The sequence below is a fragment of the Nocardia sp. NPDC004860 genome, from assembly GCF_040609015.1.
In the GTDB taxonomy this organism is placed as follows: Bacteria; Actinomycetota; Actinomycetes; order Mycobacteriales; family Mycobacteriaceae; genus Nocardia.
Map to the genome: position 1 here is coordinate 255,475 of NZ_JBEXJI010000004.1, position 56,994 is coordinate 312,468.

Annotated in this window: 50 protein-coding genes; 32 read left to right on the forward strand and 18 right to left on the reverse strand. The window is 69.9% G+C overall.

Translation table 11 applies throughout. The annotated features are described in order from the left end of the window. Window positions 1-332 (reverse strand): hypothetical protein (locus ABZV44_RS11525; RefSeq protein ID WP_354834796.1); only part of this gene is annotated, 332 nt, incomplete at its 3' end. An 85-nt stretch (window positions 333-417) separates the two neighbouring features. Between ABZV44_RS11525 and ABZV44_RS11530 the strand changes: the two genes are divergently transcribed. The 4 genes from ABZV44_RS11530 (at window position 418) to ABZV44_RS11545 (ending at window position 7,606) form a co-directional block, all read left to right on the forward strand. Then, the gene (locus tag ABZV44_RS11530; RefSeq protein WP_354834799.1) at window positions 418-897 is read left to right on the forward strand and encodes a hypothetical protein; all 480 of its coding nucleotides are present in this window, start codon (window positions 418-420) and stop codon (window positions 895-897) included. Further along, window positions 894-2,159, forward strand: a complete 1,266-nt coding sequence (locus tag ABZV44_RS11535; protein ID WP_354834802.1) for a hypothetical protein — start codon at window positions 894-896, stop codon at window positions 2,157-2,159. The genes ABZV44_RS11530 and ABZV44_RS11535 overlap by 4 nt, the downstream gene beginning before the upstream one ends. Continuing rightward, complete coding sequence (locus tag ABZV44_RS11540; RefSeq protein ID WP_354834805.1) at window positions 2,156-4,420, forward strand: protein kinase; 2,265 nt, start codon at window positions 2,156-2,158, stop codon at window positions 4,418-4,420. The genes ABZV44_RS11535 and ABZV44_RS11540 overlap by 4 nt, the downstream gene beginning before the upstream one ends. 96 nt (window positions 4,421-4,516) lie before the next feature. Beyond that, entirely contained in the window at window positions 4,517-7,606 is a 3,090-nt protein-coding gene (locus tag ABZV44_RS11545; protein ID WP_354834808.1) for an FAD-dependent oxidoreductase, read from the forward strand. 45 nt (window positions 7,607-7,651) lie between these two features. Here ABZV44_RS11545 and ABZV44_RS11550 read toward each other — a convergent pair whose 3' ends face one another. Further along, window positions 7,652-8,935: an FHA domain-containing protein gene (locus ABZV44_RS11550; protein ID WP_354834811.1), complete on the reverse strand. Its 1,284-nt coding sequence runs from the start codon at window positions 8,933-8,935 to the stop codon at window positions 7,652-7,654. A gap of 206 nt (window positions 8,936-9,141) precedes the next feature. Between ABZV44_RS11550 and ABZV44_RS11555 the strand changes: the two genes are divergently transcribed. After that, on the forward strand, window positions 9,142-9,552 hold the full coding sequence (locus ABZV44_RS11555; protein ID WP_354834814.1) for a hypothetical protein: 411 nt from the start codon (window positions 9,142-9,144) through the stop codon (window positions 9,550-9,552). Window positions 9,553-9,674: 122 nt separating this feature from the next. On the opposite strand, the gene ABZV44_RS11560 is transcribed toward ABZV44_RS11555, so the two are convergent. Together ABZV44_RS11560 and ABZV44_RS11565 are read right to left on the reverse strand one after the other, a co-directional pair. Next, the gene (locus ABZV44_RS11560) at window positions 9,675-11,213 is read right to left on the reverse strand and encodes a glycerol-3-phosphate dehydrogenase/oxidase (RefSeq protein ID WP_354834817.1); all 1,539 of its coding nucleotides are present in this window, start codon (window positions 11,211-11,213) and stop codon (window positions 9,675-9,677) included. Between the two features lie 48 nt (window positions 11,214-11,261). Beyond that, window positions 11,262-11,864, reverse strand: coding sequence for a TetR/AcrR family transcriptional regulator (locus tag ABZV44_RS11565; protein ID WP_354834820.1), 603 nt, complete (start codon window positions 11,862-11,864; stop codon window positions 11,262-11,264). 128 nt (window positions 11,865-11,992) lie between these two features. Here ABZV44_RS11565 and ABZV44_RS11570 point away from each other — a divergent pair, with 128 nt between their 5' ends. Further along, window positions 11,993-13,570 carry an FAD-binding oxidoreductase gene (locus ABZV44_RS11570; RefSeq protein WP_354835324.1) on the forward strand — a complete coding sequence of 526 codons (1,578 nt, stop codon included), beginning with the start codon at window positions 11,993-11,995 and terminating at the stop codon, window positions 13,568-13,570. Beyond that, window positions 13,567-14,493: a YegS/Rv2252/BmrU family lipid kinase gene (locus ABZV44_RS11575; protein WP_354834823.1), complete on the forward strand. Its 927-nt coding sequence runs from the start codon at window positions 13,567-13,569 to the stop codon at window positions 14,491-14,493. The genes ABZV44_RS11570 and ABZV44_RS11575 overlap by 4 nt, the downstream gene beginning before the upstream one ends. Window positions 14,494-14,608: 115 nt before the next feature. Here ABZV44_RS11575 and ABZV44_RS11580 read toward each other — a convergent pair whose 3' ends face one another. Both ABZV44_RS11580 and ABZV44_RS11585 read right to left on the reverse strand, forming a co-directional pair. Next, window positions 14,609-14,977, reverse strand: coding sequence for a hypothetical protein (locus tag ABZV44_RS11580; RefSeq protein WP_354834826.1), 369 nt, complete (start codon window positions 14,975-14,977; stop codon window positions 14,609-14,611). Between the two features lie 213 nt (window positions 14,978-15,190). After that, entirely contained in the window at window positions 15,191-15,826 is a 636-nt protein-coding gene (locus ABZV44_RS11585) for a class I SAM-dependent methyltransferase (protein WP_354834828.1), read from the reverse strand. Between the two features lie 324 nt (window positions 15,827-16,150). On the opposite strand from ABZV44_RS11585, the gene ABZV44_RS11590 reads away from it, so the two are divergent. The 10 genes from ABZV44_RS11590 to ABZV44_RS11635 all read left to right on the forward strand — a co-directional run bounded on the left by ABZV44_RS11590 (window position 16,151) and on the right by ABZV44_RS11635 (window position 29,811). Further along, entirely contained in the window at window positions 16,151-18,850 is a 2,700-nt protein-coding gene (locus ABZV44_RS11590) for a valine--tRNA ligase (RefSeq protein WP_354834831.1), read from the forward strand. Window positions 18,851-18,924: 74 nt separating this feature from the next. Continuing rightward, window positions 18,925-20,295, forward strand: a complete 1,371-nt coding sequence (locus tag ABZV44_RS11595; RefSeq protein WP_354835326.1) for a folylpolyglutamate synthase/dihydrofolate synthase family protein — start codon at window positions 18,925-18,927, stop codon at window positions 20,293-20,295. Next, on the forward strand, window positions 20,292-20,699 hold the full coding sequence (locus ABZV44_RS11600; protein ID WP_354834834.1) for a DUF4233 domain-containing protein: 408 nt from the start codon (window positions 20,292-20,294) through the stop codon (window positions 20,697-20,699). Before ABZV44_RS11595 ends, ABZV44_RS11600 begins: the two co-directional genes overlap by 4 nt. Before the next feature lie 159 nt (window positions 20,700-20,858). Further along, window positions 20,859-21,275 (forward strand): nucleoside-diphosphate kinase, encoded by a 417-nt coding sequence (gene ndk / locus ABZV44_RS11605; protein WP_354834836.1) that lies wholly within the window; start codon window positions 20,859-20,861, stop codon window positions 21,273-21,275. Window positions 21,276-21,907: 632 nt separating this feature from the next. Next, entirely contained in the window at window positions 21,908-25,024 is a 3,117-nt protein-coding gene (locus ABZV44_RS11610) for a translation initiation factor IF-2 N-terminal domain-containing protein (protein ID WP_354835328.1), read from the forward strand. A gap of 339 nt (window positions 25,025-25,363) precedes the next feature. Continuing rightward, the gene (rplU, locus tag ABZV44_RS11615; protein WP_030512746.1) at window positions 25,364-25,675 is read left to right on the forward strand and encodes a 50S ribosomal protein L21; all 312 of its coding nucleotides are present in this window, start codon (window positions 25,364-25,366) and stop codon (window positions 25,673-25,675) included. A 40-nt stretch (window positions 25,676-25,715) separates the two neighbouring features. Next, window positions 25,716-25,982, forward strand: coding sequence for a 50S ribosomal protein L27 (gene rpmA / locus ABZV44_RS11620; protein WP_040806195.1), 267 nt, complete (start codon window positions 25,716-25,718; stop codon window positions 25,980-25,982). Window positions 25,983-26,248: 266 nt separating this feature from the next. Beyond that, the gene (gene obgE / locus ABZV44_RS11625) at window positions 26,249-27,703 is read left to right on the forward strand and encodes a GTPase ObgE (RefSeq protein WP_354834841.1); all 1,455 of its coding nucleotides are present in this window, start codon (window positions 26,249-26,251) and stop codon (window positions 27,701-27,703) included. A 202-nt stretch (window positions 27,704-27,905) separates the two neighbouring features. Beyond that, the gene (gene proB / locus ABZV44_RS11630) at window positions 27,906-28,985 is read left to right on the forward strand and encodes a glutamate 5-kinase (RefSeq protein ID WP_354835330.1); all 1,080 of its coding nucleotides are present in this window, start codon (window positions 27,906-27,908) and stop codon (window positions 28,983-28,985) included. Window positions 28,986-29,307: 322 nt separating this feature from the next. Continuing rightward, window positions 29,308-29,811, forward strand: coding sequence for a DUF4254 domain-containing protein (locus tag ABZV44_RS11635; protein ID WP_354834844.1), 504 nt, complete (start codon window positions 29,308-29,310; stop codon window positions 29,809-29,811). 108 nt (window positions 29,812-29,919) lie between these two features. Here ABZV44_RS11635 and ABZV44_RS11640 read toward each other — a convergent pair whose 3' ends face one another. Together ABZV44_RS11640 and ABZV44_RS11645 are read right to left on the reverse strand one after the other, a co-directional pair. Further along, complete coding sequence (locus ABZV44_RS11640) at window positions 29,920-31,020, reverse strand: methyltransferase (RefSeq protein ID WP_354834847.1); 1,101 nt, start codon at window positions 31,018-31,020, stop codon at window positions 29,920-29,922. Between the two features lie 117 nt (window positions 31,021-31,137). Further along, on the reverse strand, window positions 31,138-31,980 hold the full coding sequence (locus ABZV44_RS11645; RefSeq protein ID WP_354834850.1) for an NAD(P)H-binding protein: 843 nt from the start codon (window positions 31,978-31,980) through the stop codon (window positions 31,138-31,140). Window positions 31,981-32,091: 111 nt separating this feature from the next. Here ABZV44_RS11645 and ABZV44_RS11650 point away from each other — a divergent pair, with 111 nt between their 5' ends. Continuing rightward, window positions 32,092-32,598, forward strand: a complete 507-nt coding sequence (locus ABZV44_RS11650) for a MarR family winged helix-turn-helix transcriptional regulator (protein WP_354834852.1) — start codon at window positions 32,092-32,094, stop codon at window positions 32,596-32,598. Between the two features lie 12 nt (window positions 32,599-32,610). On the opposite strand, the gene ABZV44_RS11655 is transcribed toward ABZV44_RS11650, so the two are convergent. Next, window positions 32,611-34,815, reverse strand: coding sequence for an ATP-dependent DNA helicase RecQ (locus ABZV44_RS11655; RefSeq protein ID WP_354834855.1), 2,205 nt, complete (start codon window positions 34,813-34,815; stop codon window positions 32,611-32,613). A gap of 460 nt (window positions 34,816-35,275) precedes the next feature. Between ABZV44_RS11655 and ABZV44_RS11660 the strand changes: the two genes are divergently transcribed. Beyond that, on the forward strand, window positions 35,276-35,674 hold the full coding sequence (locus ABZV44_RS11660; RefSeq protein ID WP_354834858.1) for a hypothetical protein: 399 nt from the start codon (window positions 35,276-35,278) through the stop codon (window positions 35,672-35,674). A gap of 6 nt (window positions 35,675-35,680) precedes the next feature. Here the strand turns inward: ABZV44_RS11660 and ABZV44_RS11665 are convergent, their stop codons facing one another. From ABZV44_RS11665 to ABZV44_RS11675, 3 genes are all read right to left on the reverse strand, one after another. Continuing rightward, complete coding sequence (locus ABZV44_RS11665; RefSeq protein WP_354834861.1) at window positions 35,681-36,904, reverse strand: RtcB family protein; 1,224 nt, start codon at window positions 36,902-36,904, stop codon at window positions 35,681-35,683. Window positions 36,905-36,979: 75 nt separating this feature from the next. Then, entirely contained in the window at window positions 36,980-38,203 is a 1,224-nt protein-coding gene (locus ABZV44_RS11670; RefSeq protein WP_354834864.1) for a glutamate ABC transporter substrate-binding protein, read from the reverse strand. Window positions 38,204-38,449: 246 nt separating this feature from the next. Further along, the gene (locus tag ABZV44_RS11675) at window positions 38,450-39,007 is read right to left on the reverse strand and encodes a TetR/AcrR family transcriptional regulator (protein ID WP_354834867.1); all 558 of its coding nucleotides are present in this window, start codon (window positions 39,005-39,007) and stop codon (window positions 38,450-38,452) included. A gap of 84 nt (window positions 39,008-39,091) precedes the next feature. Here ABZV44_RS11675 and ABZV44_RS11680 point away from each other — a divergent pair, with 84 nt between their 5' ends. The 3 genes from ABZV44_RS11680 (at window position 39,092) to ABZV44_RS11690 (ending at window position 40,467) form a co-directional block, all read left to right on the forward strand. Next, window positions 39,092-39,517, forward strand: coding sequence for a nuclear transport factor 2 family protein (locus ABZV44_RS11680; RefSeq protein WP_354834870.1), 426 nt, complete (start codon window positions 39,092-39,094; stop codon window positions 39,515-39,517). A 99-nt stretch (window positions 39,518-39,616) separates the two neighbouring features. After that, window positions 39,617-40,102 carry a MarR family transcriptional regulator gene (locus ABZV44_RS11685; RefSeq protein ID WP_354835332.1) on the forward strand — a complete coding sequence of 162 codons (486 nt, stop codon included), beginning with the start codon at window positions 39,617-39,619 and terminating at the stop codon, window positions 40,100-40,102. Next, the gene (locus ABZV44_RS11690; protein ID WP_354834872.1) at window positions 40,099-40,467 is read left to right on the forward strand and encodes a DUF5313 family protein; all 369 of its coding nucleotides are present in this window, start codon (window positions 40,099-40,101) and stop codon (window positions 40,465-40,467) included. Before ABZV44_RS11685 ends, ABZV44_RS11690 begins: the two co-directional genes overlap by 4 nt. A 16-nt stretch (window positions 40,468-40,483) precedes the next feature. Here ABZV44_RS11690 and ABZV44_RS11695 read toward each other — a convergent pair whose 3' ends face one another. The 4 genes from ABZV44_RS11695 to ABZV44_RS11710 all read right to left on the reverse strand — a co-directional run bounded on the left by ABZV44_RS11695 (window position 40,484) and on the right by ABZV44_RS11710 (window position 43,909). Next, window positions 40,484-40,936 carry a DUF4189 domain-containing protein gene (locus tag ABZV44_RS11695; protein WP_354834875.1) on the reverse strand — a complete coding sequence of 151 codons (453 nt, stop codon included), beginning with the start codon at window positions 40,934-40,936 and terminating at the stop codon, window positions 40,484-40,486. A 73-nt stretch (window positions 40,937-41,009) separates the two neighbouring features. Further along, a complete protein-coding gene (locus ABZV44_RS11700) occupies window positions 41,010-41,963 on the reverse strand; it encodes an alpha/beta hydrolase (protein WP_354834878.1) in 954 nt (317 codons plus the stop codon). A 26-nt stretch (window positions 41,964-41,989) separates the two neighbouring features. After that, entirely contained in the window at window positions 41,990-42,745 is a 756-nt protein-coding gene (locus tag ABZV44_RS11705) for a glucose 1-dehydrogenase (RefSeq protein WP_354834881.1), read from the reverse strand. A gap of 36 nt (window positions 42,746-42,781) precedes the next feature. Continuing rightward, window positions 42,782-43,909 carry an LLM class flavin-dependent oxidoreductase gene (locus ABZV44_RS11710; protein ID WP_354834884.1) on the reverse strand — a complete coding sequence of 376 codons (1,128 nt, stop codon included), beginning with the start codon at window positions 43,907-43,909 and terminating at the stop codon, window positions 42,782-42,784. A 167-nt stretch (window positions 43,910-44,076) separates the two neighbouring features. Here ABZV44_RS11710 and ABZV44_RS11715 point away from each other — a divergent pair, with 167 nt between their 5' ends. The 7 genes from ABZV44_RS11715 to ABZV44_RS11745 all read left to right on the forward strand — a co-directional run bounded on the left by ABZV44_RS11715 (window position 44,077) and on the right by ABZV44_RS11745 (window position 50,214). Continuing rightward, window positions 44,077-44,841: a glucose 1-dehydrogenase gene (locus ABZV44_RS11715; protein WP_354834887.1), complete on the forward strand. Its 765-nt coding sequence runs from the start codon at window positions 44,077-44,079 to the stop codon at window positions 44,839-44,841. A 12-nt stretch (window positions 44,842-44,853) separates the two neighbouring features. Then, entirely contained in the window at window positions 44,854-46,533 is a 1,680-nt protein-coding gene (kstD, locus tag ABZV44_RS11720; protein ID WP_354834890.1) for a 3-oxosteroid 1-dehydrogenase, read from the forward strand. A gap of 1 nt (window position 46,534) precedes the next feature. After that, window positions 46,535-47,266 carry a glucose 1-dehydrogenase gene (locus tag ABZV44_RS11725; RefSeq protein WP_354834892.1) on the forward strand — a complete coding sequence of 244 codons (732 nt, stop codon included), beginning with the start codon at window positions 46,535-46,537 and terminating at the stop codon, window positions 47,264-47,266. Window positions 47,267-47,295: 29 nt separating this feature from the next. Continuing rightward, window positions 47,296-48,111, forward strand: coding sequence for an SDR family NAD(P)-dependent oxidoreductase (locus tag ABZV44_RS11730; RefSeq protein ID WP_354834894.1), 816 nt, complete (start codon window positions 47,296-47,298; stop codon window positions 48,109-48,111). 278 nt (window positions 48,112-48,389) lie between these two features. Next, window positions 48,390-49,292 carry an LLM class F420-dependent oxidoreductase gene (locus ABZV44_RS11735; RefSeq protein ID WP_354834896.1) on the forward strand — a complete coding sequence of 301 codons (903 nt, stop codon included), beginning with the start codon at window positions 48,390-48,392 and terminating at the stop codon, window positions 49,290-49,292. Continuing rightward, the gene (locus ABZV44_RS11740) at window positions 49,289-49,615 is read left to right on the forward strand and encodes a hypothetical protein (RefSeq protein WP_354834898.1); all 327 of its coding nucleotides are present in this window, start codon (window positions 49,289-49,291) and stop codon (window positions 49,613-49,615) included. Before ABZV44_RS11735 ends, ABZV44_RS11740 begins: the two co-directional genes overlap by 4 nt. Continuing rightward, entirely contained in the window at window positions 49,612-50,214 is a 603-nt protein-coding gene (locus ABZV44_RS11745) for a Dabb family protein (protein ID WP_354834900.1), read from the forward strand. The genes ABZV44_RS11740 and ABZV44_RS11745 overlap by 4 nt, the downstream gene beginning before the upstream one ends. A gap of 22 nt (window positions 50,215-50,236) precedes the next feature. Here ABZV44_RS11745 and ABZV44_RS11750 read toward each other — a convergent pair whose 3' ends face one another. Beyond that, window positions 50,237-51,847 carry a FadD3 family acyl-CoA ligase gene (locus ABZV44_RS11750; protein ID WP_354834902.1) on the reverse strand — a complete coding sequence of 537 codons (1,611 nt, stop codon included), beginning with the start codon at window positions 51,845-51,847 and terminating at the stop codon, window positions 50,237-50,239. 398 nt (window positions 51,848-52,245) lie between these two features. Here ABZV44_RS11750 and ABZV44_RS11755 point away from each other — a divergent pair, with 398 nt between their 5' ends. Then, on the forward strand, window positions 52,246-54,426 hold the full coding sequence (locus tag ABZV44_RS11755) for a pyruvate, phosphate dikinase (protein WP_354834904.1): 2,181 nt from the start codon (window positions 52,246-52,248) through the stop codon (window positions 54,424-54,426). A 7-nt stretch (window positions 54,427-54,433) separates the two neighbouring features. Next, complete coding sequence (locus ABZV44_RS11760) at window positions 54,434-55,198, forward strand: tyrosine-protein phosphatase (protein WP_354834906.1); 765 nt, start codon at window positions 54,434-54,436, stop codon at window positions 55,196-55,198. Window positions 55,199-55,220: 22 nt separating this feature from the next. On the opposite strand, the gene ABZV44_RS11765 is transcribed toward ABZV44_RS11760, so the two are convergent. Continuing rightward, complete coding sequence (locus ABZV44_RS11765; RefSeq protein ID WP_354834908.1) at window positions 55,221-56,192, reverse strand: LysR substrate-binding domain-containing protein; 972 nt, start codon at window positions 56,190-56,192, stop codon at window positions 55,221-55,223. Window positions 56,193-56,437: 245 nt separating this feature from the next. Here ABZV44_RS11765 and ABZV44_RS11770 point away from each other — a divergent pair, with 245 nt between their 5' ends. Further along, window positions 56,438-56,833 (forward strand): phage tail protein, encoded by a 396-nt coding sequence (locus ABZV44_RS11770; RefSeq protein WP_354834910.1) that lies wholly within the window; start codon window positions 56,438-56,440, stop codon window positions 56,831-56,833. Window positions 56,834-56,994 lie beyond the last annotated feature (161 nt).

Sequence of the window (56,994 nt, forward strand, 5' to 3'; positions counted from 1 at the left end):
CAGCCGCAGTACTGTCCGGATGGTTCGGTGAAACCTGCGAGCGGGGTGTGTCCGTCGGTGCAGCCGCAGTATTGCCCGGATGGTTCGGTGAAACCTGCGAGTGGGGTGTGTCCGTCGGTGCAGCCGCAGTATTGCCCGGATGGTTCGGTGAAACCCGCGAGCGGGGTGTGTCCGTCGGCGCAGCCGCAGTATTGCCCGGACGGCTCGGTGAAACCCGCGAGTGGAGTCTGTCCGTCCGCGCAGCCGCAGTACTGCCCGGACGGCTCGGTGAAACCCTCCAGCGGGGTGTGCCCCTCCGCGCAGCCGCAGTATTGCCCCGATGGTTCGGTCAAGCCCGCGAGCGGAACATGCGTCACGGCCGTCGTACCGCCTGGCACCACGCCGGGCGGGAATCAGCCGCAGCCGCAACCCAATCCGGTGCCGACCACGTCGATGCTGACGACCGCCGTGCCGCCGCCGACCACCACCGAGGCGGTTCCACCGAGTTCGGAAGCCAAGCCGCCCGCCTCGACCACTCCCGTTCCCGCGCAGACCTCCGGGCTCTCCCTGGAGCCGCCCGCGGTGGCGCCCGGGGCGCCGGTGCAGGCCAGCGGCACCGGCTGTGATCCCGGTGCCAATGTGAAGCTGTCGATCGGCGGGACCACCGCCGCCGACACCACGGCCCGGGCCGATGGCGGCTTCGCGGCCACCCTCGCCACCGGCGGCACCGAGGTCGGCCAGCACGAGGTGACCGCCGAGTGCGGGCGAAAGCTGGCCGCGCCCTTGGACATCGTGCTGGTCAGCCAGGTCGGCGGCGGCGCGGCGACGATGACGGTGCTGCTGTTCTTCCTGCTCGTAGGCGGGTGGTTCTACGGCCACCGCCTGATTTCCCATCTCCCGGCACGGAGGCCCCGATGACCAGTCGCACACCCGCGCCGAACCAGGTGCAGACGCCCAGCTTGCCGGAAATCCGGTGCGCAAGTGACCGATGCGTCCGGTGGGAACTCGATACCGGATGGGACGACGGCCGGCCGGCCGCCGAGCGACCCGCCGAACCTGTTGGCGCCGAGAGGGAATCGCGGCACGTCGCTCGTGCCCGCAGCCACCGGTCGATCGGCGGGACCGTGCTCGGCGCCCTGCTCATGGTCGCCCTCGTGGTCGTGGCGGTCGTCTTCGTGGCCGGACCCGCCCGCGCCGCCACCGGGGTGAGCGCGACCGCGACCCTCGACGGCCGGGCCATTGCCGGTGCCGATGCCGGCAATCCGGTGCGCCTGGATCCGAAGCGGGTCGCGCAGGTCGTCGTCGAGGTGACCAATGGGACCGCGAATCCGGTGTCGGTCCGCCGGGTCGATCTCGCCGGGCACGTGCTCGGCCTGAACTTCTATTCGTACTCCACGACGGTCGAATTGACGGTCGCGGCGGGCAAGACCGAGAAGCTCACCTACCGTTTGGATCCGGCCGGGCTGGACGGGCAGGCGACCGGGCTCATCGGCTCCGACCTCACGCTCATCGGCGCGGACGGCAAGCCGCTCACCGCGGTGCACACCGTCGTCGATGTGCGGGGTTCGCTCGCGTCGGTGTACGGGCTGTTCGGCATCATCATCGCGGTCCTGACCGCCCTGGCCGTTGTCGACGCGGCCCTGACCGTTGCGCGCCACCGCCTCTCGGCCAATCGCTGGCAGCGCGGCCTCCGCCTGCTCGCGCCCGGCCTCGGCATCGGCTTGATGATCGGGTTCACCGGTTCGGTGGCGCGCTGGTGGGTGCCCGGCACCGCCCTGTGGCTCGCCCTGGCGGGTGCCACCGCTGCCCTCTTCTTCGCGGCCGGTTACCTCTCGCCGACCCCGCGGCAGTCCGACGATCTCGGCCTCGACCCCGAAGATCTCGCCGCCGCGAAGGAACTCGATGCCAATGCCGGCGTGGAAGGTCCCAATCCGCCCTATGGCGGCACCTTCCGCGACCTCGGTGCGGTGGGAATCCGGGGCGGCACCTACCCGGACCTGGACGTGCGTGCTCAATCAGACTCTGGCGCAACGGAGTTCGTACCGTATCACCCGACCGGCGGATCAGGTTCGGAAGAGGCCGTAACGCAGGCAGTCCAGGCGGTGGATCCGGGGGACGAGCCGACACTGCGCAGCGGGCCCGGCGGACCGGGCTTCCGGCCGGAGGGAGCGGGCCGATGAGCGTGGGGAATACCGGCACCGCCGAGCTGGCCCGGGTGCGGGCGGCGCTGCCGGGATACGAGGTCGGCGGGCAGATCGGGCGCGGCGGCTGCGGGGTGGTGCTGGCCGGCATGCACCGCGGCTTGCACCGGCGGGTCGCGATCAAGCAGATTCCGCCGCAGTTCGCCGACGATATGCAGGTGCGGCGGCGGTTCGTCGACGAGGCGCGGATGATGGCGGCGCTCGACCACCCGCACGTGGTGCCGGTCTACGACTACATCGAGCACGACGACCTGTGCCTGCTGGTGCTGGAGTACCTGCCCGGCGGCACCGTCGAGAACCGTTTCATCACAGCGGGATTCGAGGCGACCGCGGCGGTGGCGGTGGCGTTGTCGTGCGCGGCCGGGCTCGACGCCGCGCATCGCAGCGGCATCCTGCACCGGGATGTGAAGCCGTCCAACCTCATGTTCGCGGCCAATGGCGCGCTCAAGCTCACCGATTTCGGGATCGCCAAGATCGTCGGCGGCGCGGACACACTGGTGACGCGGGCGGGCGAGATCATCGGCACGCCCTCCTACATTGCGCCGGAACAGGTACGGGGCCAGGGGCTTTCACCCGCTACCGACGTCTACGCCCTGGCCACCATGCTCTACCAGCTGCTCTCCGGCGTACTGCCCTTCCCGCCCGGACCCGACGCCCTGTCCCTGCTGTTCGCCCACGCCTACGGTGACCCGATCCCCCTGACCGAGGTGGCCCCGTTCGTCCCTCAGCCCATCGCCGAGGCGGTCATGCGCGGCCTGGCCTCCGACCCCGCCGACCGCTACGACACCGCCGAAACCTTCGGCGTCGCCATCGCCGAGCCCGCCGCGCACTTCTGGGGCGCGAATTGGCTCACCCCCGTGGGCATCCCGGTCATCGGCGCGGACACCATCGTGGCCGCCGCCACCGGCAGCGCCCGCAACCCGCGCATCCCCGGCCCCTTCACTCCACAGACCCCACCCCCGAGACCCGGCTCCCACGATCTCTACACCCCGCCGCCCGGTGCGATGCCCCCAGCGCCCGGCGCGGTGACCCACGACCGCGGCTCCGGGCCGATAACACCTCCGCCACAACCGATTCGCCCGCACATCCCGCCGGACGCACCCATCGCCGAGTCGAAGTCCCGGGAACAGCGTCGCCGCACCTCCGGCGGGGCCGCCACACCGCACGGATCGCCCTCGAGCCCGAGCGCAGGGCAGGGTAGCGCTGCGCCGCCACCCGCCGACCCTCGCTCGGAACCGACACGGCGAGCCGACCGAGGCGGGCCGGCAGCCGCCTGGCGCGGCGGGCCCGCTGCGCCCCAGCGACGGGGTGAAGCCGGAATGCCCGCTGGACATGGGTTCGGCAGTGGCCCAGCGGGATTCGGGTATGGAAGCGGTCCGCGACCGGGCGGAGAGTTCGGGCCCGGGGCTTCCGCACCGTTGGAGCGGATACGGCCGCGTGAGCCGATTCAGCGTGGCGGGGTGCGGCTGGCGGAGGTGGACCGGGCGGAGCTGTTGCCGGTGCAGCGGGTGGTCACGCTGCCGTCGCCTCGGGTGCCGTTGCTGGTGGCGGCGTTGTTGGTGGCGGTGACGGGGGTGGTTGCGGTGCTCGGGGTGGGCGCCCCGGAGCGGAATGTGCCGCCTGCGGGAATGATTCGGATCGACGGGGTGGATCCCGCCTCGGGGACTGTGGATCTCGATCTGTCCAAGCCGGTGCCGATCACTGTCAACGGGGTGGACGCGGATGAGGCGAGGCTGTCGGTGGATGTGCTGGGTGTGCGGGCCGGGGGACAGGGTGCCGCTTTGCCGGGTGGGTCGGGGGAGTTGTCCGCGCCGGTGAACCAGTACGTGCTAGCGGGTCGGCTGACCGGTGAATTGTCGCTGTCCCGTGCGGGTTCCGAGACGGCCACCTATCGGTTCGGGGTGCGGACACGGCAGCGGGCCACGACCACCGCGACGGCCGTCGGACTCCTGCTGCTCCTGCTGTTCGCCGCCGCATACGCCGAATCGAACGCCCGCACGTTGCGGCGCGGCAGTGCCCGCTTCGGCGCGACCGTCGGGCTGGCCATCAGCACGGGACTGCTCGGGATCGCGGCGGCCGGGGCGGCGTGGGTGCTGCTCGGCCGCGAACCCACCCTGCCCGGCGTGATCGTGTGCGCCGCAGGCGGTGTCGCGGCCGGACTGGCCCTGGCTGTCGGCTGCCGCCGGGTCGGCAAGCGGTACCGCTATCTGCGGGTGCAACTGCTCCGGGAGCGCGCCTGACCTCGAGGCAGCGCGGCGGTAATGGTGAACCGGGATTCCGGCGATATATGCACGAGCGCAGCGAGATCGACGACTGCGCCGGGAAGGGGCGGGAACATGGCGGGGCGTCCGGTCATCGAGATCCGGGAATGGGGACGGCCCGCGCGGCGGCGGCTGCTGGACGGGCCCATCGTCTTCGGGCGCGATGGTGGTCACGAGGTGCTGGCCGACGGCGGGGTCTCGCGTCAGCACCTGCGGCTGGTGCCCACCCCGACGGCCCTGTCCGTGGTCGACCTGGGCAGCCGCAACGGCACCACCGTCAATGGCGTGGCCCTGACCGGCCGGCGGGAACTCGTCACCGGTGACGTGGTGCGCCTGGGCCGCAGCGAGATCCTGGTGCTGCACGCCCCGACCGGCGAACCGGATGAGCCCGTCCCCGCCGAGACCGTGCTCGGGCCGTCGGGCGCGATACCCCGCCCGCCCGGCGGCGAGCCGACACCCGCACGCTGGGTGGCCCTCGCCAACCGGACCCTCGGCCTCGACCCGACCGGTGAGCGAAACCTGTTCCCCGCCTTCACCGAACTGCCGAGCCGGATACCGCTGCCGGTCTGGCAGGCGGCGCGCCTCCTGAGCATCACCGCCTACCTGGCGCTCATCGTCACGCTGTTCGTGCGGCCCGCGGGCGGGCTGTTCGTCTTCTTCAGGATCGTCGTGCCGCTGCTGCCCGGACTGTTCCTCATCGCACCGGGCCTGTGGCGCAACACCTGTCCGCTGGCCGCCACCAATCAGCTGCCGCGGCTGTTCCGCTTCACCCGCGCGCTCACGCCGCCGGCCTGGCTGCAGCAGCGCGGCTATCTGATCGCGGTCGCCCTGTTCTTCGGCATCGCCGGATCGCGCCTCGCGGGCCTGGACCGCAGCGGCGTCGCCACGGGTGTCGTGCTGTCCGCGGTCCTGCTGGCAGCGTTCACCGGCGGTGTCGTGTTCAAGGGCAAGAGCGGCTGGTGCAGCAGCATCTGCCCGCTGTTCCCGCTGCAGCGCGCCTACGGGCAGACGCCGTTCGTCACCATCGCCAACAATCACTGCCGCCCGTGCGTGGGCTGCGCCAAGAACTGCTTCGACTTCAAGCCGCGCGCCGCCTACCAGGCCGATATGGCCGATCCGGACCGCGGCTGGAGCGCGCCGCGCAAGCTGTTCGCCGCCGCGCTGCCCGGATTCGTGCTCAGGTTCATAGTGCTGGCCGGATATCCGGGAGTGCCGGTGCCGCAACGGTATCTGACGCTGGGCCTGGTTCTGCTGGTCGCGGTGGGTGGCTACTTCGCCGTCGAGGCGCTGACCGGGGTGAGCCCGGCCATGCTGTCGGCGGTGTACGCGGTGGTGGCCCTCAACGGCTTCTATTGGTTCGCGGGACCGGTGCTGCTCGGCTCGTTCACCACCATCACCGGTGTCGGCGGCGTGGCCTGGTTACGCTGGCCGATCAGTTTTTTCGTCCTGGCCGCGACCCTGCTGTTCCTGGCCCGCACCCGGGTCAGCGAACTCCAGTACGCGCTCAGCACCGGCGCTCGCATCGAACCCGTCCTGTTGCCCTTCCCGCGGCCGCGCACCGACGACAATGCCACTGCCCCAGCGGCTTCGGTGGACTTCGACGGCCGGACCGTGGCCGCCGAACTCGGCGTGAGCCTGCTCGATCTCGCCGAGCAGGCGAACCTCCCCCTGGAGTCGGGCTGCCGCATGGGCGTCTGCGGCGCCGACCCGGTCGCGATCCTCGAGGGTGGCGAGCAGCTGTGCGACCCGACCGCCGATGAGCGGAACACACTGCGGCGGTTGGGGTTCGCCGACAATACCCGGATGGCCTGCTGCGCCCGCGTGAACGGCAGCGGCGTCCGGGTCTCGCTCACCCCCGAACCCGGGCACGGCACCGGCGACCGCCCCGCCCACTTCGATCGCTCCCTGATGAGCCTGGTCGTCATCGGCACCGGCATCGCGGGCATCACCGCCGCCGACTTCCTGCGCCGCGGCCACCCCGACTGCGAAATCCACCTGGTCGGCCGGGAATCCCACGACTTCTACAACCGCATGGGCATCTCGCGCCTCATACCCGGCCGGTCCGCCATGCAGGGCCTGCACCTGCTGCCCGAACAGTGGTACGAGGACCACCGCATCACGCCGTGGCTCAATACCCTTGCCACCCACCTGGATCCGCGATCGCAGCGGGTCCACCTCGGCACCGGTGACGTCCTGCCCTACGACCGGCTCATCCTCGCGACGGGCGCGTCCGCCGCGCTGCCCGATATCGCCGGACTGCACCGGCCCGGCAGCTTCGTGCTCCGCGAGGCGGGGGACGCCATGACCATTCGCGCCTACGCCCAGCAGCGGTCCTGCGTTCGGGCCGTGGTCGCCGGCGGCGGTCTGCTCGGTCTCGAGGCCGCATATGCCCTGCACCAGTTGGGATTACGTGTCACCGTGCTGGAACGAGGGCCGCGGCTACTCGGCAAGCAGCTCGATCCGCGGGCGTCGGCCATCGTGCTGGACCACTTCACCCGGGCCGGGATCGAGGTCCGGCACCGGGCCGAGACCGCCGCGCTGACCGCCGATTCCAGGGCGGTCGCACCCGGCACTCCGCGCGGGCCCGGCCGGGACTCCGATCCGGTCCGGTCCGTAGTCCTGAAGGACGGGACGGTCCTGCCGTGCGAGGTATTCCTCACCGCCACCGGTATCCGCCCCAATACCGACCTGGCCGCGCGCGCCGGAATCGCGGTCCGGCGGGGCATTCTCGTGGACGACCGCATGCGCACCGCCGTGCCGCACGTGTACGCGGCCGGAGACGTGGCCGAACATCGCGACCGCGTGCTCGGCCTGTGGCCCATCGCCGCCGAACAGGCGCAGGCCGCGGCGGTGAACGCGCTCGGCGGCGATCAGGTGCTGACCGCGGAGACGCCCGCCACCATCCTCAAGGGAGTCGGCCTGGAGCTGTTCAGCATCGGGCAGGTCGAGCCGGGCCAGCGCGACGAGGTGATCGTGGTGGACGAATCACCCGTGCGGTCCTATCGGCGGCTGGTCATTTCCGGCGACCGCGCGGTCGGGGCGATCGTGCTCGGCCATCACCCCACCGATGTGGCCGCCGCGCAGCAGGCCGTCCGCACCCGGAAAGCGATACCGGGGGCGGCCCGGAATGCCCTGCAGCGCGGGGATTGGTCCGCACTGCAGTAAGCGCGGGATGTCCTGCGCCAGTAGCCACCTGGTCGGCGCTGTGACCTACGGGGCCGCCTGCGCCGTGCGATAGGTGAGAACCCGCTCGCCGATGCGCAGGCTCCACCCGGCCTTCAACTCCGTCGGCCGCTGCCCCACCCGAACCCAGTCCGCCGCACCGGGAGCCGCCACGAAGGTCCCGCCCGGCGTCCCCGCATCCCGCACGTACACCAAGCCGTTTTCGACGAACACCCGCGCGTGCACCCGCGACACGTGCCGATCCCGCGCGATCACGATGGGCGAGGCCACCGCCCGCCGCACCGCCTCGTCGATCATCGGATCCCGTCCGATCACATACGGCCGATCCAGCGGATACACCGCGCCCTCGGTACTGGTGAGCGCCCCGCCCGCCGCGGCCATGGCCGAGGTCGCGGGCGGCTGCGGCCCGGCGGTGGCGCGGGCTCCGGGCTCGCCGATGTCTTCGGCGCCCGGGCTGTACGCCGCCGTCGGCGGTTGATCCTCCGGGGCGGGGCGATCCTTTCGCCTGGCCGGAGGGCCGGAATCGGGTCCGGAGTCGGCCTGCGCCTCGATCCGCACCCGCTTGTCGAGCGCCGGCCCAGGCTGGTCCGAACCGGAGTCACCCGCGAGCCGTGAGCCCGGAGCCGGAGTCGTAGCGGCATTGCGGGGATTCACGGGTTCGAGCGCGGGCTCCGGAGGTTTCAGGGAAACCTGTTGTCCGGCAGCGGGTTCCGCGCCCCGTGCCGGGATGGGTACCGAGAAGCGCGGGTGGGAAGGCGTCGGGGTCGGGGCCCGGCGGGTGAGGTCGGCGACCGGCGGTGACTCCGGCGGGGTCTCGCCGGCGCGCGGGGCCGTCAGTCCCGAGACCGGGGCGTGCAGGACGAAACCGCCGCCCGCCACGACTCCGGCACGCAGATCGGTGTGCGGCAGTTCGCTGCCCGCGTCGTCGGCGACCACGGTGAGCCGCCGGATCGGATCGCGCACGATTTCGTCGGCCCAGGTCAGGGCGCGTTCCCCGGACAGCAGGCGGGCGCCCTCGGGCCCGTCGACCGCGGCGGTCACCGCGCCGCGCAGCAGGATCAGGATCCCGCCCGCCGTCGGCGCGACCACCCCGAAGGCCGGCGGCTGCGCGGAACCGCTGGTGAACACGGTCGCCGCCAGCCGCTGGGCGATCGCCACACCGGGATCCGCGGCGCTCGCCGCGGTCTCCGCCGCGCCGATAATCCGTTCCATGGACGGACTTTCACCGTGCAGGAACATGACCACATTCCCGAACCGGGCGACCAGTCCTGCCCCCGGTATCAACCCGACCGTCGTCGGAATCCGACCCATCCGCGCCTCCCTCTCCCGGCGCCACAACATCGCAGCCAAGCATAGGACCGTTCCGCGGCCCGGGCATACGGCCGATCCGACGGGACGCCCGGCGACACGCGTTCACCCGGTTTGCGGGAATGCCGCCCCTGGCCGGGATCCGGGCGCGAGGATCGAGGCATCGTGCCGGTGCATCCGGCTCCGGCGTCACCGATGAGGACCGAACCATGAGGGGCACGATCATCAGGACCACCACCGCCGCCGCGATCGGCTGCGCCACGCTCGCGACCGTCGCCGGACTGGCCGCGCCCGCCGGCGCGACCGCGACCCGGGTCGGCATCGACCCGGGCATCAGCTTCGGCTCGGCCACCAACTACGGCACCGGCTGCAGCTACGACATCGACGGCATCGTCGACGACCCGGTCACCCCGGTCGTCTTCTACGACAACGGGATTCCCTTCGCCTACGCGACTCCCTCCGGCTCGCTGGCTCAGACCCGGTGGACGCCCGTCACCGCCGGACCGCACCGCCTGCAGGTCTGGCAGCGCCGCCCCGGCGGGCAGGACGTGTTCCCGTACGTCGACATCCAGGTCGGTAACGGCCTGCCGACCGGCTCCGGCTGCGGCGTCGCCAACTAGGCGCCGTCCGATGCCGTCGACCAGCCGCTGTGCGGTGTGGTGAACCGACCGCCCTCGGTGCGGTGGACCGGCCGCGGTCCGGCGTGGTCGACCAGTCGATGCCCGGTGTCGCTGATCAGCCGCTACTCGAAGGCCGCCTTTGCGGCGGCCTCGGCAGCCTGCCGGTCCGCGGCGACGAGGCCGATGCGGGTCCGGCGGTCGAGCAGGTCGGCCGTGTCGAGAGCGCCCTCGTGGGCGACGGCGAAAGCGAATTCGGCGGCGGTGACATCCATGCCGGGCGCCACCTCCGCCGTCAGGCTCGGATGCCGGCCGGCCAGCGCGAGCACGGTGGTCGCCTCGCTGCCGTAGCGCTCGACCAGGCGCGTCGGGGCCTGGATGGCATCGCGGGCCGCGCCGGACACCGCGCCCACCAGGGGCAGGCTGCGGGTGCGGCACGGTGCGGCGGCCAGGTGCGCGTGCGCCACCGCGGCATCCACCGCGTCCTCGGCCATCTTCCGGTAGGTGGTGAGCTTGCCGCCCACCACGGTGATGACGCCGGTGGGGGAGGTGAGCACGGCGTGCTCGCGCGAGATGTCGGCGGTGCTGTCGTCGCCGGTGCGCAGCAGCGGCCGCAGGCCGGCGAAGCTGCCGCGAATATCGCTGCGGCGCAACGGCTCCCGCAGCACCGTGTTCACGGTGTCGAGCAGGAAGTCGATCTCGCCGTCGGTGGCGTGCGGGACGTCCGGCACCGGGCCGGGCGCCTCCTCGTCGGTGAGACCCAGATAGACCCGGTTGTGCGCGGCCGGGAACGCGAAGATGAAACGACTGGTGCTGCCCGGAATCGGCACGGTCAGCGAGGCGGTGAGACCGCCGAACGCGGCGGCGTCGAACACCAGGTGCGTGCCGCGCGAGGGCCGCAGTTCGATGCTCGGATCCACCTGATCGGCCCACACCCCGGTGGCGTTCACGACGGAACGCGCTGTCACGTCCAGCGTTTCGCCGGTGAGTGTGTCGGTCAGCGTGGCCTTCCCGCCGGTGACATTCATGGCCTCGACCCGGGTCAGTACCGTCGCGCCCTCCCGGGCGGCCGTGCGGGCGATGGCCACCACCAGCCGCGCATCGTCCACCAGCTGCCCGTCCCAGGCCAGCAGCCCGCCTCGCAGCCCGGCCCGGCGCACCGTCGGGGCCAGCCGCAGCGCCTCGGCCGCCGCCACCCGCCGCGACCGCGGCAGCACCGACGCCGACGTCCCCGCCGCCCGGCGCAGCACGTCCCCGGCCAGGAAGCCGGTCCGCACGAGTAGCTTCTGCGCCGCACCGATATTCGGCAGCAGCGGCACCACCTGCGGCAGCGCCCGGGTCAGATGCGGCGCGGTGCGGGTGAGCAGGATGTCGCGCTCGACCGCGCTCTCGTGCGCGATCCCGACCCCGCCGCTGGCCAGATACCGCAGCCCGCCGTGCACCAGCTTGGAACTCCAGCGGCTGGTGCCGAACGCGAAGTCGTGCTTCTCCACCAGTACCGTCCGCAACCCGCGCGCGGCGGCGTCCAGCGCCACACCCACGCCGGTGATGCCGCCACCGATCACCAGCACGTCGATGGTCGCGTCGTCACCGAGTGCCGACAGCTCTCGCCGCCGCCGCGCCGCGTTGAGCGACGAGTCGGGCCGAGCCGTATTCGAAGTCATGGGAAGGCCTTTCGATCAGTGCCGCTGTCGGTTGTCGAGCATGTGGAGCTACTGGGTCCCCGGTGAGGCGCCGGTGGGGGTCAGGTAGCCGTGCAGGGCGTAGGCGAGTTCGGTGTCGAGGTGGTCGCCGTCCAGAACCGGCGCGAAGGCGGTCGCCGACTGGACCGCGGACTGGGCCATCAGCAGCAGCATGGCGGCCAGCTGCCCGGGATCCCCGGCGCGAATCGAGTTGTCGGCCTGGCCTTCTCGGATGGCGTCGGCGAACAGGTCGATGAGGGCGCGCTGATTGCGGCCCAGCCGCTCGAACACGTAGGTCAGCATGATGTCGGTGTCGGCGCGGAAGATCTTGGCGAACAGGGGATTCCGGCGCATCACCGCGCCGCCGCCGACAATGGCCCCGACCAGCCGCTCGCGCGCGCTGCCCGTGCTGGGCGCGGTGTCGGAGATGATCTCGCGCAGTTCCCGCACCAGCAGGTCCGCCACCAGGGACCCGGTATCGGGCCAGCGGCGGTACACCGTCGGCCGGCTGACGCCCGCGCGACGGGCCACCTCGGTCAGGGTGGTGCGCCGGACGCCGAATTCGGCCACACAGGCGCGTGCCGCGTCGAGGATGGCCCGATCGACGGCGGAGGATGGTTCGGTCGAACTCATGGTTGCCACCACCGGAGAGTAGTTGTCGTTACTGCTTGACATTCTATGTCAGACTGTAACGCATGGTCGACACACAAGCAGCTGCCGCGTCCACGGAAAACCCGGGCGAGCCGCAGGTTCGCGCGAGTATGGTGTGGGACGCCTGGGGCTCCCCGTCCGGACACAAACCGCTGTCCGAGCAGATTCGGGGACTGCTCGCACAGGTTTTCGGGGTGTCCGGTGAGCCGGTGACCCGTCGCGATGAGGGCGACGTGCCGCTGCGCGCCTCGGCGCTCACGCCGGAACAGCACGCCGGGCTCGTCGCGGTGGTCGGAGCCGAGCACCTGTCGATCGACCATCGCGACCGCCTGCTGCACGCCGGCGGCAAATCCACGCCCGACCTGCTGCGCCGCCGCGCCGACGGCGAGCAGGACGCGCCCGATGCCGTCGTCTTCCCCGCCGATCACGACCAGGTTCTCGCGCTGCTGAAGTACTGCTCCGCCGAGGGCATCGCGGTCGTGCCCTTCGGTGGCGGCACCAGCGTGGTCGGCGGCCTGGATCCCGCGCGCGGCCGCTTCGCGGCCGTCGTCGCCCTCGATCTGCGCCGCCTCGACACCCTCACCGACGTCGATCCGGTCAGCGGCACCGCCACCCTGGGCGCGGGCCTGTCCGGTCCGCAGGCCGAGGAACTGCTTGCCCGCCAAGGCCTTTCGCTCGGCCACTTCCCGCAGAGCTTCGAATACGCCACCATCGGCGGCTTCGCGGCCACCCGCTCCTCGGGCCAGGCCTCGGCCGGCTACGGCCGCTTCGACGACATGATCCAGCGGCTCCGGATCGCCACGCCCGCAGGCGATCTCGACCTCGGTCGGGCGCCTGCCTCGGCCGCCGGACCCGACCTGCGCGAACTGTTCTCCGGTTCGGAGGGCACCCTCGGCATCATCACCGGCGTCACCCTGCGGGTGCACCCGGTCCCGGAAACCACCGGCTACCAGGCCTGGTCGTTCCCCGACTTCGCCACCGGCGCCAATGCGCTGCGCACCGTCATCCAGGCCGGCGCCGCCCCCACCGTCATGCGCCTGTCCGACGAGGCCGAGACCGGCCTGAACCTGGCCCGCGCCGGGGACATCGGCGGCGCGCCCGTCGGCGGCTGCCTCGCGGTCACCACCTTCGAGGGCACCGCCGCGCACGTGGCCGCCCGCAGTGCCGAGGCCGCCGCCCTGCTGGCCGCCGCCGGCGGCACCGCCCTCGGTGAAACCCCCGCCCGGGAATGGGAACACGGCCGCTTCGCCGCCCCCTACCTGCGCGATGCGCTGCTGGACGTGGGCGTGCTCTGCGAGACCCTCGAAACCGCCACCAGCTGGGCCGATCTCGCCAACCTCAAGGCGAAGGTGACCGCGGCGCTGACCGATTCGCTCACCGCCCAGGGCACCCCCGCGCTGGTCATGTGCCACATCTCGCACACCTACCCGACCGGCGCGTCGCTGTACTTCACCGTCGTCGGCAAGCAGGCCGCGGACCCGATCGCGCAGTGGGCCGTCGCCAAGCGGGCCGCGGGCGACGCCATCGTGGCCGCGGGCGGCACCATCACCCACCACCACGCGGTGGGCGCCGACCATCGGCCGTGGATGACCGACGAGATCGGCGATCTGGGTGTGCAGGTGCTGCGCGCGGTGAAGAATGCCGTCGACCCCGCCGGAATCCTCAACCCTGGGAAGCTGATTCCGTGACAACGATCCGCTCCATCGCCCTGGTGACCAATCCGCTGTCCGGTCACGGCAAGGGCGCGCTGGTCGCCGTGGAGGCGGCCAACCGCTTCGCCGCCCGCGGCGTCCAGGTCACCGAGATCCGCGGCGAATCGGCCGCCGAGAGCGAACGGCTGGTGCGCAAGGCGCTGGCCGACCCGGACGCCCGCCCCGACGCCGTGGTGGCGGCGGGCGGCGACGGACTGGTCGGCGTGGTGCTGCAGGCCCTGGTCGGCACCGGCGTCCCCCTCGGCCTGATCCCCGGCGGCACCGGCAACGACCTCGCCCGCGAACTCGGCGTCCCCGACGACACCGACGCCGCGGTGGCCACGGTCGTGGGCGGCCGGACCCGCGCCATCGATCTCGGCACCGTGGAAACCGAGGAGTCGGGCCGCGCCCTCTGGTTCGCCACCGTCACCGGCACCGGCCTCGACGCGCGAGTCACCCTGCGCGCCAACGCTCTCCGCTGGCCCAACGGCCCGATGCGCTACACCGTCGCCGCCCTGCTCGAACTCGCGGGCAAGCTGGCCGTGCCCTATCGCATCGAACTGACCGGCTCACCCGACCATCCGGACGGCACCGTCCTGGAACTGGACGCGGTCATGGTCGCCGTCGGCAATACCCGCACCTACGGCGGCGGCATGCTCATCTGCCCCGACGCGCTCATCGACGACGGCCTGCTGGACCTGACCGTGGTCGGGGCCATGTCCCGGCTGGAGATGCTGCGCCTGCTCCCGACCCTGTCCTCCGGCAAGCGCATCGACCATCCCGCCGCGGTCCAATACCAGGCCCGGGAGATCCGCCTGACCGCTCCCGGCGCGCCCGCCACCGCCGACGGCGACCCGGCCGGACTGCTCCCCGCGCACTTCCGCGCCGTTCGTGGCGCCCTGGACGTGCTGGTCCCCTGACCCCTGCCGTACCGCCCGACCGCGTCCGGTCGATCCGGCAAAAGCGGTGCGCCCCATGTCTTTCGGCGTGGGGCGCATTTGTCATATGGGGTCTGAGGAAGGTGGGTCGAAACTCTCACCAGACCTGGAACACGCCCAAACCCTTCGGGCTCAGCACCACATCCACCGAGCCGTCGGGATGGTCCGCGGCCTCACCGACGACCGCCGGCATATCCGCGAACACGGCATGGCCGTTCTGGATGAGAGTCGAATCGGGTTGCAGCCCCACGATCACGGCATTATGCGGCGCATACCGGTCGATCAGCGCCGGAATCGGGCTCTCGGCCAGGGCCTGCGTCTCATTGTGATTCAGCTCCACTCCCGCCGCACCGACCTGTGGAATCACGAACGGGGTTGCAGCGGAAGCGGTTCCGGCGGCGGCCAATCCGGCCAGACCGAGCCCCGCACAGGCGGCCGCGGCAAGAGCAAATGTTCGAACACGCATGATGACTCGCTTTCCAGCGGCGGGAGAGATGTCCTGCGGAGCTGTATCGATTACTGCGGTGAACGGTGGCGGCTGGATCCAGCCGGGTAGCCAGAACACATCACCGCAGGTAACCATGGCAAGGCTCGAGTGATTTATGCCACTCCGGCCGATAAAAGTGATTCAGCTCACATGTTCTGACCGGGCAAATGCGACAGGCGGTCGGAGCACCGACTAGGACGGGCGTGCGATGAGCAAGTGGCCAGAAATCGGCTTTCGCGGCAGGAACCGGTGATCGGCCCTCAGCCCGGCCCGCTCCAGCGCATCCTTCACCTCGGCGACCGGGCGGAGGGTGAATCCGTATGGGGCGAAAGGCATTTTCGCCATGGCGTCCGGGTCGCCGATGCCGATCACCAAGCGGCCCTTGGGGGCGAGCACACGCGCCAGCTCGGTGCAGGCGCGATCCAGCTCCGGCACGAAATAGATGGTGTTGCAGGTGATCACGGCATCCAGGGCGGCGTCCGGGACCGGGAGCTCGGTGAGGGAGCCCTCGGCCAGGCGCAGACGGTCGGACGAGACGTCGGCCGCGAACTCCGATCGGGCCCGCGCCAGCATGTCGGGGGAGAGCTCGACACCGGTCACCGTGCCGGACCCGATCCGGTCCAGGAGCAGGGTCAGCCCGATACCCCCGCCGAATCCGATATCGGCGGCCGCGTCACCGGCGGCCACCTCGGTCGCCGCCACCGCGGCCTCGATCATCGGCCGGTTGCCGCGATTGAGGAGGCGCGCCACGCCCTTGCCCAGCACTCCGTGCGGATTTCCCAGCTGCCCGGCGACCGTCGACATCACCCGCGAGACAATCGGATTCATGCTCGACAGGTTACCCGCCGGTCGCTTCGCCGGGACCTCGCAATGTGCTTGTCACGACGCGAAAACAATGCGGCGGACGCAACGTCGATGCAACGAAATCTGGTCTACCCTGGCCAATTTGGGCCAGAACCTGAGAATTGCCTTTGGATCCGGGAGGGAGGCCCGAAACGGCGGTAGGCTGACCATCGAGGGCGAGGCTTCCGGTGTCCCTCATCCGTCGGAAGCCTCGCCCTTCGGCTATCCATCCGGGCCCCATGCGGCGGTAAATCGGGCCTAGGAAAAACCCGGTCGTTCGGCGATAATCCCAGCCCTTAGAATCGACCGGTGACCAGCGCAGCCTCTGAGAACCCGCGTAATCGTGCCGATGCCCTCCCCAAGAGCTGGAACCCCAGCGATGTCGAGGCCGACCTGTACGAGCGCTGGGTAGCCGCCGGTTACTTCACCGCCGACCCGGGTAGCGCCAAGCCCGCCTACTCGATCGTGCTGCCCCCGCCGAACGTCACCGGCACCCTGCACATGGGCCACGCCCTCGACCACACCCTCATGGACCTGCTCACCCGCCGCAAGCGCATGCAGGGTTTCGAGGTGCTGTGGCTGCCCGGCATGGACCACGCCGGCATCGCCACTCAGACCGTGGTGGAGAAGCAGCTCGCCGTCGACGGCAAGACCAAGGAGGACTTCGGCCGCGAGCTGTTCGTCGACAAGGTCTGGGACTGGAAGCGCGAGTCCGGGGGCCAGATCCAGGGCCAGATGCGCCGCCTCGGCGACGGTGTGGACTGGAGCCGCGACCGCTTCACCATGGACGACGGACTCTCCCGCGCCGTGCAGACCATCTTCAAGCGACTCTACGACGCGGGCCTCATCTACCGCGCCGAGCGCCTGGTGAACTGGTCGCCGGTGCTGCAGACCGGCATCTCCGACCTCGAGGTGGACCACAAGGAGGTCGAGGGCGAACTCGTCTCCCTGCGCTACGGCTCGCTGAACGACGATGAGCCGCACGTGATCGTGGCCACCACCCGGGTGGAGACGATGCTCGGTGACACGGCCGTCGCGGTGCATCCGGACGACGAGCGGTACCGGGCCCTCATCGGTACGACCGTCTATCACCCCATCACCGGCCGCCAGATCCCCATCGTCGCCGACGACTACGTGGACCCCGAATTCGGTTCCGGCGCGGTCAAGATCACCCCGGCACACGACCCCAACGACTTCGAGCTCGGCCTGCGCCACAACCTGCCCATGCCCACCATCATGGACAAGACCGGCAAGATCGCCGACAGCGGAACCGAATTCGACGGCATGGACCGCTTCGAGGCCCGGCTCAAGATCCGCGAGCGGCTCGAGGCCGAGGGCCGCGTGGTCGGGCGCAAGTATCCCTACATCCACCAGGTCGGCCACTCCGAGCGCTCCGGCGAACCCATCGAACCCCGCCTGTCCATGCAGTGGTGGGTGAAGGTCGAGGGCATCGCCAAGGCCGCCGGTGACGCGGTCCGCAACGGCGACGTCAAGATCCACCCCGCCAGCCAGGAACCGCGCTGGTTCGAGTGGGTCGACAACATGCACGACTGGAACATCTCGCGCCAGCTGTGGTGGGGTCACCGCATCCCGATCTGGTACGGACCCGAGGGCGAGATCGTCTGCGTCGGACCCGACGAGCAGGCCCCCGAGGGCTACGTCCAGGACCCGGACGTGCTCGACACCTGGTTCTCCTCGGGCCTGTGGCCCTTCTCCACCATGGGCTGGCCGGACGCGACGCCCGAGCTGAGCACGTTTTATCCGACCAGCGTGCTGGTCACCGGCTACGACATCCTCTTCTTCTGGGTCGCCCGGATGATGATGTTCGGCATGTTCGTCTCCGACGACCCGGTGCTCACCGTCGGCAAGGACCCGAACCAGAAGCAGGTCCCGTTCCAGGACGTGTTCCTGCACGGCCTGATTCGCGACGAGTTCGGCAAGAAGATGTCCAAGTCGCGCGGCAACGGCATCGACCCGCTGGACTGGATCAACGAATACGGCGCCGACGCCACCCGATTCACCCTCGCCCGTGGCGCGCAGCCCGGCGGCGACCTCTCGGTCGGCACTCCGCACGTGACGGCCTCGCGCAGCTTCATCACCAAGCTGTTCAACGCCACCAAGTTCGCGCTGATGAACGGCGCGCAGCCGGGCGAGCTGCCCGCGCGCGAGAGCCTCACCGACACCGACCGCTGGATCCTGGACCGCCTCGACGAGGTCGTCACCGAAGTCGATGCGGCCCTGGACCGTTACGAGTTCAGCAAGGCCCTCGAGGGTCTGTACCACTTCGCGTGGGACGAATTCTGCAGCTGGTACCTGGAATTGGCGAAGGTGCAGTTCGCCGAGTCCGAGGAGCGCGCGGCGAGCACCCGCCTGGTGCTCGGCACCGTCCTGGACGCCGTGCTGCGCCTGCTGCATCCGGCCGTTCCGTTCGTCACCGAGACGCTGTGGCAGGCCCTCACCGACGGCGCCGAGGGCGAGTCCATCGTCATCTCCGCCTGGCCGGCCGTCTCCGGCGCCACCGCCGACACGGCCGCGGCCCGCCGGGTTTCGGACACCCAGAAGCTGATCACCGAGATCCGCCGCTTCCGCTCCGACCAGGGCCTGGGCGACAGCCAGAAGGTGGCCGCCAAGCTCAACGGCATCGACACCGCCGACCTGCGCGCGCAGGAGGCCGGTATCGCCAACCTGGCCAAGCTCACCCCGGCCGGTGACGGCTTCGCCGCCACCGCCTCGCTCGAGGTGCGCCTGAGCGCCGCCACGGTGACCGTCGAGATCGACACCTCCGGCACGGTCGACCTCGACGCCGAGCGCCGCCGCCTGGAGAAGGACCTCGCCGCCGCCCAGAAGGAACTGGCCGGCACCACCGGCAAGCTCGGCAACGAGGCGTTCCTGGCCAAGGCCCCCGAGGACGTGGTCGCGAAGATCAAGGCGCGCAAGGAGATCGCCGAGGGCGACGTCGAGCGGATCACCGCCCGCCTCGCCGAGATCGCCAAGCTGGCGGCCCAGTGAACGACGAACCGGAGCGTCAGTACGCCGAGGGTGCCCCGCTGAGCAGCGGCACCTCGCCGGTGGACCTGGCCGAGATGGCGCTGGTCGAGGCCGAACTCGACCAGCGCTGGCCGGAAACCAAGATCGAGCCGTCGCTCACCCGCATCGCGACGCTGATGGACCTGCTGGGCTCGCCGCAGCAGTCGTATCCGGCCATCCACGTCGCCGGTACCAACGGCAAGACCTCGGTCACCCGCATGATCGACTCGCTGCTCACCGCGCTGCACCGGCGCACCGGACGCATCACCAGCCCGCACCTGCAGCTGGCCACCGAGCGCATCGCCATCGACAACGCGCCCATCACGCCCGGGCGCTATGTCGAGATCTACCGCGAACTGCTGCCGTACGTGGAGATGATCGATGCGCAGTCGAAAGCCGCAGGCGGCCCGGCCATGTCGAAGTTCGAGGTGCTGACCGCGATGGCCTACGCGGCCTTCGCCGAAGCGCCGGTGGACGTGGCCGTGGTGGAAACCGGGATGGGCGGTCGCTGGGACGCCACCAATGTGATCGACGGCCAGGTCGCCGTCATCACCCCGATCGGGTTGGACCACATCGACTATCTGGGCCCCGACCTCACCTCCATCGCGGGGGAGAAGGCCGGGATCATCAAGCAGGCCCCCGCCGACGACCTCGTCCCGCGCGACACCGTCGCCGTCATCGCCCAGCAGGAACCCGAGGCCATGGAGGTGCTGCTGCGCCGCGCGGTCGAGGTCGACGCGGCCGTCGCCCGCGAGGGCGCGGAGTTCCAGGTGCTGTCGCGTCGCGTCGCCATCGGCGGCCAGATGCTGGAGTTGCAAGGGCTCGGCGGCGTCTACGACGAGATCTTCCTGCCCATGCACGGCGAGCACCAGGCCCGCAACGCGGTGCTGGCGCTGGCCGCGGTCGAGGCGTTCTTCGGCGCGGGCGCGTCCCGGCAGCTCGACATCGACGCTGTACGAGCCGGATTCGCGGCCGCCGTCAGCCCCGGCCGGATGGAGCGCATGCGCAGTGCGCCCACGATCTTCATCGACGCCGCCCACAACCCGCACGGTGCCGCGGCCCTGGCGGCCACGCTGACCAGCGAATTCGACTTCCGCAAACTGGTCGGCGTGATCGCGGTGCTGGGCGACAAGGACGCCGGCGGCATCCTCGACGCCCTGGAACCGGTCTTCGACGAGATCGTCGTCACCGAGAACGGCTCCCCGCGCGCCCTGCCCGTCGACGACCTGGCCAACCTCGCGGTCCAGCGCTTCGGCGACGAACGCGTGGCCGTCGCCCACGACCTGGCCGACGCCATCGAGACCGCCATCGCCCTCGCCGAGGGCGGGGAGGACGGCGAACTGGTCTCCGGTGCGGGCATAGTCATCACCGGCTCGGTCGTCACCGCCGGGGCCGCCCGCAGCCTGTTCGGAAAGGATCCCGCATGACCTCCGACGCCACGCCCGACGTCCCGCCGCCCGCCACCGACCCGTGGAAGGGCCTGCGCGGCGTCATGGCCGGCACCCTGGTTCTCGAGGCCATCACCGTGCTGCTGGCGCTGCCGGTGATCGGCGCGGTCGGCGGCGGCCTGCGCTGGTGGTCCATCCTCTACGTGGTCGGCCTGGCCGTGGTCATGTTCCTGGGCGCGGGCCTGCAGCGCCGGCCCTGGGCCATCCCGTTCAACCTGGCCCTGCAGGCGGCCCTGCTGCTCGGCGGCTTCATCCACCTGTCGATCCTGGTGATCGGCGTGGTCTTCGTCGCCGTCTGGGCCTTCATCCTGTTCCTGCGCTCCGATGTGCAGAAGCGCATGAAGGCGGGCCAGCTGCCCAGCCAGCGCATGTCCGGCGCATGAGTTCTCGTTGCCTCAGGCGACAACTGATTTCGTTGCGCTCGGGGTAACTCGTCGGGTACGTCCGAAATCGCTTCGCATCCTGACCGCCGGCACGCGAATGGGGCCGGCGACGGCTCCCGGCCGTGCGATGGAGTTTCGGGGAGGCGGTACTGTGGCGGCGTGACTGAGCAGACGTTGGTACTCATCAAGCCCGATGGCGTGGCCCGCGGCCTCGTCGGGGAGATCATCACCCGGATCGAGCGCAAGGGTCTGAAGATCGCGGCGCTGAAGCTCGTGAACGTCTCGCCCGAGCTGGCCGCCGTGCACTACGCCGAGCATGCCGAGCGCCCGTTCTTCGGATCGCTCATCGAATTCATCACCTCCGGCCCGGTGGTCGCGGCCGTGCTCGAGGGTCCGCGCGCCATCACCGCGTTCCGTCAGATCGCGGGCGGCACCGACCCGGTCGAGAAGGCCGTCCCCGGCAGCATCCGCGGTGACTACGCCCTCGAGACCCAGTACAACCTCGTGCACGGCTCCGACTCGCCCGAGTCCGCCAAGCGCGAGATCTCGCTCTGGTTCCCGGAATTCGCGCTCTGAACCCGTGCGGGGCACCGCTCCCCGCACACACTCGATAGGTCCGGGGGAGACCCCGAAGGCAGAGGCAGCCGCCCGCCCCTGCGCCCCGGAAGGCAGGCGCGGGCGGGCGGCCCTCCGCCACACACCGACGGCTGCGGCGCGGTCCGCGTGAGACTCGCGAGGCCCGCTCCGGGCCGCGCGGACACGACGCCCCGGCGTGGTGTGGGATACTGGCTGTGGAAGTGACCGACGCGGGCCGTTTGCGGCAGGTGCCGATCACCTTCGAATTGACACCGCGGAGCGACGGACGATCATCGCTGCCGCCGACGGCTTCCAAGACTCGGCCGCCGGGCAGGCACGCTGGATGAACGCTCGTGACACGGAGTTGAGCCAACCAAACCAGGCGCCACGTGAACTGTTAGCCCGAACGACGAGATACCGGTGATAACGGGACACGCGGCGCGAAGACTTACGATCGCGCGCCCCCGGGCGTGAGGTCGACAAGACAAGCGCCCCCGCGTCGGCCGCGTCGCTCCTCGGAGGAACGCGCCCGGGGGCCCCGAGGAGATTTCGTGGCCGATCAAGAGCCGCTGGAAGCATCGCAGAGCAACGGTGAAGGGGAGGGCGCTCAGATCACCCCGGCTGCCGAACAATTGCCGGAACGGATCCGAGTGCACGCACTGGCGAAGCTGCTGGGCACTACCAGCAAACGTATTCTGGCCCACCTGACCGAGATGGGCGCGCAGGCGCGAAGCCCGCAATCGAGTCTGGACCGCACCGTCGCCGAGACCGTCCGTGACGCCTTCGGCCCGCGTGAGGTCGAGCTGGTCGAATCCGCCCCGGCCGGGCCCGAGCCGATCGCCGAGGCCACCGTCGACGCGGCCATCGCCGCCGACGACGACCGGGCGGCCGACGAGATCGCCGCCGAGGAGGTGGAGGCCGTCGAGGACACCGAGGCTGCCGCGCCCGCGGTCCAGCAGACCACGCTGTTCGCGAGCCCGTTCCAGGCCGAGCCGCAGCTCGAGGAGCCGGTCCAGTACCAGCCGTCCGCCATGGTGGCCGCGCCGCTGTTCCAGGCGCCGGACGCCGCGGCCGCCGAGGACGCCCGCCGCCAGCGCCGCGCCGAGCGCGCCGGTCGCAAGGCCCGGGCCGAGGAGCAGGCTGCTGAGGAGCAGGAGCTCGAGGCCAAGGCAGCCACCGAGGAGGCCGCGTCCGAGGACACCGAGGACGAGGGCGAGTGGGACGGCGACCAGGACCGCGACCAGCGCGGTGAAGGCACCTCGCGGCGTCGCCGCCGGGGTCGCCGGGGTCGCGGTCGCGGTCGTGGCGAACAGCACGGAGAAAACGACACCGATGAGGCCGAGGGCGACGAGCAGCCCGAGGGCGAGGCCGACGAGTCGGCCGAATCCGCCGACGTCGCCGAGGACGAGGACGAGGGCGCGGCCGTGCCCGAGGGCTCGAGCAGCCGTCGCCGCCGTCGCCGTCGCCGCCGCAAGGGCGGGGACGACAACGAGCCCGAGGCCGCCGACGACGATCCGCCGAACACCGTTGTGCACGAGCGCGAGCCGCGCAGCAAGCGCCGCGCCGCGCAGGTGGACGAGGTGCAGGGCATCAGCGGCTCGACCCGCCTGGAGGCCAAGCGCCAGCGCCGCCGGGACGGTCGCGAGGCCGGCCGCCGGCGTCCGCCCATCCTGACCGAGTCGGAGTTCCTGGCCCGCCGCGAAGCGGTGGACCGGGTGATGGTGGTGCGCGAGAAGCACTTCCTCGAGCACCCCACCTCCACCACCCAGGTCGCGGTGCTCGAGGACAACATCCTGGTCGAGCACTTCGTGACCTCCACCGGGTCGGCGTCCATGGTCGGCAATGTGTACCTGGGCAAGGTGCAGAACGTGCTGCCGTCGATGGAGGCGGCGTTCGTCGACATCGGCCGCGGCCGCAACGGCGTGCTGTACGCGGGTGAGGTGAACTGGGAGGCCGCCGGTCTGGGCGGCAAGGAGCGCAAGATCGAGCAGGCGCTGCGGCCCGGTGACACCGTGCTGGTGCAGGTCTCGAAGGATCCGGTGGGCCACAAGGGCGCCCGCCTGACCACGCAGATCAGCCTGGCCGGTCGCTTCCTGGTGTACGTGCCGGGCGGTACCTCGACCGGTATCTCCCGCAAGCTGCCCGACACCGAGCGCAAGCGGCTCAAGGAGATCCTGCGCGACATCGTGCCGCAGGACGCGGGCGTCATCATCCGCACCGCGTCGGAGGGTGTCTCCGAGGCCGAGCTGGCCCGCGATGTGGAACGGCTGCAGGCGACCTGGCGCACCATCGAGGAGCAGTCCAAGAACGGCTCGGGCGCGCCCAAGACCCTGTACGAAGAGCCGGACCTGCTGGTCAAGGTGGTCCGCGACCTGTTCAACGAGGACTTCTCCAAGCTGGTCATCGAGGGCGAGCGCGCCTGGACCACGGTGGAGAACTACGTCCGCACGGTCGCCCCGGACATGCTGGCCCGGGTCGAGCGCCACGAGAACAACGGCCTGGACGTGTTCGGTTCCCTGCGCATCGACGAGCAGCTGGCGAAGGCGCTCGACCGCAAGGTGTGGCTGCCCTCCGGCGGCACCCTGGTGATCGACCGCACCGAGGCCATGACCGTCATCGACGTCAACACCGGCAAGTTCACCGGGTCGGGCGGGTCGAATCTCGAAGAGACCGTGACCCGCAACAACCTGGAGGCGGCCGAGGAGATCGTGCGCCAGATGCGGCTGCGCGATATCGGCGGCATGATCGTCGTCGACTTCATCGACATGGTCCTGGAGTCGAACCGGGATCTGGTGCTGCGCCGCCTCACCGAGGCGCTGGGCCGGGACCGCACCCGCCACCAGGTCTCCGAGGTCACCTCGCTGGGCCTGGTCCAGATGACCCGCAAGAAGCTGGGCACCGGCCTGGTCGAGGCGTTCTCCACCACCTGCGAGACCTGCCACGGCCGCGGCATCCTGGTGCACAACTATCCCGTCGAGTCGTCGGCTCCGGCCGGGGACGGCGGCGAGGGTGTGAGCCGTCGTGAGGGTTCGCGCCGCCGCCGCAAGGACCGCAGCGCGGCCGCCGTCGAGGCTCCGGCCGTCGAACCGGTGGTCGAGGAGAAGGTCGAGAAGCACGAGGTCAAGGCCGAGCAGGCCGCGGCCAAGCGCGCCCACCCGGTCGCCATGGCCATGGCCGCGCACGCCGCCGAGGAGACCGTGCACGCGGCGGACGAGGACGCCCTCGCCGCCGCCGATGCCGCGAATGCGGTGCTGGCCGAGGGTGAATCGGCGAGCGTGGCCGATGTCGAGGCCGCCGAGTCCGTCATCGTCCGCGAGGCCGAGAACGCCGCCGCCGAGGCCGCCCTGGCCGAGCGCGCGGTGTCCGAGGTCGAGACCGCCACCGAGGAGGCGGCGGTCGAGCCCGCGCCCGCCACCAACGGCACCGCGCCCGCCGTGGACACCGTCGTGGCCGAGTCCGAGCCTGTGGCCACGGAATCGCCGATCGCCGAGGCTCACGCGGCGGTCGCCGCCGTGGCCGCCGCCGAAGCGCAGCCCGGTCGTCGTCCTACCCGTCGCCGGGTGGCGCGCACGGCCTCGGCCCCGGCCGCCGACAGCCAGGGTGCGGTGTTCGTGCTCTCCAGCGCGGATCAGTCCGACAAGCCGGGCTTCAACCTGGACGATCTGGCTCCGGCCGCGGTGCCGCCGCGGGCCCGCCCGCGTCGCCGGGCCGCGGGCCGTCCCGCCGGTGCGCCGGAGGGCGAGAACTAGTCGACTCCCGTCAGCAAGGCCGTGGCCCCGCCGAATTCCGGCGGGGCCACGGCCTTTTCAGGCGGTGACGAACACCATCGGGGGTGGGGTGCGGCCCGGTTTGGAGGGGGTCGGCCGTGTCCTGTAGTCTTGGTCAGTCGCTGCCCCCTGCGACGGCACTCTGTTGTGACTAGTGCTGTGAGTGGGCCCGGTTCGGTTCGGTTGAACCAAAGGCCCGAGGCGGCGGTGAAAACCACCAGACCAGTCTGCGGCGGTTTCCGGTGCGAACCGGGCGACCGGCCGTGTGAGCAGAGTGCCGAGCACTTCGCGCACTTGAAGAGAAAGAAGGGCAGCCGACCGATGGCAACGTACGCGATCGTCAAGACCGGCGGAAAGCAGTACAAGGTCGCGGTCGGTGACCTGGTGAAGGTCGAGAAGATCGAGGGTGAGCCGGGCACTGCGGTGTCGCTGTCGCCGGTGCTGGTCGTTGACGGCGCCGAGCTGACCACCGATGCTGACAAGCTGGCGAAGGTTTCCGTGTCCGCCGAGGTCGTCGAACAGACCAAGGGCCCGAAGATCCGCATCCACAAGTTCAAGAACAAGACCGGCTACCACAAGCGTCAGGGCCACCGTCAGAAGCTGACGGTCCTGAAGGTCACCGGCATCAAGTAATCCGACTTGGGGTTCGCACCCCGGCACGAGGAGTTCTGAAATGGCACATAAGAAGGGTGCATCCAGCTCGCGCAACGGTCGCGATTCGAATGCCCAGCGGCTCGGTGTGAAGCGCTTCGGCGGTCAGACCGTCAAGGCCGGCGAGATCCTGGTTCGCCAGCGCGGCACGCACTTCCACCCCGGCGTGAATGTCGGCCGTGGCGGCGACGACACGCTGTTCGCCCTCGAGGCGGGCGCGGTGCAGTTCGGCACCAAGCGTGGTCGCAAGACCGTCAACATCGTGGTTCCGGAGCCGGTGAACGCCTGACCGGCGCACCGGAGTTCGCTCCACAAGCTTCCGAAGCGGGTCAGGGTTTGGATCAACCCTGGCCCGCTTTGCTGTTTACAGCAGCACCACACCGCCGATGCTCACAGGTTCGCGGCGCGTCTCGTTCTGGACTGACGGAGCGGGGGAGCGAAGCGGAGGAGCGGAGGAGGGAAGAACGAGACCTTCAGCGCCGCGAACCAGCCCGGAGCGCAGCGGAGGGCAAATTAGACAGAGTCGACTAGTCCTGAAGGAGGATGATCACCGATATGTCCAAATTCATCGACCGTGTCGTTTTGCACGTGCGCGCGGGCAAGGGTGGGCACGGGTGTGCCTCGGTGCGGCGTGAGAAGTTCATGCCCCTGGGAGGCCCGGATGGCGGTAATGGCGGCAATGGCGGGGATGTGGTCCTCGAGGTCGACCCCAATGTGCACACCCTGCTGGACTTCCACTTCCACCCGCATGCCAAGGGCGGCAACGGCAAGCCCGGTGAGGGCGGCAACCGCAATGGCAAGCAGGGCGAGGGGCTGCTGCTGAAGGTGCCGGACGGCACCGTCGTCATGAGCACCGACGGTGAGGTGCTGGCCGACCTGATCGGGGTGGGTTCGACGTACGTGGCGGCGCAGGGCGGCCGCGGCGGGCTGGGCAATGCCGCGCTGGTGTCCAAGTCGCGCAAGGCGCCCGGTTTCGCGCTGCTCGGCGAGGACGGCCAGGAGCGCGATCTGGTGCTCGAGCTGAAGTCGGTGGCGGATGTGGGCCTGGTGGGCTTCCCGTCGGCCGGCAAGTCGTCGCTGGTGTCGGTGCTGTCGGCGGCCAAGCCGAAGATCGCGGATTACCCGTTCACCACGCTGGTGCCGAATCTCGGTGTGGTGCTGTCGGGTGACACCACTTTCACCGTGGCCGATGTGCCCGGTCTGATCCCGGGTGCGAGCGAGGGCCGCGGCCTGGGCCTGGATTTCCTGCGGCATCTGGAGCGCTGCGCGGTGCTGGCCCACGTGGTGGACTGCGCGACGCTGGAGCCGGGCCGTGACCCGGTGTCGGATGTGGACGCGCTGGAGGCCGAGCTGGCCGCGTACCAGCCCGCGCTGGTGGGCGACGCCGGTCTGGGTGATCTGGCGGATCGCCCGCGCGTGGTCATCCTGAACAAGGCCGATATCCCGGATGCCGACGAGCTGGCCGAGTTCGTGCTGCCGGAGTTCGAGAAGCGCGGCTGGCCGGTCTACAAGATCTCGGCGGTGAGCCGGGAAGGCTTGCGGCCGTTGACCTTCGCGCTCGCGGAGATGGTCGCCGAGTACCGGGCGGCGCATCCGAAGGCGGAGCCGAAGCGGCAGATCATCCGACCGGTCGCCAAGGGCGACAGCGGTTTCCGGGTCATTCAGGATCCCGAGGTCGAGGGCGGCTTCATCGTCATCGGTGAGCGGCCCGAGCGGTGGGTGCACCAGACCCAGTTCGACAATGACGAGGCCGTGGGCTACCTGGCCGACCGGCTGGCCCGCCTCGGTGTCGAGGACGAGTTGGTCAAGCTCGGCGCGGAGCCGGGTGCGTCGGTCACCATCGCGGATTACTGCTTCGATTGGGAGCCTTCGATTTCCGCCGGTGTGGAGACCCTGATGACCCGTCGCGGCGTGGACCCGCGCCTGGATCAGACCGAACGCATCGGCGCCGCCGAGCGGAAGCACGCCTCGCGCGTGCGCCGCGGTCTGGTGACCGAGGACGACGAGTAATACAGTGCCGCAGGGCCGTTCGCGACGGAGCGGGCGGCCGATGCGGGTGGGCAACGGATTCGGGCGCGACGGCGCTGCGGCGCCGCGGGCGAATTGAGGTGTGGTGCAAGTGGGTTCGAGCGGCACTCAGGTGACGGGACAGGGCGCTGGACTCGGAGAGCTCAGTGCTGGTTCTGGAGAGCTCAGTGCGGCGCGGCAGGCGATCGCGTCGGCGCGCAGTGTGGTGGTGAAGATCGGCTCGTCGGCGCTGACCTCCCTGGAGGGCGGACTCGACACCGGCCGGCTGGACCGGCTGGCCGATGCGGTCGAGGCCCGCATGCGCGCGGGATCGGATCTGGTGGTGGTGTCCTCGGGCGCCATCGGCGCGGGCATGGCTCCGCTCGGATTGTCCAAGCGCCCAAGGGATCTCGCCACCAAGCAGGCCGCCGCGAGTGTCGGGCAGCTGGCGCTGGCGCACGCCTGGGGCACCTCGTTCGCCCGCTACGATCGCGTCGTCGGCCAGGTGCTGTTGAGCGCGGGCGACTTCGGCCGCCGTGAGCCGCATCGCAATGCCCAGCGCACCCTGGACCGTCTGCGCTCACTGCACGCCATCGCGGTGGTGAACGAGAACGACACTGTCGCAACGGAAGAGATCCGGTTCGGCGACAATGACCGGCTGGCGGCGCTGGTGGCCCACCTGGTCGGAGCGGATGCCCTGATCCTGCTGTCGGATGTCGACGGTCTCTACGACGGCGATCCGCGCAAGGGTGCGGCGAACTTCATTCCCGAGGTGCGCAGCAGCGCCGATCTGGACGGCGTCATCGCCGGATCCGGTGGCGCGCTGGGCACCGGCGGCATGGCCTCGAAGCTGTCGGCGGCCCGCCTGGCCGCGGATGCCGGCGTGCCGGTGTTGCTGGCCGCGGCTTCGGATGCGGGAGCGGCGCTTTCGGGCGCGACCGTGGGCACCGCTTTCGCCGCGCGTCCGGTGCGGCTCTCGGCTCGCAAGTTCTGGGTCCGGCATGCTGCCGACGCCCGGGGCGCGGTGCATCTGGACGCGGGCGCGGTCGCGGCCGTGTCGGAGCGCCGCCACTCGCTGCTGGCGGCGGGGATCACCGAGGTGGCGGGTCACTTCTATGCCGGTGACGTCGTCGATCTGATCGCGCCCGGCGGCCAACTGGTCGCGCGTGGCGTGGCCGCTTATGACAGCGACGAATTGGAGACCATGAAGGGCCGTTCCACCACCGCCCTTCCCGACAGCATGCAGCGCCCGGTCGTGCATGCCGACGATCTGGTGAAGGTCTAGCCCCGGTGAAGGTCTGGTTTCGCCCGCGGCTCGCGAAGGCGAAGTGCCGGTTACGGGCGAATTGCATTGGGGGAGAGGCGAAGTAACGCCACGAACCGGTCGGTTGGTCGCACGGGCGAGGGGCAGGGGGAGGGCGGGGGAAGGGCAGTGGGCGGGACGGCCCGGAGGTTCATGCTTGAGGAGCACCCGGTGCCGCATCGAGATGTGCCCTTCGCCGATAGCGGTCGCCTGGATCCGGCGCGGTCCGCCCTTGCCGCGCCGGGCTCGCGGTCCGGTGATCGCCCGCGGCTCCGGGTGCGCCGCACCGCCCGTGGAGGTAGGTATGTACGTACCGCAACCTGATAGCACACAGCTGTGGCGGGCGAGCGGACGTGACACGACTTTCGAGGAGAGGTTCGCCGAACGCCCACTACTGCCCGATTGGCATGAACTGCTGGCCGCCTTCTGCGGCCACATCGGTGATCAGCCCGAGGATCACGCGGTCACCCGCTGGGCCCGGGCCCTGGCCGAACTGCACCTGCAGCGGCGGGAACAGTCCGGCGATGCGGGCGGGATCGACGAGCTACGCGCTCAACTGGTCTCGTTCATCGACGAGTGGGTGACGAGCCGGGCGCTGCCGAGGGGTGCAGCGCGGGCCGAATCCCTCGGGGCCGTGGTGGATGCCATGGCGGCCGCCCATGTGCGCGCTGTGCATCTGCTCCGGACGGCCGAGAACGTATCGGACGAACAAGTACACGCCGCCTGGTTCCTGCTGGCGCAGATGGCGGACGGCTGGACCGATCGGGCCGCAGGGGTTGTCGGCCCGAGAATCCGCCGTTCCGCCTGAAGTGCCGGTGCGGCAACCGCATCCGGGTGGCGGGAGGCCCGCGCCGGGCGTGTGACCATACGCCGGACACGCCCCGCGGGCGCCTCACTCATCGGGCAGCAGGCCCGATCACCATGCCGGATGGGCCTCGATCACGCAGTCGGGGGCGGCGGTCGCGGTCACCCCGGTGAGCACGAATCCGCTGCGGGAGAGCAGGTTTCCGAATTCGGTCTGGGTGCGTTCCCGGCCGCCCCGGGTCTGGATCAGCATCTCCAGGTCGATGATCTTGCCCGGGTGCGGGCGGTGGTGTTGCGGCATGACCATTTCGATGATGAGCAGGCGCGCCTCGGATTCCATGGCGGCGCGGATGGTGCGCAGGATGCGTTCGGCATCCTCGTCCGACCAGTCGTGCAGGATGTGTTTGAGCAGGTAGGCGTCGGCCCCCTTGGGGACCGAGTCGAAGAAGCTGCCCGGCTCGAAGGTCAGACGGCCGGTCAGGCCCGGCATCCGGAGCTCTTCCTCGAGGCCTTCCCGCACGCGGGGCAGGTCGAAGACGGTGCCGCGCATGGAGGGGTGGCGTTGCAGGATGTCGACGAGCAGGCTGCCGCGCCCGCCGCCGACATCCACGATCGAGCCGAAGCGGCCGAAGTCGAAGGCGGCCTGCAACGGCTCGTTGGACAGACTGCTGACGCTGGTCATGGCGCGGTCGAAGATCTCCCCCGCCTCGGGATGCTTGTCGGCGAACTCGAAGAACTCCATGCCTTCCAGCTCGGGCCAGAGTGATCCGCCGGACCGGACCGAGCCGCTGAGGTGCGTCCAGTGCTTGCGATGCAGATCGGCCCCGAAGAACAGGAGCAGATCCCGCAGTGTGACCGGCGCATCCGAGCACAGCGCCTGCGACATGCCGGTCAGCTCGTACGCGCCGTCCCGGCGCTGGGCGAACACGCCCGCACTGATCAGCAGGCGCATGAGCCGCCGCAGCGCGTCCTCGTTCGCGCCGACCGCCGCTGCGAGGTCGGCCGGCTGCCTGGGGCCCTCGGCGAGCGCGTCGGCGATGCCCAGCTCGGCCGCCGCGCAGGTGGCCTGACTGAGGTATCCGGCCGTGGCCAGTTCCAGGAGCGCGATGTGCCCGGGAACCATCCGCCGATGCAGGGCGTACATGCCGTCGCGGAGCCAGGTGATGGCGCGCAGGAACGGCAACGGTGGAGCTTTGAGTGATGCGGACGCCATGGATGAACTCCCCGGGATCGTTCGGCGACTGCGGGATTTGCCTGAGCCTACGCGCTGCGTCCCTGGTGGGCAGTAATTTCCGTGACAGCGGGGCGATCAGCCCCGACGTGGCGCGGGTCAGCCGGCGGTGAAGGCGGCGGCGTTCTCACGGGCCCATTGCGCGAAGGTGCGGCCCGGAACGCCCAGCAGGGTGTCGGTGGTGTCGGCCGGGGTCTCGGGCTGCTCGGTGGTGAGCGCCCAGATGGTCAGCAGCGCGTCCACGATGTACGGCGGCATGGTTTGCGACAGCTGTGCCTGCGCTTGCTCCGGGGTGATGGTGACGATCGGGATCTCCCGGCCGATGGCCTCCGACAGCGTGGCGATCTGCGCGCGGAAGCTGATCGCTTCGGGGCCGGTGAGACTGACTGTGCGGCCGCGCAATTCGGGGCCGGTGAGGGCGGCGACGGCGATATCGGCGATATCCAGCGGGTGGATCATGGCCAGGGCGGCGTCCGGGTAGGCGTGCTCGATGGGCTGTCCCGCCGAGACGGCCGGGATCCAGCCGAAGGCATTGCTGTCGAATCCGCCCGGTCGCAGCGTGGTGGTGGCGAGAGTCGAAGCGGCGAGCGCCTTTTCGACCGCCAGATGGCTGGCGCCGATGGGATTGGAAGCGGCGTCGGGGGAGTCGACCGCGGAGGACGACAGCAGTACGACGTGCTCGACTCCGGCCTGCTCGGCGGCCCGCACGAAGGTGGTCGCGGTGCCGGGGTCGGCGTAGAGGAAGACCTGGCGCACGTTTTCCAGTGCGGCGGTGAGGCTTTCGGGATCGTCGCCGCGCAGTGCGACGACCTCGATGCCGGCGGGGAGGTCGAGGGCGGACGGGTCCTTGCTGGCCGCGCGGACGGGCAGCCCCCGGGCCCGCAGTGCGGTGAGGACGGCGCGGCCGATCTGGCCGCGGGCGCCGGTGACGAGGATGGTCATGGCGTACTCCGATCGAGTGAGAATCCATGCAGATGGACAAATGCATGCTGTCATGCACACATTTGCGAGTCAACACATATGTTCGCGAATGCATGCAGATACGATGTGCCCATGACCCAGGACGACCGCACCCCCGACGAGCTGCTCGATGCCATCGGACCGGCATTCGGCAAGCTCCGCCGCGGTGTCCTCCAGGAGGTCGAAAACCCCATCAGCACCAAGGATTCGACTCGGGCCCTGCTGCTGGGCATGGTGCTCGGCTGCTCTCAGGGCCCCGGCCGAGAACCCCATGATCCCGGGCAGGAGATGACGGTCGGCGGTATCGCCGCGGGCATGTGCGTCGATCCCTCGGTGGCGAGCCGCATGGTCACCGACAGCATCAAGGCGGGCTACCTGCGGCGGGTCCCATCCCAGCTGGACGGCCGCCGCGCGGTCCTCGAGCTGAGTGAGCAGGGCCTCGAGTTCATGCGCACCTTCCGTCGCCGGCAACGCGCGGCCTACGAATACATCACCGCCGAATGGCCCGAACAGGACCGCCTCGACTTCGCGCGGCTGATGCTCCGCTACGTCGACGCCATCGACGACCTCAAGAACCGCCGCCCGCCCGCCGACGCCTGAGCGCGCCGGTGATCAGGACGGGGTGGCCAGGGCGAAGGGTAGGACGGCGGCGGCGCCCGCGGCGCGGAGCATGCGGGCGGCCATGGTGAAGGTCCAGCCGGTGTCGGTCAGGGTGTCGACCAGCAGTATTGGGCCGTCGACCGCGGTGAGATCCGGTGTCTCCCAGGCATTGTGGAGGGCGGCCACCCGATGGGCCGAGTTGGCGGCGGAGACCGGTGGCAGGTCGGGGCGCAGGTGGAGGACGCCGAGGTCCGCCAGGCGGCCGACCTCGGCGAGGCGGGCGGCCAGTGAGCGGGTCAGGATCGGGTGCACGCCGGAGTCCAGAGCCATGACGGCGGTCGGGCGCTGGGCCCAATTCCATTCGCGCAGCACGGTGGTGCAGGCGCGGAAGACCTCGTCGGGGATCGGGGCGTCGGGGCCGTCGAGCAGTGGGCGCAGGCGCTGACCCCAGCCGAGGTTGCTGAGGCGGCCCAGGACGCGCCCGGTCTCGGGGCCGTCGGTGATCTTGCCGGACAACGGGATTCCGAGTTTGGCCAGGCCGGTGGGCCACTGCTTGCGGGGCGCGAGATCGAGACCCGGGCGGTCCAGGCGGGTGCGGATATCGGCCAGGTCGGCGGCGTCGACGGCGATGTCCACCCGGGTGCCGGTGCAGTTGTCGCAGCGGCCGCAGCGGGCGTCCGCGGCGAGGCCGGGATCGTCGAGTTGCCTGCGCAGGAACGTCATCCGGCACTCGGCGGTGGACTCGTAGTCGATCATGGCCTGCTGCTCGGCCTCGCGCGCCACACTGAGCCGCTCGTAGCGTTCGGTGTCGTAGGCCCAGGGCTGACCGGTGCCCAGCCAGCCGCCGCGCACCCGGCGCACCGCGCCGTCCACGTCCAGCACCTTGAGCACCATCTCCAGACGGGAGCGGTTGAGCTCGACCAGCGGTTCCAGGGCGGCGGTGGACAGCGGCCGGTCGGTGTCGAGGGCGGCGAGCACCGAGCGCACGATGTGCTCGCGCGGGAAGGCCACCGACGCGAAGTAACTCCAGATCTGCCGGTCCTCGTGGCCGGGCAGCAGCACCACCTCGGCCCGCTCGGTGCCGCGGCCCGCACGACCCACCTGCTGGTAGTAGGAGATGGGGGAGGAGGGCGCGCCGAGATGCACGACGAAGCCGAGATCTGGCTTGTCGAAACCCATTCCGAGCGCGGAGGTGGCGATCAGCGCCTTCACCTCGTTGTTCAGCAACGCGGCCTCGAGGGCTTCCCGTTCGGTGGGGTCGGTCTGCCCCGTGTAGGCGGCGACGTGGTGTCCGTGCGAGTTGAGAACGTCGGCGAGATCGTGGGCCGCGGCCACCGTGAGCGTGTAGACGATGCCGGAGCCCGGCAGTTCGTGCAGCCGCCGGCTGAGCCAGGCCGTGCGCTGGACCGCATCGGGGATGCGCACCACCGACAGATGCAGGGACTCCCGGTCCAGGCTGCCGCGCAAAACCAATGTGTCCGTGCCGATCTGGGTCGCCACATCGGTCACCACCCGGTCGTTGGCGGTGGCCGTGGTCGCCAGTACCGGCACCTCGGACCCGAGATCGGCGATGAGCGTGCGGATCCGCCGATAGTCCGGCCGGAAGTCGTGACCCCAGTCGGACACGCAGTGCGCCTCGTCGATCACCACCAACCCCGCGTCCGCGGCCAGCTTCGGCAGCACCGAATCGCGGAAGTCCGGGTTGTTCAAGCGCTCCGGACTCACCAGCAGTACATCGACGTCTCCGGCCGCCACCCGCGCGTGGATCTCGTCCCACTCGGTGACATTCCCCGAATTGATGGTCGCCGCAACGACTCCCGCGCGTTCGGCCGCCGCGACCTGGTTGCGCATCAGGGCCAGCAGCGGCGACACGATCACCGTCGGCCCCCGCCCCTGTGCCCGCAGCAGCTTCGCCGAGATGAAGTACACCGCCGACTTACCCCACCCGGTGCGCTGCACCACCAGTGCCCGACGCCGCTGCACTACGAGCGCCTCGATCGCGATCCACTGATCCTCGCGCAGCCGCGCCTGCGGCCCGGCCAGCTCCCGCAGCAGCGACTCGGCGTCCTCCCGCAGGCCGCCCGCGCCAACCGCCCCCGAGGCCGCCGCGCGGGGGTCGGCGGCCTCGGGCGACGGCCGGGACGTGCCGGTCGCCGCCGAGGCCGAAGGGTCGGTGCCGGGCGAGGTAGCGGGGTCGGTCGAGGTCACGCGCTCCATCGTGCCCCACCCCACCGACACCACCCCCCGCCGCCCGGATTTTCGACCAACTTCGCACCCCTTGCGTGCCGCCAGCGCGGGCGACCTGCGCTGTTCCCGGGGCGGTCGCCGATCAGCGCCCGGCGGCCAGGTGCGCGTCGACGAGCGTGCCGACTAGACGATCGAGGGGAGCCTGGAAGCTGGGCAGGTCCTGACTCAGCGGATCTCGCCCCGGAGACAACAGTGCAAATGCTCCGAACCGGACAAACGTCTGCCCTGTACAACACCGGTGGAGACCGCCTTGGTTGCGGTGGGGTCAAGATCGCGCGGAATCCCGTGCGCGGACGGACAATAGGGTTCCGGGCACGAAGGGCGTCCGGGGGTGCGCAGGGAGACGCAGATGCCGGAGAAGTTTCCGTCGCCCGCGGGGTGGACTCCGCCGGGTACAGAGTTTCGCAGTAGTGGAGGCGTTTCGCGGACGGTGACCGGCGCGCTGGTGGGGTTGATCCTGACCCCCGTCGGCATCGTCCTCGCCGCCCGCGGCGCGGCCGGGACCAGGCAGTGGACGATCCTCGGGGACTTCGCCGACCGCGTCGGCTCCACCGTCGAGATCCTCATTGCCGCAGTGGTGTTCCTGCTGGTGGCGGCCCTGGCCGCCTATTCGCCGGCGGGCACCATCATCGCCGGGCTGGTGTGGGGGGTGCTGCCCGGGATCATCCATTTCATCTTCCCGGACGACACCTTCCGCCTGATCGGCGATCTGCCGGTGTCCGACGACATGCACATCGCGCTGTTCCAGTGGCTGCAAACGGGATTCCCGCTCATCGTGGGCATCCTGCTGGTGGGTGCGGGTGCAGCGGCGACCTTCCGCCGCCGCTGACCCCGATCAACCCTTCACGCACAGCACCTGCCGCAGTGTGGCGACAATGTCGACCAGGTCGGACTGGGCCGCGATGACCTGGTCGATGTCCTTGTAGGCTGCCGGGATCTCGTCGATCACCCCGGCGTCCTTGCGGGACTCCACACCCTCGGTCTGCGCGACCAGGTCGGCCACGGTGAACTGGCGCTTGGCCGCGTTGCGGCTCATCCGCCGGCCCGCGCCGTGCGACGCCGACTGGAACGAGGCCGGATTCCCCTTGCCTCGCACCACATACGAGCGCGTGCCCATCGACCCCGGAATCAGCGCCAGGTCGCCCGCGCCCGCGCGCACCGCGCCCTTGCGGGTGACGAGCATGGGTATCCCGTCGATGAGTTCTTCCGCCACATAGTTGTGGTGGCAGGAAATGGGATCGTCGAATCGCACGTCCAGACCGTGGAATTCGTCGCGCACCGCCTTGCAGACCAGGGCGAGCATGACGGCGCGGTTGCGCGCCGCGTACTCCTGCGCCCAGGTCAGGTCATGGCGGTAGGCATCCATTTCCGGTGTGCCGGAAAGGAATACCGCCAGGTCGCGATCCGGCAGATCCGCATTGTGCGGCAGTCTGCGGGCCACGGTCATGTGCCGCTCGGCGAGTTCCTTGCCGATATTGCGGCTTCCGGAGTGCAGCAGGATCCACACGCGCTGCTCGGTGTCGATGCACAGCTCCTGGAAGTGGTTGCCGCCGCCCAGCGTTCCCATCTGCTTGTGTGCCTTGGACTCGCGTGCCTGCACGGCCGGATCCAGTGAATCGAACGTCTTCCAGAAGCGGTCCCATCCCGCGCGCAGGGTGGTGCCCGCCGCGCGCTGACCGAAAACCTCTGCGTTCAACCGGTTCACGTTCACCGGGTCGTGGTGGGACGCGAATCCCACCGGCAGCACCGCCTCGATTCGTGATCGCAGCGAGTGCAGGTTGTCGGGCAGGTCGGCCGCGGTCAGCGAGGTGAGCACGGCCTCCATTCCGCAACCGATGTCCACCCCGACCGCCGCGGGCGCGACCGCGTCCTTCATGGCGATGACCGAGCCGACCGTCGCGCCCTTGCCCAGGTGCACGTCCGGCATCACCCGTACCCCGTATACCCACTTCAGTTGCGCGATATTTCGCAGCTGCTGCAGCGCGGCCGGCTCGACCTCGTGCTCGTGGGCCCACATGAGCGTCTGCGCCCGAGTACCGCGCAGCTCGACGGGAAACATGGGACTTTCCTTCCTCTCGACTGCCGTCCACGGTAGGTCCACCGCCCGTCCCGGTGCACCGTATTTATCCAGCGGTCAGGGTTCGACGAAATCCGCGGCGAGACCGCACAGCTTCCAGGCGCCGTTGCGCCGGACCATGGTGCCGGTGTAATCGATGTCCTTGAAGTAGCTGCGGTATTTCTCGGGGACGTTTGTGAAGCTTTCGTGGAATGCGAAGGTGGCGGAGTTCGGGTCGTTCTGGGTGACTCCGGTGACGGTGTTCGTGTAGCCCGCGTTCTTCACTTCCGCACCGAGTGATCTATCGAATTGCGGGGTGTACTGGAAGACGATCTGGTCGATGACGTCGGCGGTTTCGGGGCAGACCAGGGAACGAAAGCCCTCCCAGTCGCGAGCGTTGGAGGTGGCCGCGACGGCCGTGGCGGCATTCACCAATTCCGGATCGAGGTTGGTCGGATCGCCGGGAGTGACCGTTTTATCCGGCGCATTGAACACCACCGGCGCGGGCAGCGGCTGGTATCCACTCGCGGTGAGATCGGCGTCCAGGGCGCGCCGCCAGCTGCCGTCGTCGATCATCATGCGGATGACCGTGGTGATGCGGCTCTGCAATTCGAGATCGCCCTTGCGCACGCCGACCCCGTAGCGCTCGCGGGTGAAGCGATGCCCGACCACGCGCAGCACGCCCGGGTGTTCGTGGGCGTATCCGGCCAGAATGACGTCGTCGGTGGTGACGGCGTCGATGGTGCCCGCGATCAGATCGGCGACGCACTCCGCGTAGGTGTCGCGGGTGGCGAGCTTCACGTTCTGGGCGAAGCTGCGCCGGATCTTGTCCGCGGAGGTCGAGCCCTCGGCGGTGCAGACGGTCCGTCCATTCAGGTCCTCGGGCTGGTCGATGGCGCGTTCGCTCTGCCGCACCAGCAGGTCCTGCCCGGCCAGTAGGTAGGGCCCGGCGAAGGAGACCAGTTGCTGGCGGGCGGCGGTGATGGAGTAGGAGGCGACGATGAAATCGACTGCGCCCGAGTTCAACAGGTCCTCGCGCTGATCGGTGCGGGCCTCGCGCCAGGTGATGTGGTCGGGGGTGACGCCGAGCTTGTCGGCGATGTAGACGGCGGTGTCGACATCGAAGCCGTAGGGTTTGCCGTCGGGCCCCTCGACCGACAGCCCGGGTTGATCGAATTTGATGCCGATGGTCAGCGTCCGCGGTGGCGCCGACAGCGGAGCATCGTCGGGTTTCGGGGTGTTACCGCAGGCTGCGAGTGCCAGTCCGGTCATAACCGCGACGGCGCGGATCGCACGCTTCATCGAATCCGATCTCCTGTCGTCAACTCGTGCGGATGAACGTCGAAGAACAGCCCCGGGCCGAGGTGCCGGAGAGGCAACCGGTCAGCACATGGTGCATCAAAGCATCCGAGTTGAGAAAACGTGCGGACATCGCCGAACTGGACGCGCGATTCGCCCGCGCCTCAGTCAATTCCGCAATATTTCAGCGATTATTGCCCCAGGTTTGCGAACGGCCGGACGGGCTGGTCTCCGTTTGTAACGCCCGGGTCAGCGCGAGGTGCGTAATCCGTCGGTCATCACCGCGAAGGTGCGCTCGCGCAGTCCCGGGGTCGCGCCCGCGTCGTGTGCGGCGAGGAAGATGCCCTTGATGATGGTGAGCAGGTCGCCGACGCTGATGTCGGGCCGCACCGCGCCCGCCTGCTGGGCGCGGGAGAGCAGGGTCGCCAGTGCTGCTTCGAGGTCGCGCGAGACCGTGCGCGGGTAGTCACCGCCGTTGGCGCGCAACGCGTCCGCGAGGTCGCGTTTGACGCCACCCTGCAGGACCAGCTGCTCCAGGAATTCGAAGAACGCCGTCCCCGGATCGTCGGCGGTGGTCAGGTCGCGGGCGTGCGCGGTGATCTTCTCGACCTGATCCAGGATGGCGGCTTCGAAAAGCGCCTCCTTGGTGGGGAAGTGGCGGTAGACCGTGCCCGCCCCGACGCCGGCCCGCCGGGCGATCTCGTCCAGCGGCACCGAAAGGCCTTCGGCGGCAAAGGCTTCCTGGGCGGCGGCCAGCACCCGCTCGCGATTGCGGCGCGCATCGGCGCGCAGGGGTCGATCCGTCACTCCGACAGCCTACCCACCATTGACAAACGGGGCGCACGCCCCGAATATTAACCGGGTCCAACGTTCCGCTTTTTGGAGGCAGTCGTGTCCACTTCCGTCGAAACCCCTCGTGACCTTGTCGAACAGCTGTTTCAGAGCCTGCCCTCGCGCGATGCCGACCGGTTCGTCGCGCTCTTCGATCCGGATGCCGTATTCGAGATCCCGTTCCTGATTCCCGGCGAGCCCACCCGCATCGAGGGCCGGGAGGCGATCCGCGAGTACCTGGCCTCCCGCTGGTCGGGAATGCCGAGTTTGGAGCTGCACGGCATCCGTCCGGTCGTGCACGAGACCGGCGATCCGGAACTGCTCATTACCGAGGTCGATATCGACATCACCCGCCCGGGGCAGCCGCGCGCCTGGATTCGCAGCTCCGTCAATGTGATTCGCGTGCAGAACGGCCTGGTCACGCTCTTCCGTGACTACATGGACACCGGTCGGATCCTGACCATGCGGCAGGCGCTGCAGGGTTGAGCGTGTGGCATCGATCACCCACCCGATCGTCGACGAACAGTTAGCGCATTAACTATTATTGCCCTAACCAAGACGATCGAGGAGGGTTGAGCGGTGGAGTTGGAGGTCGAGGACCCGCTGCGGCTGGACCGGCAGGTGTGCTTCGCGCTGGCGGTGGCCAATCGGGCGGTGCTGGCGGTGTACCGGCCGCTGCTCGAGCCCATGGGCCTGACACATCCGCAGTATCTGGTGATGCTGGCCCTGTGGGGTGAGGCGCCGATGTCGGTCAAGGACATCGGCGAGGCCATCCAACTCGACTCGCCGACGCTCTCGCCGCTGCTGAAGCGGCTGGAGACGGCCGGGCTCATCACTCGCCGGCGCGACAGTCACGACGAGCGCAATCTGGTCGTGGATCTCACCGACGCCGGGCGCGAATTGCGCAGGGAGGCGGAGCGGATTCCGCCGGCGGTGGTGGCGCGGTTGGGCGTGAGCCTGGCGGATCTCGAGGAGCTGCGCGAGGTGCTGAATCGGGTCAACGCCGCGGCGCGGCGGTCGGTCTTGGCGGATGGCGAGCAGGCCGGATCGACGAAGGGAAACCGGAAATGAAGCGCCCCAACCCTGTTCAGTGGCTCGGCTACTCGTGCGGGCGCGTGCTGCCCGAGGATCTGCACGAGTGGGTGCGCAACGACCTCACCGGCCCCTGGGCGGTGCCGCGGCACCTCGTGCGGCAGCTGGTGCCGCTGGTCCCGGTGTTCGCGCTGGCATTCCTGCTGCCGGGTGAGCTGTGGCTGAAGCTGGCGGTGATTCTGCTGGGCCTGCTGCTGGCGCTGTTCTACATCGTGGCCTACATGCCGATGAACCGGGCGCACCGCCTGGTGAAGCACGGTTTCCCCGAGGACCTGGAGAATCCGGCGCGGGCGGCCCGCCGGGCCGCCGAACGCGCGGCCTACGAGGCCCAGTACCCGCACTGAGCCCCGAGGGCCGGTGCTACTGCCCGCTTTCGGTGCAGGTGCTCGCAACGACGTGGGCGGCGCGGGGCTGCGCGCTGCCCAGGTCGGGGAACGGGGGAGCGCTCTGGCCGAGGCCGTTCACGGCGTTCTGTTCGGCCTCGTCGAGGCTCGCGCCCTGGGCCCAGCCCCAGGTGCCGTCCGCGCCCTGGGCGACCGCGCCGCAGCCGCCGGTGAAGCGGAGCACGATCTCGCAGTCGTAGTTGGCGCAGTCGCGGATCGCGGCGGCGTCGGCGGTCACCTTGGTGGTGCCGATGTCGGCGACCGCGGCGTTCTTCAGCCGGGACAGCGCCAGCGTGCCGAAGGACTGGGGTGCGGCCCCGGCGGATCCCGCCAGGGTCGCGGTGAGGGTGATGGCCGCGGTGAGAGCGGCTGCCCCCGTGGCGAATCGGGCATGATTCGTCGCCGAGGGGATGAGGCGTGCGACCGGCAAGAGAATTCCTGACGTTTCCGATGTGTGAACGCAGGTGATGCTAACCGGTCCGCCCGTGAACCCACGGGGAATTTCAGACGACGGGTGTGCGGGCCAGCGCCCGGCGTAGCGCGCCGAACGCGGTCGCATTGGCGCGCTGGGTTTCTCGCAGATGGAAGGCCATCGACATGAACCCGTGCACGGTGCCGTTCCAGCGGTGGATCTCGGTCTCGACGCCCGCCTCGCGCAGCCGCCGCCCGTAGGCCTCGCCCTCGTCGCGCAGCGGATCGAATTCGGCGGTGGCGATATGGGCGGGCGGGAGTCCGGTCAGGTCCGCGACGGTGGGATTGGCGTAGGGGTCGGACTTGTCGGTGTCCGAGAACAGGTATTGCTCCCAGTACCACCGAATGTGGGCCGCGGTGGTGAAGTAGCCCTCGGCGTTCTCGGTGTGCGACGGTCGGTCGCAGTTCGGGTCCAGCAGCGGGTACATGAGCAACTGGAAGGCGATGTCGGGACCGCCGTTGTCGCGCGCGGTGATGGCGGCGACGGTGGCGAGGTTGCCGCCCGCGCTGTCCCCGGCCACCGCGATGCGATCGGGATCCCCGCCCAGCGATTCGGCGTGGTCGGCGACCCAGCGCAGGACGGCGTAGGCGTCGTCGGCCGCGGCCGGGAAGCGGGCCTCCGGGGCGCGGCGGTAGTCGACCGAGACCACGATGACCCCGGCCTCGTTGGCCATGGTGCGGCAGAACCGGTCGTGGGAGTCCAGGCTGCACAGCACGAATCCGCCGCCGTGGTAGAAGACCACCACGGCCGGAACGGGTTCGGCGTCCAGCGGCCGGTACAGGCGCACCGGCACCTCCGGCGCGTTCTCGGGCCCCGGCACCAGCCATTCCTCCACTCCCGCAACGGGAATCGGTTCGACGGCGGCGGCGGGGCGGGCGGCCAGGAAGGCCCGCGCTTCGGCGGCGTCGAGCACCTCGGTGCCCAGCGCCGGGAACGCCGCGGTGGCGGCGTCGACGAAGGTCTGCCATTCGGGGGACAGGGTCATTGCGGGCCTTCCTGGATCGCGCTGTCTTACTGCATGTTCCGCGGGATGAACTTGCCCGCGGCGAGTCCGCCGTCGACGGTCACCTCGGCGCCGGTGACGTAGGCGGAGGCGTCGGAGGCGAGGAAGGCGACCAGTTCGGCGACCTCCTCGGGCAGGCCGGTGCGCTCCAGCGGCAGGGTCGGGAAGCTGCCGGGGCCGGTGGTCAGGTAGGGCACCATCGGGGTGGCGATCGGGCCGGGATGCACCGAGTTGACCCGGATCTGGGCCGGGCCCAGCTCCAGGGCGGCGATCTTGGACAGGCCGCGCAGGCCCCACTTGGAGGAGCCGTAGGCGCTGTGGTTCATCAGGCCCTCGAGCCCGGCCTGCGAGGAGATGTTCACGATGGAGCCGCCGCCGGCCGCGGTCATGGCGGGCAGCACGGCCTTGATGCCGTGGAACGCGCCGATCAGGTTGACCTTCAGGATGCGTTCCAGCTCTTCGGCGGTGGTCTCGGTGAGCGGCTTCATGATGTAGATGGCCGCATTGTTCACCAGCACGTCCAGCTTGCCGAAGGTGTCGACGGCGACCTTGACGGCGGCGTCCCAGCTCTCGGCGTCGGTGACATCGTGGCGCACGAAACGTGCGGCGTCGCCGAGGGATTCGGCGAGCTCCTTGCCCTCGGTCTCGAGCACGTCGGTGATGACCACCTTGGCGCCGCGCTCCACGAACAGTCGCGCCTCGGCCGCGCCCTGGCCGCGGGCGGCGCCGGTGATCAGGGCGACTTTGCCTGTCAGATCAGCCATTTCGACTTCTTTCTGTGTCATCTACTTGTCGGTCGTCTATCGGTCACGGAAGTGAGGGATGACCTTCTCGCCCCACTGACGGATGGTTTCCAGGCATGCGTCCTGGGGCACGGTGCCCATCTGGATCAGGCACAGGATCTCGTCGGCCCCGGCCGCCTGCAGCCGCTCGACGTAGGCGATGGCGTCGTCGGCGGTGCCGTAGGCGTGCTCGGTATTGAAGATGGCGGTGGATCCCGTCTTCACCGGGATCTTGGCCTCGTGCAGGTAGGCGACGTGTTCGTCGGCGACCTGCTTCATCTTGGCGATCTCGTCGACGGCCGGATCCACGGCCTCGTCCGGGACCGGGCCCGCGCCGTAGTAGTACTTGATGGACTGGGCGAAGAAGCGCTGGCCGCGCGCGCCGATCTGCTGCGCCTTCTCCCGATCGTCGAGGACGATGGTCGGGCACAGCGCCGCGAAATGATCGTTGACCACGGTGGAGACGAAGCGTTCGCCGGTGCGGGCCGCGACGGCCTCGTCGTAGATGCCGCGCAGCTCGGCGATCTCCTCGATGCCCGCGAAACCCAGGACCAGCGCGCCGATTCCGTACTCGGCGGCCAGTTTCAGGGTGTCCTTCTTGGTGCAGGCCATGAACAGCGGCGGATGCGGGCGCTGCACCGGGCGCGGCAGCAGGTGGTGGGGGTCGATGTCCAAAAGCTCGCCGTGGTACTCGAATTCGCCCTCAGGGTCCTGCCAGGCGGCCGCGATCATGCGCAGTGATTCCTCGACCTCCTGATAGGTGCGGTCGGGATCGACTCCGCACATGGAGGTTTCGACGGCGGTCGCGCCGCGGCCTGCGCCCAGGTTCAGGCGGCCGCCGGAGAGCACGTCGAGCATGGCCGCGCGTTCAGCGGTGCGTACCGGATGATTGAAGCCGAACGGCATGCACACCACGCCGTGCCCGATGCGCACCCGCGAGGTCTTGGCGGCCACCCAGGTCAAGAAGATCTCCGGCGCGCTCATGTGCGCGTACCACTTGAGCCCGTGATGCTCGACGGCCCACACCGCGTCGAAGCCGACCTGATCCGCGAGCACGGCCTGCTCGACGCAATCGCGCAGCACCTGGGCCTCGTGCGCGGCGGTGGGGTCGGTCATCTGCGCTTCGAAGATCATCGAGAACTTCATCCGGGGCTCCTTGCCGCGACGCTGCCTCACCCGTCCGGGCGCTTATGCCTAACCGGAATACAACTGCACCCATAGCCTCAGGTCATGGGTCTGTCTCAGTGGCCGGGACCACATCGTGCCGGGGTTCCGCATCGGGACTTAGCGTCGGTTGACGAGCAGAGGAAGGGATGGAATCGGTGGGACAGCTGGACGGCAAGGTGGCGCTGGTGACGGGTGGCGCCCGGGGCATGGGGGCGGAGCACGTGCGCCGCTTCGTGGCCGAGGGCGCCAAGGTCGTGTTCGGTGACGTGCTGGACGACGAGGGCAAGGCGCTGGCCGCCGAGCTGGGCGCCGCCGTCCACTACGTGCACCACGACATCACCAGCGAAAGCGACTGGCAGGCAGCGGTTTCCGCGGCCACCACCACGTTCGGCAAGCTGGATGTGCTGATCAACAATGCCGGCATCCTGCGGTTCAAGCGCATCGTGGAGATGAGCCTGGACGAGTTCAACACCATCATGAACATCAACGTCACCGGCGCTTTCCTCGGCATCAAGACGGCCGCGCCCGCGCTCACCACCGCCGGCGGCGGGTCCATCGTGAACGTCTCCTCGGTCGAGGGCTTCGTCGGTGCGGCCGGTCTCTCCGCCTACAGCGCGAGCAAATTCGCGCTGCGCGGGCTCACCAAGTCCGCCGCCCGGGAACTGGGGCACTCGGGTATCCGGGTGAACTCGATTCATCCCGGCGGCATCGCCACCCCCATGACCGCGTCCGTCGCGGGCGCGTCCGGGGTGGACGGCAACACCTTCTTCTCCGAATTGCCCATTCCGCGCTGGGGTCAGCCGGTCGAGGTGTCCGAGGTGGCGTTGTTCCTGGCCTCGGACGCCTCGAGCTATTGCACCGGAGGCGAATTCGTCGTCGACGGCGGCATGCTGACCAGCTGCGGCTATTAAGGAACGAGATTCATGGAATTCGAATTCGACGTCGTTGTGGTGGGTTCCGGCGCGGCGGGCATGACCGCCGCGCTGACCGCCGCCTACCGGGGCCTGTCGGTGACCCTCATCGAGAAGAGCCGCCTGTTCGGCGGCTCCACCGCGCGCTCCGGCGGCGGCATCTGGGTGCCCAACAACCCGGTGCTGCAGGCCGCGGGCGTGCCGGACAGCCCGGAGCTGGCCCGTACCTACCTGAAGGCCGTTGTCGGCGACCGGGTTCCGGAGGCCAAGCAGCGCGCGTTCCTGGAGCAGGGCCCGGAGATGTTCCGCTACATCGGCGCCCGCTCCAAGCACTGGGACTTCGCCTACGACCGCGGCTACTCCGACTACCACCCGGAGTTCCCGGGCGGTCTGGCGCAGGGCCGCAGCATCGAGCCCAAGCCGATCGACGGCCGCCTGCTCGGCGGGGATCTGCACAAGATCAACCAGCCGACCATGTCCGCGCCCAAGGGCATCGCCATCACGGTCAAGGACTTCCACGACCTGAACATGATCGCGCGCACCTGGACCGGCAAGAAGACCGCCATGAAGGTCGGCGCGCAGACCGCGCTCAACCTGATCAAGGGCGCCAAGCCGCTCAGCCTGGGCAAGGCCCTCGCGGCCCGGCTGTGGCTGTCGCTGCGCGACGCGGGCGTGCCGGTGTGGCTGAACACGCCGCTCACCGACCTGATCGTCGAGGGCGACGCCGTGGTCGGCATTCGGGCCGAGCACGAGGGCCGTCCGGTCACCATCAAGGCGCGCCGCGGCGTAGTGCTGGCCGCGGGCGGCTTCGAGCACAACCTGGAGATGCGCAAGCAGTACATCGACGGGCCGCAGAACACCGGCTGGACCGTCGGCGCGACCGAGAATGTCGGCGAGGGCATCGTGGCGGGCCAGAAGGCCGGCGCCGCAGTGGATCTCATGGACGACGCCTGGTGGGGTCCGTCCGTGCGCAACCCCGAGGGCCCGCCGTTCTTCATGCTGGCCGAGCGCTCGCAGCCGGGCGCCATCGTGGTCAATGCCAAGGGTGAGCGCTTCGTCAACGAGTCCGCGCCGTACGTGAATGTCGTGCACACCATGTACGAGGAGGAGAAGAAGGTGCCGGGCAGCATTCCGGCGCACTTCATCTTCGACCAGAACTTCCGCGACCGGTACCTGTTCCTGGGCAACTTCCCCAAGCGGCCGCTGCCCCAGAAGTACTTCGACGCGGGAATCATCAAGCAGGCCGACACCCTGGCCGAGCTGGCGGACAAGCTGGGCATTCCGGCGAACAAGCTGGCGGCCACCGTCGAGCGCTTCAACGTTTTCGCCCGCAAGGGCCGCGACGAGGACTTCCTGCGCGGCGACTCGGCCTACGACCGCTACTACGGCGACCCGACCGTCAAGCCCAACCCGACCCTGGCTCCGCTCGAGCGCGGCCCGTTCTACGCGGTCGAGATGGTGCCGGGCGACCTGGGTACCAAGGGCGGCCTGGTCACCGACGAGCACGCCCGTGTGCTGAACGACCAGGGCGAGGTCATCCACGGCCTGTACGCGGCGGGCAACAACTCCGCCGCCGTCATGGGTAACGACTACGCCGGCGCGGGCGCCACCATCGGACCCGCCATGGTGTTCGGCTACATCGCGGCCAACCATATGGCCGAAGCGGAATACGAAGCGGCACAGGAGAACTGACATGGGACGGGTTGATTCGAAGGTCGTCGTCGTCACCGGCGGTGCGCGCGGCATGGGCGCGGCCTTCGCCCGCAAGCTCGCGGCCGAGGGCGCGCGGGTGGTGATCACCGACGTGCTCACCGAGGCAGGCGAGGCCGTCGCGGCCGAAATCGGTGACGCCGCACGGTTCTTTCCGCTCGACGTGACCGACGAGGCGGCCTGGAACGACGTGGTCGCGCAGACCGAGGCCGCGTTCGGCCCGGTCTCGGGCCTGGTCAACAATGCGGGCATCGTGCACGTCGACCCGATCGAGAAGCTCTCGGAGGCCGACTACCGCAAGGTGATCGACGTCAACCAGGTCGGCGTGTTCCTGGGCATGAAGGCCGTGATCGGGTCCATGCGCCGGGCCGGGGTGGGTTCCATCGTGAACATCTCCTCGACCGGCGGGCTCATCGGTTACTCCAACATCCTGGGTTACGTGGCCTCCAAGTGGGCCGTGCGCGGCATGACCAAAACGGCCGCACAGGAATTCGCGGCCGACAATGTCCGCGTCAACTCCGTGCACCCGGGCATCGTGGCGACCGAGATGGTCGCGGCCTCCGAGCGGTCGGCGAACATCGCGGCCAATCAGCCCATCGCCCGCCCGGCCACCCCCGAGGAACTCGCCAATATGGTGCTGTTCCTCATCTCCGACGACTCCTCCTACAGCACCGGCGCGGAATTCATCGCCGACGGCGGCTTCACCACCCAGTAACAACTCCGCTGCGAGACAAGGAAACACCCATGAAGGACTTCCACGGCAAAGTCGCCGTAATCACCGGTGCGGGAGCGGGCATCGGCCGGGCGCTGGCCCTGGAGCTGGCCCGGAGCGGCGCGCAGCTGGCGCTGTCCGGGCGCAATCTCGACAATGTCGCGGAGACCGTGGCGCTGTGCGAGAAGGAGGGCGCCAAGGCCCGCGCCTACAAGCTCGACGTGACCGATCGGGCGGCCGTGTACGCGCACGCCGACGAGGTGGTCGCGGATTTCGGCAAGGTCAATGTCGTCGTCAACAATGCGGGCGTCTCGCTGACCGCCAATATCGAGGAAGTCTCCTGGGAAGACCTGGAGTGGATCTTCGGCATCAACTACTGGGGCACCCTGCACGGCGTGAAGGCGTTCCTGCCGCACGTGATCGCCTCCGGTGACGGGCACATCGCCAATGTCTCCAGCATGTTCGGCCTGGTGGCCTGCCCCAGCCAGGGCGGCTACAGCTCCTCCAAGTACGCCATGCACGCCATCAGCGACGCACTGCGCCAGGAGATGATCATCGCCGGCTACAACGTGGGCGTCTCCAGCATCCACCCCGGCATGATCAAGACCGAGATCGCCTGGAAGGCCCGCGCCGCCGCCACCCGCGACCGCGACGACCTGGCCGCCAACTTCGACCGCTTGGCCCAGACCAGCCCCGAGGACTGCGCCAAGACCATCGTCAACGGCATCCGGAAGAACAAGCCGCTCATCCTGATCGGCAAGGACGCCAAGGCCATGAACATCATGCGCCGCCTGCTCGGCTCGGGCTACATGAAGCCCCTCACCGCCCAGATGCGCAAGGAAATCTGACCCACTCTCGGAGCTCCCGTGTCCCGGTGCGTTCGGCACCGGGACACGGACCGAGGGGTGGTGAGTGGTGCCCTGGCGGTCCCGCTTGTCCAGCCGCGCCCGCGTCAGCCCTGCACCGTACGGTGCGGGGCCAGCTGTCGTTGCGTGAAACTACCGCTGTGACATGGGATTTCGCTGATCTCGGTGACCGGGACCGGGGCGATTTGTGACCCCGCTAACACGCCACGATCGGGGGGTGGCCCAGTGGCGGGTCGTACCCGGAAGGACGGAGGCGGCCGATGCGCATCGGCATGCTCATGCCATATCTCGAGGGTCTGGTGACCTCGGGCGGATTTCTGCGGGAGTTCGCGGCGGCGGCGGAGGAATGCGGGCTGGATTCGATCTGGACCGTGGAACACGTTGTGGTGGCACAGGATTACGAGCCGCTGTACCCGTATTCGCCCGACGGACGGATGCCGGGCGGGGATCTCGGGGTGCCGATGACGGATCCGCTGGAGACGCTGGCGTTCGTGGCGGCGGCGTCGAGCACCCTGAAGCTGGGCACCGCCATGGTGGTGGCGCCGCTGCACAGCCCGGTGGTGCTGGCCAAGCGGGCCGCCACCCTCGATCGGCAGTCGGGCGGGCGGTTGCTGCTCGGGCTCGGAATCGGATGGCAGAAAGAGGAATACGCGGCGATCGGGGTGCCGTTCGAGGATCGCGGCGGACGCCTGGACGACTGCATCGGGGCCATGCGGGCGCTGTGGACGGAGTCCCCGGCCACCTATCAGGGCAAGCACGTGTCGTTCGGGAAGCAGTTCTGCCTGCCGCAGCCCGAACGGTCGATCCCGATCGTGCTGGGCGGCAACAGCGCTCCGGCGGTGCGGCGCGCGGCCCGGGTCGGGGACGGCTGGTTCCCGTACACCATCTCGTCGGAGGATTTCGCGCGCGGCGCGGACCGGATTCGTGAGTTGTCGCGGGAGGCAGGACGTGCCGAGGACGCGGTCGAGATGACCATCTGGCCGGGCTCCTTCGATTTCACGCGCGAGTTCGACCCGGGCTACGTGCGCCCCTACGTCACGGCGGGCGCGAGCCGCGTCGTGCTCACCCCGCCCATGTTCGGCCCGGAGTCCCTGCTCAATGGCGTGGAAAACCTTGCGGCCTACGTGGATCGGTATCGCAACGAAGTGGAGGCGAAGCTGTGAATCCCGCGACGGCTGTCCGCGTTGTCGACCGCATCGTCCTGCCCGCCGACCGTGCGGAGGACTGGCTGACCCGCTGGCGCAGCGACTATCTGCCGGGGGCCGCCGCCCGCGGACTGCGTTCGCCCCAGGTACTGCACGCGCACACCGGCGCGGATTCGGTTGCCGTGCAGATCATCTGGGAACTGCCCGGCATCTACGACTTCTACGGCATGCGGGGCGCGGCCGCCGCCGATCCCGCCGTCTCGGCCTTCTGGTCGGACACCGACGCCGTCGCGCTGACGCGGGAGCGGCACGTCCTGGCGGTACAGGAGGAACTGTCATGAGCCGCTGGGTGATTCTCACCGTCCCGCCCGCGGGAGACGACGCGGACGGGCAGCTCGCCGCGCAGGCCACGGCGGCGACCGCGACCCCCGGGGTCACGCACTGCTCGGCCGGTGTCGATCTGCCCGGCAGCACGGGCGGACTCGGCGCGGTCTGGGATCTGGCCGCCGACTCGGCGCCCGCGACCGTCCTGCCCGTTCTGCCCGCTACCGCCGATGTGGTGCCACTGGCCCCGGTGAACGCCCGCGTGGTGCGGCTGGACGCTGCCCGCCGCATCAAGCGCACCCTGCTGCTCACGGTGCGGTCCGGCACGGCTCCGGATACGGTGGCGCGCTTCGAATCCGACCTGATGGCCATGCCCGCGCACATCTCGGCCATCCGGTCCTGGTCGCTGAGCCGGGTGCCGGGCCACGGCCGCTGGACCCATGTGTGGGAGCAGGAGTTCGCCGACCCGGACGGGCTCAATGGCGACTACCTGCTGCATCCCTACCACTGGACGCATGTGGATCGCTGGTTCGACGGCGAGATCCCGGATTCCATCGTGGAACCGGCGATCGCGCACCTGTACCGCTGGGCCGACGGCCCGGTGCTGGGGAACTGAGCGAGCGGTGCTGCCGAACTGATCAGCTGGGATCGCGCAGCTGCTGTTTGAGCACCTTGCCGCCGGCATTGCGCGGGAGGTCGTCGACGAAGACGATCTCCCGCGGCACCTTGTAGCCGGCCAGGCGCGAGCGCGACCACGCGATGAGGGTGGCCGAATCGGTCGCGGCCCCGTCGGCGGGCACCACGACGGCGCGGCCGACCTCACCGAGCCGCTCGTCGGGGATGCCGATCACCGCCACGTCGCGAATATCCGGGTGCTGCAGCAGGACTCGCTCGATCTCGGCCGGGTAGGCATTGAAGCCGCCGACGATGAACATGTCCTTGAGCCGGTCGGTGATGCGCAGGTAGCCGTCGTGGTCGAGGGTGCCGACATCGCCGGTGTGCAGGTAGCCGTCCGCGTCGATGGCGGCGGCGGTGGCCTCGGGGTCGTCGAGGTAGCCGAGCATGACATTCGGGCCCTTGACGGTGATCTCGCCGGGTTCGCCCGGCGCCACCGGTGTGCCGTCGCGGTCGAGGATGCGGATCTCACTGCCGGACAGCGTCTTTCCGACGGTGCCCGCGACGAGTTCGGTCGGAGCGTCGGGCGGGCAGATGGAGACGACGCCGATGGATTCGGTGAGGCCGTACGCGGTGAAGACGTAGGGGACGCGCAGATCCTCGCGAATGCGCCGCACCAGTTCGGTGGGGATGGTCGCGCCGCCGGTCCCGGCCAGGCGCAGCGAGCCCAGCAGGTAGTGATCGTGCTCGGCGGCCAGCAGGTCGGTGAAAAGCGTTGGCGGCCCGGCCAGCACGGTGATTCGCTCGCTCTCGATGAGCTGCAGCGCCCGGGCGGCGTCGAAGCGCTCCATCGGGACCATGGTGGCGGTGCGCAGCAGGCAGGCCAGGATGCCGGCCTTGTACCCGAAGGTGTGCGAGAACGGGTTCACCAGCAGATACCGGTCGCGCGGGCGCAGCGTCACCGCGTCGGCCCACTGCGCGAGTACCTCCAGGGTCTGCCGGTGCGTGGCGAGCACGCCCTTGGGCGCGCCGGTGGTGCCGGAGGTGAACAGGATGTCGGACACCGACTCCGGATCCACCCGGGCGGTGCGCTCGACCGCGGACTCCGGCTCGATCACGGTGCCGGGGGCCAGAAATCCCGCCCAGGAGCTGACGTCCCAGTCGGCCGCGTTCTCGCCGCGGGCGTCGTCGAGCAGGATGACATGTTCCAGATCCGGTAGGGGACGGCCGGATTCGGCCAGCATGGCCGGATAGTTCGCGCCCAGGAACTCCTGGACCGTGCACACCGCCTTGACGTGGCTGCGGGCCAGCACCTCCGCGGTCTCCGCGCCGCGCAGCCGGGTGCCGATCGGCACCAGAGTCGCTCCCGCACCGAGCATTCCGAGCGCGGTCACAATCCAGCGCACGCTGTTGGGGGCCCACATGCCCACCCGGTCACCGGGTTCGAGCCCCGACGCCATGGCAGCCCGGGTCACCGTGGCGACATCGTCGGCGAGTTCGGCGAACGTCAGCCGCCCCGCCGGCCCGGCAATGGCCACCGCCTCCGGATAGCGCCGCGCCCGGTCCGCCACCAGTGCCGGAATGGTCGTCACGGGCCCGGCCGCGGAACTGCCGCCCGAGTGCCGCCGATCCATCCGCCCATCCTGCCCCAACCCGCAGTCCGCGTAGCCCATTTTCGACGCGCCATCCCGCTGACCGGGCTGTTCCGCCTCCCCGAGACTTCAGCGCACGGTTTGGGAGCCGTCACCGGTTTCGCACGCGTGCCGGCGGTCGGGAGCGCCACCGATTTTGGGGGTCCCCGGGGACTACCCCGGTCGGCGCGAGATCAGTTGTCGCGTTGGGCAACGGGCCGGGTGTGAGTGTCGGTGCTTTCATTCCGCTGATCGGGATGGGAGTTGGGTGTGGGCGCGCTCACCCGGCACGCTCGTTGAAGTGGTCCCGTAGGGGGACGGGATGGATATTGCCCGGCAGGCCGCTCGAACAGCGGCGGAGCGCTGGAGTGCGAATGAATCCAGGACCTCGAAGGAGTGACATGACGGCCGGAACGGAGCTTGCGCAGCGTCTGGACCTTGCGGCGGGCGCGACCGTTGTCGAACTCGACGGCGCGTGCGGACTGTCGCGAGAGAAGATCGGCGGCAAGGCGTGGAGCATCGACCACATGCGGGCCCTCGGTCTGCCGGTGCCGCCCGCGTTCGTCATCACCACCGACGGCTGGGCCGACTACACACGGCGCGGCGCCATCGCCGATGAGATCTGGGCCCAGGTGCTCGACGGCATCGCCATGATCGAGCGCGGCACCGGCCGTCGCTTCGGGTCGGCGGAGCGCCCGCTGCTGGTGTCGGTGCGCTCGGGTGCGGCCATCTCCATGCCCGGCATGATGGACACCGTCCTGAACCTCGGCATGACCGACGCGGTGCAGCAGGCGCTGGCCGTGGAGACCAGCAATCCGACCTACGCGCAGGACACCCGGCAGCGCTTCGTGCACCAGTACCGCGAGACCGTGCTCGGCGACGCGAACGGCGCGGTCCCGGCCGATCCGTGGGACCAGCTGCGCGGTGCGATCGAGGCCGTGTTCCGGTCCTGGGATTCCGCGCGCGCCAAGACCTATCGCGCCAACCGCGGCGTGCCCGACACCCTGGGCACCGCGGTCACCGTGCAGGCCATGGTGTTCGGCAACCTCGACGAATTGTCCGGCACCGGTGTGCTTTTCAGCCGCAACCCCAATACCGGCGACGGTCCCGTCTACGGCGAGTGGCTGGTCGGCGGGCAGGGCGAGGACGTGGTGTCCGGCCGCCTGACCCCCCGCCCGCTCGACGAGCTGGCCGCCACCCAGCCCGCGGTGCACGAGCGGCTGATCGCCGCCGCCCAGCTGCTCGAGCACGACGGCCGCGATCTGCAGGACGTGGAGTTCACCGTCGAAGCCGGCACGCTGTGGCTGCTGCAGTCGCGTCCGGCCAAGCGCTCCGCGCGGGCCGCGGTGCGCACCGCGGTCGCCATGGTCGAGGAGGGGCTGATCAGCGCCGACGAGGCCCTGGACCGGGTCACCGCCGACCAGGTGCGCGAGGTGCTGCGCCCCGCCTCCGGCGACACCGGCGGTCAGGAGCCCCTCGCCCGCGGCGAATCCGCCTGTCCCGGACTGGCTTCCGGCGTCGTCGTGACCGATCCCGACGAAGCCGAGGCGCGCGCCGAGGCGGGCGAGGACGTCATCCTGGTGCGCCCCACCACCAGCCCCGACGATCTGCACGGCATGATCGCCGCGCGGGCCATCGTCACCGAATTGGGCGGCACCACTTCGCATGCCGCGCTGGTCAGCCGGGAACTCGGCCGGCCGTGCGTGGTCGGCTGCGGGCCCGGCGTGGTCGCCGCGCTGACCGGCAGGTCCGTCACCGTCGACGGCGGGGCCGGGCTGGTGCTGCCCGGCGAGGTCGTCGCCAAGCCGGTCGAGCAGGCCGTCCTCGACGATGTGCGTCAGCTCGCCCAGTGGGCGGGCGTGACCGGCGAGCAGCTTGCCGACCGGCTCGAAAACCGCTCTGTCGCAGCGGAAGACGCCGAGGCCGCCACCGAGAACGCCGAGCAGGAAGGGGATTTCGTGAACGCTCCCGTCACCGAGCTGGCCGTGCTGCGGCTGGTCGGCATCAAGGGCCGGGTGAACGCCGACAATCTGGCCGCCAGCCTGTTCGCCGACACCGCCGAGATCGCCTCCTGCTGTGAAGGTTTGGTGACCGCGGGCTACTGCGCCACCACCCCGGCCGGCTTCCGTATCACCCCCGAGGGCCGCCCACGTCTGGAGCAACTGCTGGCCGAGGAGCGCGCGACCGTCGACGCGGCCGCCATGACCGCCGCCTACGACGAGTTCTGCGTCTTCAACGGCGACCTCAAGGTCATCATCACAGACTGGCAGATGAAGGACCCGGCCACGGTCAACGATCACGCCGACGCCGAGTACGACGCCTCGGTGCTGGGCCGGCTCAACGAGACTCACCAGCGCCTGCGCCCGCTCATCGGCCGCCTGGGCGGGCTCGCCCCGCGCCTGTCCCGCTACCTGGACCGCCTCGACCGCGCCGTCGAGCGCATCGCCGAGGGCGACCACACCTACGTGGCCCGGCCCATCATGGACAGCTACCACACCGTCTGGTTCGAGCTGCACGAAGACCTGATCGGCCTGTGCGGCCTGACCCGCGCGGAAGAGGCGGCGGCCGGCCGTGCCCACTGAGCCCGTCGTGACCACTGATTCCATGCCCTCCCGCTGGATCGACTTCGCCCAGATCGACAATGTGCGCGACCTGGGCGGGCTCCCCGTAACCGGCGGCGGCACCACACGTTTCGGCATCGTGCTGCGCTCCTCCACGCTGCAGCAGGCCACCTGCGACGATCTGTCGCACCTGGTCGAGAAGCTGGGCCTGCGCACGGTCATCGACCTGCGCCTGCCCGACGAGGTGGAGCGCGAGGGCTACGGGCTGATCGCCGACTCCGGTCTGCGCATCGCCAACCTGCCGATCCGCAAGTCGCCGCAATCCTCGCTGGCCGCACGGGATCTGGTCCCCGACAAGACCCGCGTCGACCTGACCGAGCTGTACGGTCAACTGCTCGGCGGCAGTGGCGAGCACATCGTCGAGGCGGTTCGCCTCATCGTCGATCCGGACCGCCACTCGGTGCTGTTCCATTGCGCCGCAGGCAAAGACCGCACCGGCGTGCTCGCCGCGGTCCTGTTGGACGCGGTCGGGGTCCCCGCCGAGGCGATCGCCCACGACTACGCCCTCACCAACGAGCGCATCCAGAAGGTCCGCGACCGACTCGACGCGCTCCCGTCCTACGAGGGCCTGCCGCAGACCAATACGGGCATCCTGGCCGTCTCCCCGGAGGTCATGCTCGGCTTCGTGAGGAACCTGCATGCCGAGCACGGCGGGGCCGCCAACTGGCTACTCGCCAACGGACTTTCGGAGTCCGAACTCCAGCGGCTCCGCGAGGTCCTGGTCGTCGCCTAGGCCTCGGGTCCCGGTCGCTACCTCAGGTCGCGGTCGTTCCAGCCTGCGGCAGCAGCGACCGGACCCCCGCCGGGAGGCCGCCGCTCGCGGCAGCCTCCCGGACGAAACTCTCCAGCGTCGCCCGGAACGCCCCGGCGGCGTGCGTGGGTGTGACGTCCTTGCGATGGGCGAGCGCGACCGTCCGGTGCAGTCCGCGGGACTCGCGGCCGCCGTCGCCCGACAGCGGAATCCCGCGCAGCCCAGGCCGTCCGGCCAGCACCGTGGACGGGACGACCGCGATCCCGAGCCCCACCTCCACGAACCGCAGCACGGCATCCATCTCGCCGCCCTCGACCGCGAAGCGGGGTTCGAACCCCGCCTCCCGGCAGGCCCCGATCGTCGCCTCCCTCAGGTCATAGCCGGGCCGGAACATCACCAGCGGCCGATCCCGCAGGTCCGTGATCCGCAGGTGCGGACGCTGGGGCAGCGAACTGTCGTCGACCCTGGCGGTGACCACCAGATCCTCGCGCAGGATCGGTGTGGTGGCCAGCGGGGTGTCCTCGCCCAGCGGCAGGATCACCAGCGCCGAATCGAGTGCGCCCCTGGTCAATTGCCGCACCAGATCGCGGGACCCACCCTCCTCCACCAGCAGCCTGATCCCCGGATACGCGTCGTGATACCGCCGCAGCGCATCGGCCAGCAGTCCCGAACACAGCGACGGCGTCGCCCCGAGCCGAACCCGCCCCCGCCGCAGCCCCGCAAGCTCCTGCACCTCCAGCCGCGCAGTATCCACATCCGCCAGAATCCGGGTAGCCAACGGCAACAACGCCTCACCCGCCGGAGTCAGCGTGATATTCCCCCGCGCCCGGCTGAACAGCGAAGCCCCGAGCTCGCTCTCCAGCGTCCGAATCTGCTTCGACAACGACGGCTGCGCGACCCCCAGCGCATCGGCCGCCCTGGTGAAATGCCTGGCCTGCGCCACAGCCAGGAAATACGACAACTGCTGCAACTGCACAGTCGATAGCCTAGAACTATGAACTCCGCCATTCCGATTCCGAGTCGATGATCACGAACACTCGTGCTCTCGAGCGGGGGGCTGGTGGCGTATCGGGCGTGAGGTCGCCGCGTGGTGCGACGCCGGGCGGCCGTTGCTCGAGAAGACCGCAATTTCCCATTCCGGCGGCCCCGTCCACGCCGTACTCTCGAATGGCATTGCCTCATGAGCGAGAAACCAACCGGTTACGAATTCAGGAGGTCGACATGCAAACCCAGGACAAGATCAGCACGGGAATGTTCCGTATCGATCTGGACAGGTTCTTCATGGAGCAGGCGCGTCGCGTGGTGTCAGGTCTCGGCGATGGACGAGATGACCACCAGCCGGAGGCCGAGCAGCGTGAGGTGACCATCACCCGGAGCCCGGACAAGAGCGAGGTATTCGACCGCTGGATCCGGCAGTCGCTCAAGGACCCCCACGGCGCGAGAGCGACCATCACGATCACCGAGCTGGACAGCCATGGGGAGCCCGTGCTGGCGATCAGTCTGATAAATGCCTGGACTCGCTCGTGGAACGTTCCCTCGCTCGAGGCCGGCAACGCCGGGCCGGCGAATGAGACCGTCACTCTCTCCTGCGACAGGATGAAAATCGAGCAGTTCTAGCCCGCGGCGCACCTACCGCCGCATGAGCTGTGCACGGTCACGAACTCGACGATCGGATCCCAGCCGGCGGTCTCGACTTCCACGAGGCCGCCGCGCTGGGGTCTCGGGCCACCCGGGGCATCGGCGTGCAGGTGCCGCACTTGTCGTCGCGGCCCGGCGAT

What these genes read in the sequence shown, in the direction of transcription:
- ABZV44_RS11750 (WP_354834902.1), bottom strand. Translation starts at nt 51,847, where the DNA reads ATGGATCGGCGGCACTCGGGCGGCAGTTCCGCGGCCGGGCCCGTGACG.
- ABZV44_RS11540 (WP_354834805.1), top strand. Translation starts at nt 2,156, where the DNA reads ATGAGCGTGGGGAATACCGGCACCGCCGAGCTGGCCCGGGTGCGGGCG.
- ABZV44_RS11670 (WP_354834864.1), bottom strand. Translation starts at nt 38,203, where the DNA reads ATGAAGCGTGCGATCCGCGCCGTCGCGGTTATGACCGGACTGGCACTC.
- ABZV44_RS11735 (WP_354834896.1), top strand. Translation starts at nt 48,390, where the DNA reads ATGCGCATCGGCATGCTCATGCCATATCTCGAGGGTCTGGTGACCTCG.
- ABZV44_RS11690 (WP_354834872.1), top strand. Translation starts at nt 40,099, where the DNA reads ATGAAGCGCCCCAACCCTGTTCAGTGGCTCGGCTACTCGTGCGGGCGC.
- ABZV44_RS11560 (WP_354834817.1), bottom strand. Translation starts at nt 11,213, where the DNA reads ATGACTTCGAATACGGCTCGGCCCGACTCGTCGCTCAACGCGGCGCGG.
- obgE (WP_354834841.1), top strand. Translation starts at nt 26,249, where the DNA reads ATGTCCAAATTCATCGACCGTGTCGTTTTGCACGTGCGCGCGGGCAAG.
- ABZV44_RS11700 (WP_354834878.1), bottom strand. Translation starts at nt 41,963, where the DNA reads ATGACCCTGTCCCCCGAATGGCAGACCTTCGTCGACGCCGCCACCGCG.
- ABZV44_RS11705 (WP_354834881.1), bottom strand. Translation starts at nt 42,745, where the DNA reads ATGGCTGATCTGACAGGCAAAGTCGCCCTGATCACCGGCGCCGCCCGC.
- ABZV44_RS11565 (WP_354834820.1), bottom strand. Translation starts at nt 11,864, where the DNA reads ATGAGTTCGACCGAACCATCCTCCGCCGTCGATCGGGCCATCCTCGAC.
- ABZV44_RS11710 (WP_354834884.1), bottom strand. Translation starts at nt 43,909, where the DNA reads ATGAAGTTCTCGATGATCTTCGAAGCGCAGATGACCGACCCCACCGCC.
- ABZV44_RS11580 (WP_354834826.1), bottom strand. Translation starts at nt 14,977, where the DNA reads ATGCGTGTTCGAACATTTGCTCTTGCCGCGGCCGCCTGTGCGGGGCTC.
- ABZV44_RS11535 (WP_354834802.1), top strand. Translation starts at nt 894, where the DNA reads ATGACCAGTCGCACACCCGCGCCGAACCAGGTGCAGACGCCCAGCTTG.
- ABZV44_RS11730 (WP_354834894.1), top strand. Translation starts at nt 47,296, where the DNA reads ATGAAGGACTTCCACGGCAAAGTCGCCGTAATCACCGGTGCGGGAGCG.
- ABZV44_RS11570 (WP_354835324.1), top strand. Translation starts at nt 11,993, where the DNA reads ATGGTGTGGGACGCCTGGGGCTCCCCGTCCGGACACAAACCGCTGTCC.
- ABZV44_RS11645 (WP_354834850.1), bottom strand. Translation starts at nt 31,980, where the DNA reads ATGACCATCCTCGTCACCGGCGCCCGCGGCCAGATCGGCCGCGCCGTC.
- ABZV44_RS11545 (WP_354834808.1), top strand. Translation starts at nt 4,517, where the DNA reads ATGGCGGGGCGTCCGGTCATCGAGATCCGGGAATGGGGACGGCCCGCG.
- ABZV44_RS11640 (WP_354834847.1), bottom strand. Translation starts at nt 31,020, where the DNA reads ATGGCGTCCGCATCACTCAAAGCTCCACCGTTGCCGTTCCTGCGCGCC.
- rpmA (WP_040806195.1), top strand. Translation starts at nt 25,716, where the DNA reads ATGGCACATAAGAAGGGTGCATCCAGCTCGCGCAACGGTCGCGATTCG.
- ABZV44_RS11725 (WP_354834892.1), top strand. Translation starts at nt 46,535, where the DNA reads ATGGGACGGGTTGATTCGAAGGTCGTCGTCGTCACCGGCGGTGCGCGC.
- ABZV44_RS11550 (WP_354834811.1), bottom strand. Translation starts at nt 8,935, where the DNA reads ATGGGTCGGATTCCGACGACGGTCGGGTTGATACCGGGGGCAGGACTG.
- ABZV44_RS11650 (WP_354834852.1), top strand. Translation starts at nt 32,092, where the DNA reads ATGACCCAGGACGACCGCACCCCCGACGAGCTGCTCGATGCCATCGGA.
- ABZV44_RS11770 (WP_354834910.1), top strand. Translation starts at nt 56,438, where the DNA reads ATGCAAACCCAGGACAAGATCAGCACGGGAATGTTCCGTATCGATCTG.
- kstD (WP_354834890.1), top strand. Translation starts at nt 44,854, where the DNA reads ATGGAATTCGAATTCGACGTCGTTGTGGTGGGTTCCGGCGCGGCGGGC.
- ABZV44_RS11665 (WP_354834861.1), bottom strand. Translation starts at nt 36,904, where the DNA reads ATGTTTCCCGTCGAGCTGCGCGGTACTCGGGCGCAGACGCTCATGTGG.
- ABZV44_RS11595 (WP_354835326.1), top strand. Translation starts at nt 18,925, where the DNA reads ATGGCGCTGGTCGAGGCCGAACTCGACCAGCGCTGGCCGGAAACCAAG.
- ABZV44_RS11600 (WP_354834834.1), top strand. Translation starts at nt 20,292, where the DNA reads ATGACCTCCGACGCCACGCCCGACGTCCCGCCGCCCGCCACCGACCCG.
- ABZV44_RS11715 (WP_354834887.1), top strand. Translation starts at nt 44,077, where the DNA reads ATGGAATCGGTGGGACAGCTGGACGGCAAGGTGGCGCTGGTGACGGGT.
- ABZV44_RS11745 (WP_354834900.1), top strand. Translation starts at nt 49,612, where the DNA reads ATGAGCCGCTGGGTGATTCTCACCGTCCCGCCCGCGGGAGACGACGCG.
- ABZV44_RS11655 (WP_354834855.1), bottom strand. Translation starts at nt 34,815, where the DNA reads ATGGAGCGCGTGACCTCGACCGACCCCGCTACCTCGCCCGGCACCGAC.
- rplU (WP_030512746.1), top strand. Translation starts at nt 25,364, where the DNA reads ATGGCAACGTACGCGATCGTCAAGACCGGCGGAAAGCAGTACAAGGTC.
- ABZV44_RS11635 (WP_354834844.1), top strand. Translation starts at nt 29,308, where the DNA reads ATGTACGTACCGCAACCTGATAGCACACAGCTGTGGCGGGCGAGCGGA.
- ABZV44_RS11755 (WP_354834904.1), top strand. Translation starts at nt 52,246, where the DNA reads ATGACGGCCGGAACGGAGCTTGCGCAGCGTCTGGACCTTGCGGCGGGC.
- ABZV44_RS11555 (WP_354834814.1), top strand. Translation starts at nt 9,142, where the DNA reads ATGAGGGGCACGATCATCAGGACCACCACCGCCGCCGCGATCGGCTGC.
- ABZV44_RS11585 (WP_354834828.1), bottom strand. Translation starts at nt 15,826, where the DNA reads ATGAATCCGATTGTCTCGCGGGTGATGTCGACGGTCGCCGGGCAGCTG.